The organism is Achromobacter sp. 18P8.1.1 (assembly GCF_057799415.1).
Genome location: NZ_JBYOKH010000016.1, coordinates 1 through 57,671, shown reverse-complemented (window position 1 = coordinate 57,671; position 57,671 = coordinate 1). Strand labels below are relative to the sequence as shown.

The window sequence follows — 57,671 nt, the reverse complement described above, 5'->3', positions numbered from 1 at the left end:
TACTATTCACTCATCGGATGTTGAAACGCAGTCGGCGCGGTGCAAAACCCCGAACGCGTAGCGAGCAGAAAGCCAGCTCCCAGCATGCCACGGTTGTCTCCTCCACCCTCCTCCTTTGGTGGATTTAGCCCGAGATCTTACGATCTCGGGCTTTTTTTTACGCCGATTCAATGCGTCCCTATTTTTTGGCGCGGTTCGCCCGGCCTGGCCACGCGACGGCATATCCTCCCTATGGCGGCATCCGCGTTTTCCCTGGGATATTTCGCGTGTTCCCCAGCGGAAAGCTCTACAATCAGCGCATGAAATCCGTATCTCCGCGCGTCCGCGGTTTTGTTGCATCAGCCCCCTCCATCCAGCGGCCTGGCGGCGGACGAACGGCCCTGCCCCGGGTGTTACGTTTCGTGCCCCTGAATTGCACTTCCTTATCCCTGCCATATATGGGCGTTACACCTGCCTCCCATAATGGCGGGCCTGTCTCGATAGACCAACCAGAGGTGATTCTGTGACCTGGCTGTATATCTGCGTGGTCGCGTTCATGGTGGGCGGGCTCATCGTGTGGTCGGAGCGCTGGCATGGCCGCTTTACCGGCGACAGCGATCTAAACAAGCCGCAAGCGAACCATTCCCGCGCGACCCCCCGTGTCGGCGGCTTGGCCGTGCTTGCCGGCACGTTGCTGGGCCTGCTGGTGCTGGGGCCCGCCAACATGACGCTGACGTGGCTGTGGCCCGCGCTGTTTGTCGCCGCGCTGCCGGTGTTCGTGGCTGGCCTGCTGGAAGACATCACTAAAGATATCGGCGCCAGCAAGCGTCTGCTGGCGGCTTTCCTATCGGCGGCGATCGCCTGGTGGCTGCTGGGCGGCGTCAGCCGCGTCGGCATGGCGCCCGTGGACTACGTGCTGTCGTTCTGGCCCGTGTCGCTCTTGTTCACCATGATTGCGGTGGGCGGCTGTACGCATGCGCTGAACATCGTGGACGGCATGAACGGCCTGGCCGGCATGGTTGCCACGCTGATGTCGGTGTCGATCAGCCTGGTGGCGATGCAAGTGGGCGACGTACCGATCTTCCTGATTTCGGCCGCCTTGGCGTCGGCGACCTTGGGCTTCCTGGTCTGGAACTTCCCGTTCGGGCGCGTGTTCCTGGGCGACGGCGGGGCCTATTTCCTGGGCTTCATGCTGGCCGAACTGGCGGTGCTGCTGGTCGTGCGCAATCCGTCGGTGTCGCCGTTCTACGCGCTGGCCGTGCTGTTCTACCCCGTATTCGAAACCGGTTTCTCGATCTGGCGCCGACGCTTCAAGCGCGGCGTGCCGGTCGACCAGCCGGATGCCTTGCACCTGCACCAGCTGGTGTTCCGCCGCTTGGTTCGCGTGACGTTCAGCCGGGGCCGGCGTCATGCAGTGCCGGCGCTGTGCAATGCGATGGCGTCGCCCTACATGTGGGTGCTGGCGCTGATCGGCCTGGTGCCGGCCACGATCTGGTGGGACAACGCGTGGGCGCTCAGCGCCAGCCTCGTGGTGTTCGCCAGCGTCTATATCTGGCTGTATGCGCGGCTGGTGTCCTGGCGTCGCCCGGGGTGGCTGCTGCTGCCATCTGTTTTGAAGACTACGGATTAGTTTTGAGTGCCCCGGCGATTGCCGCCGGGGGCTCGGTTATCTATCACCCGACCATATTTAAAATGCCGTAATCGTTCTACGGTGAAGGGAGAGTTATGTTGCGAATTCAGGATGTGAAACTTGCTGTCGTCGGCCTGGGCTACGTCGGTCTGCCCCTGGCGGTGGAGTTCGGCAAGAAGCGCTCGGTCATCGGGTTCGATATCAATACGCGCCGCATCGACGCACTGAAGGCCGGCCACGACCACACGCTGGAAGTGAGCGATGCAGAGCTGGCCGAAGCCGCTCAATTGACCTACACCGCCGACCGCGCCGAGCTGGGCCAGGCCAACGTGTTCATCGTGACCGTGCCGACCCCCATCGACGAATACAAGCAGCCCGACCTGACTCCGCTGGTCAAGGCCAGCGAGACCATCGGCGCCGTGCTCAAGCGTGGCGACATCGTCATTTATGAATCCACGGTCTATCCGGGCGCCACGGAAGAAGATTGCGTGCCGGTGCTGGAGCGCGTGTCCGGCTTGAAGTTCAATGTGGACTTCTATGCGGGCTACAGCCCCGAGCGCATCAACCCGGGCGACAAGGAACACCGTGTCAGCACCATCAAGAAGGTCACTTCGGGTTCCACCCCTGAAGTCGCCGAATTGGTCGATCAGCTGTACAAGCAGATTATCACCGCCGGCACGCACAAGGCGTCCAGCATCCGCGTGGCGGAAGCCGCCAAGGTGATCGAAAACACGCAGCGCGACGTGAACATCGCGCTGATCAACGAACTGGCCCTGATCTTCAACAAGATGGGCATCGACACCGAGGCCGTGCTGCAAGCCGCCGGCACCAAGTGGAACTTCCTGCCGTTCCGTCCGGGCCTGGTGGGCGGCCATTGCATCGGCGTGGACCCGTACTACCTGACGCACAAGGCGCAATCGATCGGCTACCACCCCGAGATCATCCTGGCGGGCCGCCGCCTGAACGACTCGATGGGCGGGTACGTGGTGTCGCAACTGGTCAAGGCGATGACCAAGCAGCGCATCCATGTGCAAGGCGCGCGCGTGCTCGTCATGGGCCTGGCCTTCAAGGAAAACTGCCCCGACCTGCGCAATACGCGCATCGTGGACATCGTGCATGAACTGCGCGACTACAACGTAGACGTCGACGTCTACGACCCGTGGGTCGACGCCGAGGAAGCCGTGCACGAGTACGGCCTGACGCCGGTCGCCAAGCTGGAAGAGGGCAAGTACGACGCCGTGATCCTGGCGGTGGCGCACAACCAGTTCAAGGCCTTGGGCGCCGAAGGCATCCGCAAGCTGGGCAAGGAGCAACACGTGCTGTACGACTTGAAGTACGTGCTGTCGCCCGCCGAATCCGATCTGCGCCTGTAAGGATTCAGCCATGGCAACACGCTTTGAGACCATCAAGCAGGAATTGACCGCCGCGCCGCGCAAGTGGCTGGTGACCGGCTGCGCCGGCTTCATCGGGTCGAACCTGCTGGAAACCCTGCTGAAGCTGAATCAGACCGTCACCGGCCTGGACAACTTCGCAACCGGTCACCAGCGCAACCTGGATGAAGTGCGCGCTTCGGTTTCGGCCGAGCAATGGGCGCGCTTTACCTTCGTGGAAGGCGATATCCGCGACCTGGATGCTTGCCGCCGCGCCGTTGACGGCGTGGACTTCGTGCTGCATCAAGCCGCGCTGGGCTCCGTGCCGCGTTCGCTGAAAGATCCGATCACCACCAACGAGGTGAACATCGGCGGCTTCCTGAACATGCTGGTCGCCGCCCGCGATGCGCAAGTGAAGTCGTTCGTCTATGCGGCGTCCAGTTCCACGTACGGCGACCATCCGGCCTTGCCGAAGGTCGAAGAGAACATCGGCAAGCCCTTGTCGCCCTACGCGGTGACCAAGTACGTGAACGAGCTGTACGCGGACGTGTTTGCCCGTTCCTACGGTTTCGAGACTGTCGGCCTGCGCTACTTCAACGTGTTCGGCAAGCGCCAGGATCCGGACGGCGCCTACGCCGCCGTGATCCCGAAGTGGACCGCCGCGATGATCAAGGGCGACGACGTCACCATCAACGGCGACGGCGAGACCAGCCGCGACTTCTGCTTCGTGGACAACGCGGTGCAGGCCAACCTGCTGGCCGCGATGGCGCCGGCGGAAGGACGCAACCAAGTCTACAACGTGGCCGTCAGTGGCCGCAGCACGCTGAACGACCTGTTCGGCTTCCTGGTCAAGGCGCTGGGCAACCAGAACGTGAACTACGGCAAGAAGCCGGTGTATGCCGACTTCCGCGCCGGCGACGTGCGCCACTCGCAGGCCGACGTCAGCAAGGCCGGCCGCCTGCTGGGCTACGCGCCTTCGCACACTGTGCTGCAAGGCCTGGAAGTGGCCATGCCCTGGTACACGCAATTCCTGCGTTGATTTGAAAGCACTCATCCGCAAACTCGGCAACATCCACCCGGACCATCAGCGCATCTTCAAAGGCGCGTTCCGGGTGGCCGTGTTCCTGCTGCTGGGCAAGGCTGCCGGCGCCATCAAAGAGATGGCGGTGGCCTACCGGTACGGCGTCAGCGACGCCGTAGACGCCTACCAATTCACGATGACCATGGCCACCTGGCTGCCGGTCACGATCGTGGGCGTGCTGTCGGTGGTCTTGATTCCCGTCCTGGTGCGGCTGCGCCGCGCAGAAGACGCCGAGCGCGACCAATTCATCAAAGAACTTCAGGGCTGGGTGGCTGCGGCCGGCATTGCGCTGGCCATCGCCACCTGGTTCGCCTGGCCGTATGTGGTGGACGCGCTGGGCAAGGGATTGCCCGAACGCGTGCGCGGCATGACGGGCGACCTGCTCATCGCTTTTGCGCCGGTTTCGGCGCTGCTGCTGATCGCCGGCATCAGCGCCGCGCGGCTGCGCGCGCATGAACGCCACGTCAATACGTTGCTCGATAGCGTGCCCGCCGTGGCGACGCTGGCCTGGGTGATGCTGGCCGTCAGCGCCGATGGCGTCGGGCCGCTGCTGTGGGGCACCTTGGTGGGCTATGCCATCCAGACCGTCTGGCTGGCCTGGCTGGCGGCGCGGGCGGATGGCGGGTTCTGGGGCGCGCCGCGCCTGACACTGCGTTCACCGCACTGGCCCGAATTGATGGGCGCCGCCGGCGTGATGCTGATCGGTCAGGTGGCGATGAGCTTCGTCGGCCCGCTGGACCAATACGCCGCCGCCAACCTGGGCGCCAATGCGAACGCGACGCTGGGCTACGCCAGCCGGCTGCTGTCCCTCTTGCTGGGCATCGGCGCCGTGTCGGTGGGCCGCGCCGCGCTGCCGGTGCTGGCCGACGTGCAGGCCCGGGGCGATACCGCCCGCGCACGCAGCATGGCGCTGAAATGGTCGGTGCTGATGGTGGGGGCGGGCGCCGTGGCGGTCGCGATCGGCTGGGTGCTGGCACCCTGGGGCGTGTCGGTGCTGTTCCAGCGCGGTGCCTTTACCGCGGAAAATACCGAAGCCGTCGCGCACGTGCTGCGCTGGGGCCTGCTGCAATTGCCGTTCTACTTCGGCGTGCTGATCCTGGTGCAACTGCTGGCCAGCCAGAACCGCTATCGCATCATGGCCGCCATCGCGGTAGCCAATTTTGCGCTGAAAGCCGCGTTGAACACCGTGCTGGCGCCCAAGATGGGCGCGGCCGGCATCATGCTGGCAACCAGCCTCATGTATGTGCTGTCCTTCGCTTGCTACCTGGTGGTGGCGATGCGCAAGGCCGAACCCAAGGAGGCCGATTGAATGTCCCAAGCCGAATCCGGCCGTGCATTGCGCGTCCTGCTGTTCATCCACTCGTTGCATGGGGGCGGCGCTGAACGCGTTGCCGCCGACCTGAGCGCCCATTGGGCGCAGATGGGGCGCGAGGTGATGGTGGTGACCCAGGCCAGCGCCGACGGCGATGTCTATGCCCTGCACCCGAACGTTCGCCGCGAAGTCCTGCACACTGCAGGTGAGGGCGGGGGCTTGCGCGGCATCTGGAGCAATGTGCAGCGCGTGCGCGCGTTGCGTCGGGTGATCAAGGCGTTCCGCCCCGATATCGTGCTGGGCATGATGACCACGGCGTCCGTGCTGTCCGTGCTGGCGAGTTCCGGCCTGGGTTGCCGCGTGATCGCGACCGAACATACGCATCCACCGTCGCAGACCCTGTCGGGCCTGTGGCTGCGCTTGCGCCGGTTGACCTATCCGCGCGCCGCGCGTGTCGTCGCATTGACGCGCGGCACCGCCGACTGGATCGAACAGCACGTGCCTGGCTCCCTGCTGGCAGTCATCCCCAACCCCGTGCACTGGCCTTTGCCGCGCGCCGAGCCGTTGCTTACCCCGGTGTCGGGCGACGGCCGCAAGCGCTTGCTGGCGGTCGGCCGGCTGCATGCGGACAAGGGGTTCGACCTGCTGATCCAGGCGTTCGCCACGCTGGCGCCGTCGCATCCGGACTGGGATCTGGTTATTCTGGGCGAAGGCGATGAGCGCGCCGCCCTCGAAGCGCAGGTCGCCAAAGCCGGGCTGGCGTCGCGCATTTCGATGCCCGGGCGCGCCGGCAACGTGGGCGATTGGTACGACAGTGCCGATCTCTACGTGCTGACGTCGCGCTTTGAAGGGCTGTCCAACACCTTGCTTGAATCGATGGCCAGCGGCTTGGCCGCCGTGTCGTTCGATTGCGATACCGGCCCGCGCGAGATCGTGCGCGAAGGTATCGACGGCGTGCTGGTCCGCCCCAATGGCGACGTGCCTGCGCTCTGCAAGGCGCTGGCCGACGTGATGGGCAATGACGCCGCACGCCAGCGCATGGCGCAGGCGGCGACTGACGTGCGCGACCGGTTTTCGGCCACGCGCGTGCTGCAACAATGGCAAGAACTTTTTGACGGCGTGCGCGGACCGGGCCGTTAGGCCCGCGCGGCACGCCGTTGCTACGGTGACCACGAGAACTTCATCATGTGTGGAATAGTCGGAATTTGGGGCCCTGTCGGAAACAAGGAGCGCGTGCTGGCCGAAAGCTGCCGCCGTATCCGCCACCGCGGGCCGGACAGCAACGGTTTCTGGGAAGACCCCGAGGCTGAACTGGCCCTGGCGCACGTCCGCCTGGCGATCCTGGACTTGACCGAAGCCGGCCACCAGCCCATGACGTCCGCCTGCGGCCGCTATGTGATGGTGTTCAACGGCGAGATCTACAACCACCTGGACATCCGCAAGCAGCTGGAGCAATCCGCGCTTGCGCCGTCCTGGCGCGGGCATTCCGACACCGAAACTCTGCTGGCGGGCTTCACCGCGCTGGGCATCGAGGCGACCTTGCAGGCCGCAGTCGGCATGTTCGCGATCGCGCTGTGGGATCGCGCGTCGCGCAAGCTGATGCTGGCGCGCGACCGCATGGGCGAAAAGCCGCTGTACTACGGCTACTCCGGCGCCGAACTGGTGTTCGCTTCCGAGTTGAAGGGCCTCATGCCCATTCCGGGCTTTGGCCGCGACCTGAACCGCAATGCGTTGGCTTCGTTCATGCGGCACAACTACATTCCGGCGCCCCAGTCCATCTACCAGGGCATCGCCAAGCTGCCGCCGGGGACCTGGGTCGAATTCACCGCTGACGACACCCGCAGCCGCCGCATGCCGGAGCCGCGCGTGTACTGGTCGGCGCGCGACGCCGCGGACGCCGCAGCCAAGTCGCTGCTGACGTTCGAGTCTGACGCGCAGGCCACCGAAGCGCTGGAAGGCGTGTTGTCCAAGGCGGTCGGCGGCCAGATGCTGGCCGATGTGAGCCTGGGCGCCTTCCTGTCGGGCGGCATCGATTCGTCCACTATCGTGGCCCTGATGCAGGCGCAGAGCGCCAAGCCCGTGCGCACCTTCGCGATCGGCTTCCACGAAAAGGGCTATGACGAGGCGCAGCACGCGAAAGCCGTGGCCACGCACCTGGGCACGGACCATACCGAGCTCTACGTGACCGCCGAGGACGCGTTGGCCGTGGTGCCGTCGCTGGCGGACATGTACGACGAACCGTTTGCCGATTCGTCGCAGATCCCGACCTCGCTCGTCACGAAAATGGCGCGGCAGCACGTTACCGTCGCGCTGTCCGGCGATGGCGGCGACGAACTCTTCGGCGGCTATTCACGCTATTTCCGAGTGAACAACTGGTGGCAGCAATGCGAGCGCTTTCCTTCGCTGCTGCGCAAGCCCGCGGGCGCGCTGCTTTCCGCATCCACCCATCTTCCGGGGCGCGGCGCCTGGCGCGGCAAGGTCGGCAAGCTGGGCGAGCTGCTGCGCACCGATTCGCGCGGCGATTTCTATCGCCACTTCGTGTCGTACTGGGCCGACCCCACCAAGGTGGTCAAGGGCGGCGTGGAACCGGTCTCGGAATTTGCGCGGACCATGCAGGGCTCCACCTTCGAATCCATGATGAAGCTGGATACGATTACTTATCTGCCGGACGACATCCTGGTCAAGGTGGACCGCGCCGCGATGGCGGTCAGCCTGGAAACGCGGGTGCCGCTGATCGACCACCGCGTCTATGAATTCGCCTGGAGTCTGCCGCACCAGTACAAGGTGCGCGGCAACACGGGCAAGTGGCTGTTGCGCCAGGTGTTGCATCGCCATGTGCCGCAGGCCCTGGTAGACCGCCCCAAGCGCGGTTTTGCCGTGCCGCTGGCCGCCTGGCTGCGCGGCCCGCTGCGGGAATGGGCGGACGCATTGCTGGACCCCACGCGCCTGCGTCAGGAAGGCTGGTTCGAACCGGAACCCATCCTGCGCAAGTGGCGTGAACACACGTCGGGCCATCGCAATTGGGACAGCCATTTGTGGGGCGTCCTGATGATGCAGGCCTGGCTGGACCGTTATCGCGCAGGACCGGATCAAGGGGGATCTATTGGGAGTCTTTGACGAATGAGAATATTGATGCTGGTCAGTTCCATGCATGCGGGCGGCGCCGAACGGGTGGCTGCCACGCTGGTTAGCGCATGGGCCGAACGCGGGGACGCCGTCACCTTGACGCCCACCTATTCGTCCAAGGGCACGTGCTTTTATCCCTTATCTGACAAGGTTGAACTCGCATGGCTGGCAGATATCGCCGGCACACGGGAGTCGGGGGCAATGGCCGCGTTCAAGCGCTTGATGGCCTTGCGCAAGCACATCCGCGACACCAAACCCGATGTGGTGGTGTCCTTCCTGACCAACGTCAATGTGGCCGCCATCCTCGCCACGCGAGGCTTGCGCGTGCCGCTCATCGTCTGCGAGCGGACGAATCCGGTCGCCGAGACGACGACGGGCACGGTGTGGCGCAAGCTGCGCCGCCTGCTGTACCCGCGCGCCGACATGGTGACCGTGCAGGCGGAAGACACCGCCGGCCCGTTCTCGCGTCAGGTGCCGGGCATCAAGCGTCTGGCCGTCATCCCGAATCCCTTGCCTGCGCCCTTGCTGGATGCGCCCCGCGTGTTGCAACGCGAAGACGACGGTCCGCGTGAACTGTTGGCGATGGGCCGCCTGGTCTCTGACAAGCAATTCGATCTGCTGATCGATGTCTTCGCGCAATTGGCGCCGTCGAATCCGGATTGGAACCTGCGGATCTGGGGCGAAGGCCCCGAGCGCGCCGCGCTGGAAGCACAGATCGCCCGGCTGGGCCTGGAATCGCGGATCAGTTTGCCGGGCCGCACGGAAACGCCGTGGGACGAGCTGGCGCGCGGGCAAGCCTTCGTGTTGAGTTCGCTGGTCGAGGGCTTTCCCAATGTTCTCCTGGAAGCCATGTCGCTGGGCCTGCCTTGCGTGGCCTTCGATTGCCCCAGCGGCCCGCGCGAGATGACGCGCGACGGCCAGGACGCCTTGCTGGTGCCGGCAGGCGACCGCGATGCGTTGCGCGACGCCTTGCAGCGCGTGATGGGCGACTTGTCCTTGCGCCGGCAGTTGGGCGAACGCGGCGCGACGGCGGTGCGCCATCGTTATGCGTTGGCCAGTGTGCTGTCGGAGTGGGATGAACTGTTCGAAGCGGTGCAGGAGGGGCGATGAGCACCCCCGCAATGCGCATCCTGCACGTCATCACGGGCCTGGGGCAGGGTGGCGCGGAATCCGTGCTGCTGCGCCTGGCGACGTATCCCGAACCCGGCGTGACGCACAGTGTGGTGTCGCTGACCGACGAGGGCATTTACGGCGAGCGCCTGCGTGCGGCCGGCGTTGCCGTGCACGCGCTGGGCATGAAGCGGGGGCGAGTCAGCCTGGGCGGCTTTCTGGCCTTGCGCCGCTTGATTGCCAGCGCGCGTCCCGACGCCGTGCAGACCTGGATGTACCACGCCGACCTGATCGGCGGTTTGGCTGCCCGCCTGGCTGGCGTGCGGGCCATCGCTTGGGGCATCCGCAATTCCGGCGCGCATCTGGAGCGCAGCAGTCGTTCAGCGCGCCTGGTTCTGCGTGCCTGCGCGCTGCTGTCGGGCAGCGTGCCGCGCGCCATTGTCTGCGCGGCGCAGAACGCAGCGGAACGCCACGCGGAAAAAGGCTACCGGCGCGATCGGATGGTGGTGATCTCCAACGGCTATGACCTGTCGCGTTATGCGCCCGACGCCCAGGCCCGGGCACGCGTTCGCGCGCAATGGGGCCTGTCCGAGGATGCGCCGGTGATCGGTTGCGTGGCCCGTTGGGACCCACTCAAAGACCATGCCAACCTGCTGCGCGCCGTGGCCGCCTTGGTGCGTGACGGCCGCGATGCCGGGTTGCGATGTGTGCTGGTCGGGCGCGGCATGGCGCCGGACAACGCCGAACTGGCCGCGCTGATCGACAAGCTGGACCTGCGCGAGCGCGTGATCCTGGCAGGCCCCAGCGACGACGTGCCAGCCGTGATGAACGGGCTGGACCTGCATGTGCTGTCCAGCTGCGCGGAAGGGTTTCCCAACGTGGTCGCCGAGGCCATGGCTTGCGGCGTCTATTGCGTCGTGACCGACGTGGGCGACGCCGCCTATATCGTCGGCGATACCGGCATCGTGGTGCCGCCTGAACAGGCCGAGGCGCTGGCGCGCGGCATCGAGACCGCCTTGTGCGACGTGGCTGCGCGCGGCAGCGGTCGGGCGGGCGAGGCCGGCCGCGCCCGCGTGCTGGAAAACTTTGATCTTGCCCGCATGGTGCAACGTTACCTCGCCGTATGGCGCCGTATTTCTGGAGTCCAGGCATGAGCGCCGGCCGCCGCTTGATGTTCGTCGTCAATAACCCCGCGTTCTTCATGTCGCACCGGGTGCCGGTGGCGCTGGCTGCGCAGCGTGCCGGCTATGACGTGCATGTGGCCACGATGGACGGCCCCGCGGTGGCCGAGATCCAGGCCCTTGGCATGACGCACCACGCCATCCCCATGACGCGCAGCGGCAAGCATCCTTTGCAGGAACTGGGAACCTTGCTGGCTTTGGTGCGCCTGTTCCGCCGCGTGCGGCCCGATGTGGTGCACCTGGTCACCATCAAGCCCGTGCTCTACGGTGGCATCGCCGCGCGCCTGGCTCGCGTGCGCGGCATGGTGGCGGCCATTTCAGGATTGGGCTTCGTGTTCCTGTCCAATTCGCTGAAGATGCGGCTGGTGCGTTCGGTGGTGGCAAGGCTGTACCGGATTGCTCTGGGCCACCCGAACAGCCGCGTGATCTTCCAGAACGCCAACGACCGCGACCTGCTCAAATCGCTGGGCGCAGTGCGCGATGAGCAGGTCGTCATGATCCGCGGCGCGGGCGTGGATCTGGATGCCTATCGCGCGTTGCCCGAGCCGCCGGCGCCGCCGGTCGTGGTCACGATGGTGGCCCGCCTGCTGCGCGACAAGGGCGTGCAGGAGTTTGTGCAGGCCGCAGGCATCCTGCGCCAGCGCGGTTTGCCGGTGACGATGCAGTTGGTGGGCGGGGTGGATGCCGGCAACCCCGCGTCGGCGACGCAGAGCGAGGTGGATGCCTGGCAACGCGACGGGGCGGTCCAGGCGCTGGGCGAACGTTCGGATGTGGCGGCGCTGTACGCGGCCTCTCACATCGCCGTCCTGCCGTCTTACCGGGAAGGCCTGCCCAAGTCATTGATCGAAGCGGCTGCGTGCGCGCGCGCGGTCGTGACGACCGACGTGCCGGGTTGCCGGGACGCGATCGAACCCGGCGAAACCGGGTTACTGGTGCCGGTGCGCGATGCGCAGGCCTTGGCGGATGCGATCGCCCGTCTGGCGGAAGATCCGGCGCTGCGGCAGGTGATGGGCGCTGCGGGAAGGGCGCTGGCCGAACGCGAATTCAATATCGAACGCGTTGCCAGCATCCACGTCGCCCTATACGACGCGCTGAGCGCCTGACGGCGCCCAGCCGCGCCGGGCTAGTGGCGGCGCGCGATCGCGTCGATCCAGAATCGGGTGGAAGGATCCTGTTGGCTGGATTGCGGGGAGTCCAGTTCGCGCATGATGTTCTTGGCCAGCACCTTGCCGAACTCCACGCCCCATTGGTCGAACGGGTTGATGCCCCAGATCACGCCCTGCACGAACACCTTGTGCTCGTAGAGCGCCAGCAGCGCACCCAGCGTATAGGCCTCCAGGCGCGGCAGCACGATCAACGATGACGGTCGCCCGCCCGGGTGCACGCGGTGCTGCGCCAGCACGCGCGCGCGGACCGGATCGCTTTCAGTGGCCGACGTTTCCGCCAGCGCCTCGTCAAACGATTTGCCGCGCAGCAGCGCGGAACGTTGCGCCAGGCAATTGGCGATCAGCAGTTCGTGGTGGCGCGCATAGGCGTGGTCGGGCTGTTCGCACAGGATGAAGTCCACGGGCGCGCCCATGGTGTCCTGGTGCAGCCACTGGAAGAACGTGTGCTGGCAGTCGGTGCCTGACATCCCCCAGATCGCGGCGCCGGTCGGCACGCCCGCGGGGCTGCCGTCGGCGGTGGCGACTTTACCCAGAGATTCCATCTCCAGCTGCTGCGCCCACGGCACGATGTGGTAAAGCCGCGAGTCGTAGGGCGCGATCACCAGCGAGTCATAGCCCAATACGCTGCGGTTGACTACGCCTGCCAACGCCAGTTGCACTGGCGCGTTCTCCGCGATCGGTGCGGTGCGGAAATGCTCGTCCATGGCCGCCGCGCCGGCCAGCAACTGGTCGAACGCGTCCGTGCCCAGCGCCAGCGCGATCGGCAGGCCGATGGCCGACCAGAGCGAGTAGCGGCCGCCGACCCAATCCCAGATCTGGAAAATGTGATCGGGCAGGATGCCCAGGTTCAACGCGGCTTCGACGTTGGCGGTGATCGCCACGACCTGCTTGATCGGATCGGCCACGCCGGCTTCGCGCAGCCAGTTCATCGCGACTTCCGCATTGGCCAGCGGCTCGGTCGTGGTGAAGGATTTCGAAGCCACGATGACGAGCGTGTCGTGCGGATCCAAGCGGCTCATCGCGTCGGCGACGGAGTGCGAATCCACGTTGGAGGCAAAGCGGACTTCCCGCTTGGCGCCGCCATGACGCAGGGCGCGCGTCACCAGGCGCGGGCCCCAGTCGCTGCCGCCGATGCCCAGGTGCAGCACATAGCCGTAGCGGTCCGCCTTGTCGGCTTCGCGCACGAATTCGCGCAGGCGTTCACGCTCTGCCGACACCGCCGCGGCTACGGCCGCAGGCGGTTGCGGCGCGCGCAGCGCCGTATGCCAGGCGGCGCGCCCTTCGGTCCAGTTGGCGTTGCCGCCGTCGAACAGCGTGGCGCGGGCGGCGTCAAAGCCCTGCTGCGCCAGCAACGCCGCCGAGGCTTCCTGCAGGGCGGGGGAATGCGCTTGCGCGCTCAAGTCCAGCCGCAGCCCCGGGGCATTGATCAGCCGCAATTGCTCGCCGCGCCGCGACGCAGTATTCGCTGCTGTGGTGAATTGTTGCCAGACCGGGCTGTTGGGAAGTGACATAGGCGATTCAGAAAGGCAGTTTGGCTTCTGGTGCGAGCTTGCCCAGTTCGCGGCGGAAGTCGGCTTGGATGCGCTGCAGCGCTTCGGCGGTCTGTGCTTCAAAACGCAGCACGACGACGGGCGTGGTGTTGGATGGGCGGGCCAGGCCGAAGCCGTCGGCGTACTCCGCGCGCACGCCGTCGATGGTGATCACACGGCGGGCATCAGGGAATTGGCCCTGGTCCTGCAACGCCTGGACCAGGGTGAAGGGCTGGCCTTCTTCCATTTCCAGCTTCAGTTCGGGCGTGGACACGTCTTGCGGCAGGGCTTCGAGCGGCGCGCAGGCGTCGGCGAATCGCGACACGATCTCCAGCAGGCGGGCGCCGGTGTACAGGCCGTCGTCAAAGCCGTACCAGCGTTCCTTGAAGAAGATGTGGCCGCTCATTTCGCCAGCCAGCGGCGCGCCGGTTTCGGCCAGTTTTGCCTTGACCAGCGAGTGGCCGGTCTTCCACATCAGTGGCACGCCGCCCGCGGCTTCGACGGACAGGCCGACATGGCGGCTGCACTTCACGTCATAGATGATGGTGGCGCCGGGGTTGCGTTCCAGCACGTCGCGGGCAAAGAGCACCAGTTGGCGGTCAGGCCAGATGATCTGGCCGGATTTCGTGACCACGCCCAGGCGGTCGCCGTCGCCGTCAAAGGCCAGGCCCAGTTCGCAGTCGGATTCCGCGACGCACTTGATCAGGTCCTGCAGGTTCTTGGGCTCGGCGGGGTCGGGGTGGTGATTGGGGAAGGTGCCGTCGACCTCGCAGAACAGTTCCGTGACCTCGCAGCCCAGCGCCCGGAACAATTGGGGCGCGACCGCGCCGGCGACGCCGTTGCCGCAGTCGATCGCGATCTTCATGGGGCGCGCCAGTTTGACGCCGGACGCCACGCGCGCGATGTAGGCCGCGACCAGATCCAATTGGCGGCGCACGCCCGCGCGCTCGGCCGGCGCCTGTGCGGGACCGTTCATCGCGGCGCTCAGGGCCTGGACGTCATCGCCGTACAGGGCGCGCCCGCCCATCATCATCTTGAAACCGTTGTACTTGGGCGGATTGTGGCTGCCCGTGATGGCCACGCCCGAGCCGCACTGCATGATGTGGGTGGCGAAATAGACCAGGGGGGTGGGAACCATCCCGATATCCAGCGTATCCACGCCGCCTTCCAGCACGCCTTCCTGTAGCGCCGTCGACAGCATCGGGCTGCTCAGGCGACCGTCGCGGCCCACGACCAGTGTCTGCACGCCCTCGGCGCGCGCGCGGGCAGCCAGGGCGCCGCCCAACGCACGCGCGAACGTGGCGTCGATCAGGTCGGGCACGGTGCCGCGAATGTCATAGGCCTTGAAGACAGAGGCGGGAAACTGCGTGTTGTGATTGCCCACGACGATTCCTTGATAGGGGTGTTACAGCACGGATTCTGACGGGGTGTCATGGTATACCCGCGCATCAAAACCCGCCTGGCTAGGGGGTCAAGCTCGAATTATCCTCCATTGGCGGGGTGGGCCTCATCCGGCGGGCGGTGTAGGGCGTCTTAAGGGTTGGCGAGCGCCCTGATTTGGTGCACGGCGGGCGTGGCCCGCCTTGATCCGGTGCGCCCGCCAAGTCGGCCGAAAGCGCCTTTGCCAGAGGGCGCCGCGTGGCATGGAAATTGCTCGTCATCCGAAGGTGATACGCTTGCTATGCAAGCAGAAAGACCGGGAGGGGCCATGGGTGCCAAAGTTTCTACTGTCATGTCGTCAAGGGGAGCCAGCAGCAGGCGAGGCCCCCCCACGGACTACGCCGGGCCGGCCGCAGGCCGCGAGCGCCGGCTTGATATCCATGTTTTCGTCTCTGAAACCGGCGAATTGGCCACCGGCCGCGCCTGGGAACGCTGCGTCTGGCGCGAGGCCCGGGTGCTGATCGCCGAATGTCCGGCGCCGCACCTGCCGGCTTCCGTCGAAGCCGCGCTGCGCCTCATTGCCGCCGATGTCGCCCGGGACCGCGGTTGGGAGGGGATGGGCACCGTGGCCTTTTCGCTGGATGACCGCAGCGGCGTGTTCCGGGTGACGGGCGCGCAGGCGCAGCCGAACGCCGCGGGTGCGCCCTTTGCCGGCCATGACCCCGACGCCGCCCATGCGCTGGAAATGCGCATCGATGGCTGCGTGGACCGCCGCCTGCCTTGCACGCGCCTGCTGGTATGCGGCGCGACGCGTGGAGAGGCCTTGCGTCGGGCCTACCGCGCCCTGTCCGAAATGCCGGGGCCGGCGGGCGTCGACCGCGCTTTCCTGATGAACCGCATCGCGTCCCGGGCGTACTGCTCCGGGCTGACCGGCACGCGGCTGGATCAGGCGGTCGGCTAGGGCGGCTTCGGCCGGGGCGATTCCACCCCTACAATATCCGCACATCCCTTGACCTGCGCCTGGGCGATACCAGGCCTTTCTTGTGCGGCGCCTATGACTTTGCTGAGCGATCTACAGTCCCTGCTGGGGTTCTCCCACGTGCTGACCGGTGCGGACGCCGACTCTTATGTGCAGGACTGGCGCCGGCGCTACCGCGGCACGGCGCTGGCGGTGATCCGGCCCGGTTCGACCGAGGAAGTCGCCGCCGCCGTGAAACTGTGCATGCATCATGGCGTGCCCATCGTGCCGCAAGGCGGCAATACCGGTTTGTGCGGCGGCGCCACCCCGGACGATTCCGGCCGTGCCGTGGTGCTGTCCACGGCACGCCTGACCGCCGTGCGCAACCTGGATACCGCCAATGACACCGTCACGGTCGAAGCGGGCTGCATCCTGCAGGCCGTCCAGGAAGCCGCCGCGGCGGCCAACCGGCTGTTCCCGCTCAGCCTTGCGGCCGAAGGCAGCTGCACGATTGGCGGCAACCTGGCCACCAACGCTGGCGGCACCCAGGTGCTGCGCTACGGCAACACGCGCGACCTGACGCTGGGCCTGGAAGTGGTAACGGCCGAAGGCGAAATCTGGAACGGCCTGCGCGGCTTGCGCAAGGACAACACCGGCTATGACTTGCGCGACCTGTACATCGGCAGCGAGGGAACGTTGGGCATCATCACGGCCGCCACGCTGAAGCTGTTCCCGCGGCCGGTAGCCTCGTGTACCGCGCTGTTGACGCTGGACACGATCGACCAGGCCGTGGATGTGCTGTCGCGTGCGCGTTCGGGCTTTGGCGCCGCGCTGACCGGCTTCGAACTCATGAGCGGCGCTTGCCTGCAAGCCGTCGTGCGCCTGTTTCCGCAGCAGCGCCTGCCTTTTGAAGGCGCGTCGGCCGAATCGCCGTGGTTCGCGCTGCTTGAACTGTCCGACAGCGAAAGCGAGGCGCATGCGCGCGACCGTTTCGAGGCCGTGCTGGGCGATGCCATCGATGCGGGCCTGGTCAACGACGCCGCGATTGCCGCCAACGTCGCGCAAAGCAAGGCGCTGTGGCACCTGCGCGAGAGCATTCCGCTGGCCGAAGCCGAGCTGGGCAAGTCGGTCAAGCATGACGTGTCCATCCCCATTTCGTCCATCGCGGGCTTCGTGCACAAGACCAACGCCTTGCTGCAAGCGCGCTTTCCCGGCGTGCGCCATGTGATCTTCGGCCATCTGGGCGACGGCAACCTGCATTACAACGTGGCCAACGCGCCCGGCCAGACCGAAAGCGAACTGCTGGCCCTGCAAAGCGAGATCTATGGCGTGGTGCATGACAGCGTGCATGCGCACAGCGGCTCCATCAGCGCCGAGCACGGCGTCGGCCAACTCAAGCGCGACGAACTGCCGCGCTACAAGAGTGCCGTCGAACTGGCGTTGATGCGGCGGATCAAGCGCGCGCTGGATCCGCAAGGGCTGATGAACCCGGGCAAGGTGCTGCAAACCTGAGACACCCGGGCGCAGACCCGACCTTACTTCCAACAGGGAGCTTCATCCATGGCAGTCAGCCCCGCGGCGGGTGCGAATAACCGGATCCTGATCGTTGAAGACGATCACATCATCGCCGGCAACCTGTACACCTTCCTGGAGGCGCGCGGATTCCTGCCGGACGTGGCCTATACCGGCCACGCGGCGCTGGAACGCATGAAGGAGCAACGCTTCGACGCGGTGATCCTGGACATCGGCCTGCCGGGCATGGACGGCAACGCCGTGCTGCACGCCTTGCGCAACGACATGCGGGTGTCCGTGCCGGTCCTGATGTTGACGGCGCGCGACAGCCTTGAAGACAAGCTGGCAGGTTTTTCGCACGGCGCGGACGACTATCTGACCAAGCCTTTCGCCTTGCTGGAAGTCGAAGCCCGCCTGCTAGCCCTGATCCAGCGCGCCAAAGGGTCGACGGTGGATACGGTGCGCCAGTTCGGCCCGCTGCAATACGACACGCGCAGTCGCAGCGTATCGGTCAACGGCACCCCCGTGCACCTGACGCGCAAGGCCGGCCTGATCATGGAAGCGCTGATGCGCGATCCGGGCAGGGTGGTGGCGCGCGAAGAGCTGGAGTCCCTGTTGTGGGGCAACGAACCTCCGTCCTCGGACGCGCTGCGCAGCCAGGTCCACCTGCTGCGCCGCGCCCTGACCGATGCCGGGTTCGACGGCATCGAGACCATGCATGGCACCGGCTGGCGGCTGGTGCCGACCGGGGACGCGCCATGACACGCGCGGCCAGCGGCACATTGACCCAGCGGGTGGTGTGGGCGCTGACGGGCACGGTCGCGCTGTTCGTGACGGCGCTGGCGTTGCTGGCCTATTTGACCTTCGACCAGATGGAAGACGACCTGGTCAACGACATCCTCAACACGGAAATGGACCGGCTGGTCCAGCACGCGCGCGCCAGCGACGAGTTCATGCCGCGCCAGGGGGCACGCGAGCTGGGCGGCTCCATGCGGGCCTGGATGAGTGTGGACGGCCAGCGCCCGGCCGGCATTCCCGACGAAGTGCTGGGGCTGGACAGCGGGCTGCACCTGATCGAGCCGGGCGCCTATACCTGGCACGTGATGGTGGCCGAAACGGGCCGGGGCAAGGTCTACCTGCTGTATGACGCGACCGACAATGAAGAGCGTGTGCACGACTTCGGCCTGATCGTGCTGGGGGTCGGCGCCATTTGCGTGATCGGTGCCTACGCGCTGTCGCGGCGGGTGGCGGCGGTGGCCGTGGGGCCCTTGCTGGACCTGACCGACCGCTTGGCGACTTGGGCGCCGGGATCGCCTGACATGGCGGTTACCCGCGACGACGAGGCCGGCCGGCTGATCGAGGCGTTCAACCGGGTGCAGAACCAGGTCGACCGATCGATCGCCCGTGAACGGGAGTTTGCGGGCAACCTCAGCCACGAGGTCCGCACGCCGCTGGCGGCGATCCGTTCCGACAGCGAGTTGATGCTGCTGACCCAGGCGTTGACGCCGGATCAACGCCAACGCCTGACCCGCGTTGTGGATAACGTGGATGACGTGATCGTGTGCCTGGAGAGCGCCCGGGCGATGGCGCGTGACCAACTGCTGCCGCCGGCGCCCGTGGACGTCGCCGAGTGTATGGAAGACGCCTGGCGCGGCTACGAGGCTCAGGCCGGGCACGCCGAGCTGCGCCTGGATAACCAGATCCCGCCCGGCCATATCCTGACGCTGGATCGCTATGCGCTCCTGACCGTGCTGCGCAACCTGGTGCGCAATGCGGTGGAGCATGCCGCGCCGGCCACGCTGACGACCCGATTCAGCGCGCCAGGCGTGCTGGAGCTGAGCGACGACGGCAAGGGGATTGCCGCCGACGATTTGCCCTTCCTGTTCCGCCGCTACTACAGCGGACGGATGCGGGATTCCAACGCAGGCGACCGCGACGAAACCGCCCGCGGCCTGGGGCTGGCGATCGCCAAGCGGGTCTGCGACATGCAAGGCTGGTCGCTGACGGTCGAGTCATCCCGCGAACCGGGGTTGCGGGGGACGCGATTCTCCCTGCGGTTCGACGCCGCCGTCGCCGATTCTGCCGGCGATGTCGCATCCGCGGAACAGGGCCGGATTTGACGAAATTTCGACTATCGGCGCACTAAGCTCTTCGCTTGTCCGATGCGTCCCTGGTCTATCGACCCATGTCGTCCCCTTTGCTGCCTGCGGCGCGCGCGCCGACGCCCGTCTGGTACCTCTGCAGTCAGCTGATCGGCGTGACGCTGGTGCTTGCCTGCCTGGCCTGGTGGGCCAATGCCTCGGGCATGGATCTGCGCATTGCCCGTGCGCTGTTCGATCCGGCCCTGGATGATTTCCCCCTGCACGTGAACCGCTGGCTGGATCTGGTGGGGCACCGCATGGTGCTGGCCCTGCCGATCGGCGTCGCCCTGGCGGCCGTCGGCGTCGTCGCGGCCAGCTTCCGCATCCCTGCCTGGCGGCCATGGCGCGGGCCGGCGCTGGCCCTGGCGGCGACCTGCCTGATGGGTCAGGTGGCGGTGAACCAGCTCAAGCACTACACGACCCTGCCACGCCCCTACGATCTGGAAACCTTGGGCGGCTATACCCCGTATCCGCTGCACTGGTGGACCTGGGTGCGCGAGCGCTCCGGAGGGGCAATGCCCAGCGGCCATGCGGGTGCGGGCTATTCGATGCTGACGCTGTACTTCGCCGGTTGGGCGCTTGACCGGCCCGCCTGGCGCTGGTGGGGGCTGGCCGTGGGCGTGGCCGCCGGGGTCGGGTTTTCGGTGGTGCGCATTCTGCAGGGCGCCCACTTCCTGAGCCAGACACTCTGGTCGGCGGCGCTGCTGTGGTTTCTAGCCGCGCTGTTCTTCTATCCGGTGATTGTGGGACGGCCCCGCGCGCGGCGCGCGTCCCACAAGGCGCACGATCAGTTGAGCAGCACGCCGGGCAACCACAGCGAAAACGCCGGCACGTAGGTCACCAGCGCCAACGCCGCCAGCAAGGCGCCGTAGAAGGGCCAGATCGTGCGCATGACGGTGCCCACCGAGACGCCACCGATCGCGCAGCCGACGAACTGCGTCGTCCCAACCGGGGGCGTGTTCAGCCCCAAGGCGCAGTTCAGCAGCATGACGATCCCGAATTGCACCGGGCCCATGCCGTACTGCATGCAGATCGGCAGGAATATCGGCGTGCAGATCAGGATGGTGGCGGCCATGTCCAGGAAGGTGCCCAGGACGAACAGGATGACGTTGACCATCAGGAAGATGGCCCACGGGCTGGTCGACACCGACGCCATCAGCTCGCCCGTTTTTTCCGCCACGCCGTAGAAGCTGATCAGGTAGCCGAAGGTGGCCGAAATGCCGATCAGCAGCAATACGACGCCCGTCGTCTTGACGGCCTTGCTGGCCGCCCGCACGAACTGGTCCCAGGTCAGCGACCGGTAGACGAAGATCGTCAGCGCCAGCGCGTACAGCACCGCCACCGCCGCGGATTCCGTCGCGGTGAAGACCCCGCTCAGGATCCCGGTGATGATCAGCACCACCACGAACAATCCGGGTGCTGCCGCGATCAGCGAACGCAAGACGATGTGCCAGCCCGGGAAGGTGCCCGCCGGATAGCCCCGGCTGCGCGCCACGAAGTAGGCCGCCGCCAGATTGCACAAGGTCAGGATCACCGCTGGCACGACGCCGGCCGCGATCAGCGCCGCAATCGACACCTTGCCGCCCGCTGCCAGCGTGTAGATGATGATGTTGTGGCTGGTAGGCATCAGCGCGCCGACGAGCGCGGCGTGCGTCGTGACGTTCACCGCATAGTCCGCGTGATAGCCCTCGCGCTTCATCATCGGGATCATCACCGATCCCATCGCCGACACGTCCGCCACGGGCGAGCCCGACACGCCGCCGAACAGCGTGCAGGCCACGACGTTGGACATGCCCAGCCCCCCGCGCACGTGCCCCACCAGCGACTTGGCGAACGCGACGATGCGGTCGGCAATGCCGCCGTACAGCATGAGTTCGCCCGTGAAGATGAAGAAGGGAATGGCCAGGAACGAGAACGCGTTCATGCCGGAGGTCATCTGCTGGAACGCCACCGCCAGCGGCAGGTCCTCGACCATGATGGCGGTGATGGACGACAGGCCGATGGCGAAGGCCACCGGCACGCCGATCACCAGGAACCCCATGAACGTAAACGAAAGCAGTGTCAGCGCCATGCCGGTACCACCTTATGGTTGCGCAGGATGGCGATGATGTGCTCGATGGAGAAGAGCGCGATCAAGGTGCCCGACAGGGTTGCGGGGATGTACTTCCAGGCATTCGATATCCCCAGGTTGGGGATCTTGTAGGCCGCGACGGATTCCGCCAGCACGCCGCAGTTCCATGCCATCAGCACGCCGAACAGCAGCACCAGCAGATGGATGAAGATCCGCAGCCGGCGCTGGCCGGCTGGGGGCAGCGCGTCCAGCAGCGATTCGAAGCCGATGTGGCCCGCGTCGCGTACGCCGACGGCGGCGCCCAGCATCGTCACGTACAGCACCAGCAAGAGCGCCAGGCTTTCGGCCCAGGTCGGCGTGCTGTTGAGCACGTGGCGGCCGACGATCTGCAAGGTGACCGCAACGATCAGGCAGATCAGCCCGAACACGCTCGTCCACATGCAGGCCCGCGCCAGCGCCGCGCAGCCGCGGGTATAGGCATCCAGCGGGGCAGCCAGGGCTTGCGCCCGGCCCCCCGCACCGACATCTGTTTCATTCGTGGGTGTGGCCAACATGATGCCCTCACTGGACGGCCTGGATCTTGGCGACCAGGTCTTTCATTTCCGGCGTGGTGACGAAGCGCTCGTACACGGGTTTCATCGCGTTCTGGAACGAGGCCTTGTCCACCTCCACGATCTGCGAACCGGCGCGCTCGACCACGGACCGGGACTTCTGCTCGCGTTCGTCCCACAGCTTGCGCATGAACGGCACGGATTCACGAGCGGCTTCGCGCAAGATCTTCTGGTCCTCGGGCGGCAGCTTGTCCCATTGGCGCTTGGAGAAGATCAGGATCTCGGGCGTCATCGTGTGTTCCGTCATCGCGTAGTACTTGGCGACTTCGTAGTGATGCGCGCTTTCGTAGCTGGGGAAGTTGTTTTCGGCGGCATCCACCAGCCCCGTCTTCAGCGACGTGTAGACCTCGCCCATCGGCATTGGCGTGGCGTTGCCGCCCATCGCTTCGACCATGGCGACGGACAGGTCCGATTGCTGCACGCGGATCTTCTGTCCTTTCGCGTCGGCCAGGGTCTTGATCGGCTTGTTGCGCGTGTACATCGAACGCGCACCGCTGTCGTACCACGCCAGGCCCACGAAGCCTGCACCTTCGCACGAGCGCAGGATCTGGTCGCCAATCTCGCTGTCCAGCACCTTGTGCAGATGCTCCTTGGAGCGGAACAGGAAGGGCAGTGAGGGTACGCGGGTGGTCTGGCAGATATTGTGCATGGCGGCGCTGGAGACGCGTGCCATGGCCAGGGCGCCCAGTTTCACCTGTTCGATCGAATCGTCTTCGTTGCCCAGCGCGCCGCCGGCGTACACCTTGACCGTGATGCGGCCGTTGGTGCGTTGCTTGACCAGTTCGCCGAACTGGCGCACGGCCAGCACGGTGGGGTAGTCGTCGGGATGGATGTCGGCAGAGCGCAGCTCGGCGGCATGGGTGGCGGGAATCAGGGTCAGCAAGGCAGCCGCCGCCAAAATGGCGCGGGTCAGGGTGGGGCGCAGCATGTCTACCTCCGGTTGGAGTATGGCGTTTGGTCAAGGGCCGGGACGGCCTCGAAGCTCTTTGATAGGTACGGACCTGCTTACTACCTGGCATGGGGCGCGCAGGCGCGTGCCCCGATCGGGTGCTAACCGGCGCTTGCGGTTTCCTCCAGCCCCTGCGCGCCGGGGCGCAGGGCGAACACGGCGCCTTCCAGGGAGCCGGGCGCGGCTGAGGGAGGGCGGATCGAGGTGACGAGCAAGGTGTCCATCGCGGCGCCGCCGAAGGCGCACATCGCGATCTTGGCGGCGGGAACGGCGAGGGTCCGATCCAGCCTGCCGTCGGGCGTGTAGCGGTAGATGCGCCCGGCGTCGTTGCCGCAGATCCAGTAGCCGCCGTCCGTGTCCACTGCCGCGCCGTCCGGACGGCCGGCGGGCAAGGCGGCGATGAAGAGCCGGCGGTTATGCGGCGTGCCGGTATCGATGTCGTAGTCGAACGCCCAGACCGCGCCACGCGTAGGATGGGAGTCCGACAGATACATCGTCCGGCCGTCCGGGCTGAAGGCCGTGCCGTTGGGCACGATCAGATCGTCCAGCAGCACCGCCACGCCGTGCGCGTCGTAGCGGTACAGCTTGCCGGCGGGCTGCGCCAGACTCATGTCCATGACCATCGTGCCCGCCAGGAAACGGCCTTGCCGGTCGCAACGGCCATCATTGAACCGCATGCCGGGCGCCGCGTGCGGGACGGTGGCCAGCAACCGGGGTTCACAGGGAGCGCCCGCCTGCAGCGCATCGCAGGCGTACAGGCCGTCTTCCATCGCCAGCAGCCAGCCTGGGCCGCGCATCGCAAGGCATCCTGCCATCTGCGGCAGCGCCCATTGCGTGATGCCGCCGCTTGCCGGCGACCAGCGCCACAAGGTCTTGCCAGGGATGTCGGTCCAGGTGAACGTCTGATCGGCAACGCGCCAGACCGGGCTTTCTCCTACGCCGCACAACATGGTCCCGATACGTTCGGCAGTGGCGGACATGGTGGCAGTTACTCGGCCGGAAAAGGAAAGGGGCCTGCCTTGACGAACGCGCCGCCCTGATAGCGGGCGGCGGGATCATCGGCCGGCAACGGGGCCTGCGCTTCGACCTGCGCGCGGAAACGCTCGGAGGAGTCCTTGGGGACGAACCCCAATACGCGGGCGGCGTCGTCGCTCCACCAGCTGTCGCGGTTAGCCGACGCGCCGTAGACGATCAGATGGCCGACATCCGGCGTGAACAGCGCACGGGTGACCAGGTCGGTCAGGTCGTCGTAGCTGAGCCAGGTGACCATCATGCGGCGGTCCTTGGGCTCCGGGAACGACGAGCCGATGCGCAGGCACACGGTTTCGATGCCGTAGCGGTCGAAATAGAAGCGTGACAGGTTTTCGCCGTAGGCCTTGCTCAGGCCGTAATAGCCGTCGGGACGCAAGGGCACGTCCGCGTCCAGCTGCTTGCCCTGCTCGTAGAAACCGATGACGTGGTTTGAACTGGCGAACACCACGCGTCGCACGCCGTGGAGGCGGGCGGCCTCGAACAGGTTGTAGACGCCCTGGATGTTGGCGGGCAGTATCTCTTCGAAGGGCCGCTCTACCGACACGCCGCCCAGGTGAACGATGGCGTCGACCCCCTGAACCAGCCGGGACACGGCAGCGGCGTCGGCCAGGTCGCAGGGCAGCGCCTCTTCACCGGGGGCGGCGGGGCCCACCTCGGCCAGGTCGGAAACGCGCAACACGTCCGCATGGGCCTTTAACCGGGGCCGCAGCACTTGGCCGAGGTTGCCGGCGGCGCCGGTCAATAACAAACGATGACAGCGAAACGTGGCAGGCGTGTTGTTGACAGTTCGGCTCATGGCGCAATGCTCGGTGGATGGCGCGGGGGAGTGGACTTATCTGGTACGTTATCGTACAACTTGAGCAAAGTATAATGAGCGCCAAATTTCAGCGTCAAGCTTTGCGCAACCGCCTTCGGATAATCCCTGATGAACGCTCCTGTCGATACCCCCGTCTTGCCGCAGCGTCGTCCCCGGAACCTGGCCCAGGGCCTGGTTGAAAATATCTCCGAACGCATCCGAAGCGGCGATATCCGCCCTGGCGACAAGCTCCCCACCGAATCCGAAATCATGCGTCAGTTCGGCGTCAGCCGCACCGTCGTGCGCGAGGCACTGTCCCGTCTGCAGGCGTCGGGCTTGGTGGAAACGCATCACGGCGTCGGCACGTATGCGCTGGAACCCAGCGGAGGCGGCGATTTTCGCGTCGATCCTGCCGACATCGCCACGGTACGCGATGTGCTGGTGCTGCTGGAATTGCGCATCTGCCTGGAAAGCGAGGCAGCCGGCCTGGCCGCCATCCGCCGCAGCGATGTGCAGTTGCAGGAAATGCGCCGTGCGTTGGACCTGTTCCGCAGCGCGTTGGAAACCGGCGGCGACACGATCACACCGGATTTCCAGTTCCATCTGCTGGTGGCGCAATCCACCGACAACCGCTACTTCGCGGACCTCATGTCGCACCTGGGTTCCGCCATCATTCCGCGCACCCGCATCAATTCGGCCAAGTTCGCGCACGAAGACCGCGCGGCGTATCTGGCGCGCGTGAATCTTGAACACGAAGACATCTACAGCGCGATCATGCGCCAGGATGCCGAAAGCGCCCGCGCCGCCATGCGCACGCATCTGAGCAATAGCCGCGAACGCCTGCGCCGCGCGCAATAGCAGGCGGCTGTACGCAGCGGGAAGCTGTGCACCGCGTCCCTCTATTTGAAATATGATGTCGTACAACGTTTGACGGCGACGACATTCACTGCCGACGCCTGCCAAACCGCGTTAACCTTGGCCCGTTTTCATTTCAGGTCAACGAGGCGGCATGGCTTTGCTCGGCACACCCAGCAGGATTTTTTCATCTGAACAGGCGGACCCGCGCCGCCCGGGGAGGGCCGTCGCATGCGCCGCCTGACACTCCGGTTCATCGTTGCCGTCCTGGTGATGCTGACGCTGTCGCGTCTGGGGCTGTCATTCTGGATGTGGGATCGCGTGCAGGCCGCAGGCGGCCTGTGGCCCGTTCTGTTCGGTGGATTGCGCATCGACGTGTGCCTGCTGTCGATGGTGATCGCGCTGCCGGCCGTGTTTTCGCCCTGGTTCGGACACCGGCCGTTGGCGGCCCGCATCACCGCGTGGTGGTTCCGCATCTGGTGGATGCTGTATGTGCTGCTGGAAGTCTCCACGCCGCAATTCATCGCTGAATACGATACGCGTCCGAACCGCCTGTACTTCATCTATCTGCTCAACCCGAAGGAAGTGGGGTCGATGCTGTGGCAGGGCTACAAGGGCGTGCTGCTGGCCGCCTTCGTGGTGCTGGTGCTGGCGGCATGGCTGGCCGTCAAGCTGTTCCCGACGCGCTCGCGCGATTCGTTCATGGCATGGTGGAAGCGGCCGATCGCCTCCTTCGTGATCCTGGCGTTGGTCGTGCTGGGTGCACGCGGCACGCTGGAGCATCGGCCGATCAATCCGGCCAAGGTCGCCTTCAGTTCGGACGCCATGGTCAACGCGCTGGCGCTCAATTCGCTGTACAGCGTGTTCGACGCCGCCTACCGGATGCGCGACGAGCGCTCGTCTGCGGCGATGTACCCCAAGATGCCGGTGGACCAGATGAACGCCATCGTGCGCGAGAAGGCGGGCCTGACCGGCGCGCCGCTGGACCCGCGCTACCCCAGCCTGCACGAGCAGAAAGCCACGGTCCGTCGCGACAAGCCGCTGAACGTGGTGATCATCCTGCAGGAAAGCCTGGGCGCGCAGTACGTGGGCAGCCTGGGCGGCCGCGATCTGACGCCCAACATCGACCGCCTGGCGAAGGAAGGCTGGATGTTCCACCGCGCCTATGCGACGGGCACGCGCTCGGTGCGCGGCATCGAAGCGGTGACGGCAGGCTTCCTGCCCAGTGTGGCGGATGCCGTGGTCAAGCTGCCGCGCTCGCAGACCGGTTTCTTCACCTTGGCGCAGGTGCTGGGCAAGCACGGCTACCACTCGCGTTTCGTCTACGGCGGCGAATCGCACTTCGACAACATGCGCGCGTTCTTCCTGGGCAACGGTTTCGACGAAGTCGTGGACCGTCCGAAATTCGTGAACCCGGTATTCGAAGGGTCCTGGGGCGCATCGGACGAGGACATGTTCACCCAGGTCGACCGCCTGCTGCGCGCCGATGGCGACAAGCCGGTCTTCACGCTGGCGTTTTCGGTAACGAACCATTCGCCTTGGGAATATCCGGAAGGCCGTATCCAGCCCGTGGGCGAGCCCGCCACGGTGGACAACACGGTGCGGTATGCGGACTGGGCGTTGGGGCAGTTCTTTGAGAAAGCCAAGAAGGCGCCGTATTGGGACAACACCGTGTTCCTGGTCATCGCGGACCACGATTCACGGGTCTACGGATCCATTCCCGTGCCGGTGCGCCATTTCCAGATCCCGGCCCTGATCCTCGGCGCCGGCATCGCACCGCGCCAGGACGAACGGCTAGTCAGCCAGATCGATATGGCGCCGACGCTGTTGTCGCTGATTGGGTTGGATAACGTGAACCCGATGTTGGGGGCGGATTTGACGCAACGCGATCCGAACCGGGCGATCATGCAGTACGCGGATAACTTCGGGTATCTGCAGGGTGACAAGTTGCTGGTGCTGGAGCCGTCAAAGGATCCCCGCGAGTTCCGGTACGAAGCGGCGCCCGTCGGGCGCGATGAGGTCTACGCGCCGGTGGAGCCTGCGGATCCGAATTTGACGGAGGAGGCGTTGGCGCATGCTTTGTGGGCTTCTTGGGTGTATCGGGAGGGGAAGTATCGGTTGCCTTGATTTGGTGTTTTTGCTTTGGGCGTTGTAGGTTTTAAAGACGCCCGGCGAGTCGGTGGCCTGCGGGGCGCGGGTCAACGATTGCGGTCCGGAGCCTTCGCTCCGGACTGCCCCTTGTCATCTTCGTTGTTGCCTGCGGCAACTGCCTTCAGATTCCCTCGGGCTTATCGACGCCCCGCGCCCCGCAGGCCACCAACCCACCGTGCTTTGGTGGTAGCAATCTCACGGTAGCGGGGGAGAACGGTTTGCTTAGGGTTCTCTCCACCAGGGGTGGGTGGTGGAAGATCTTGCGGGGCCCGCTCCCGGCCGGCCGCGCGGGCGGCCTTTGGGAGCTTACGCATGGTCTTGCGTCATGTGATCTTCGCTTCGCGTGTGGGTGGCGCTGTTCTTCTTCTTCTTCTTCTTCGTAGGATGGGTGGAGTGCGTTCCGGTAACCCCAAGGAAATGGCTGTATGCCGCACGTAACCCATCACCGATGCATGCCACCATGATGGGTTACGCGCGACGGACGTCCCTGTCCTGCTGACGGGTGTGCCGCGCTCCACCCATCCTACGGATGCGAGAACGCGAGAACTCGAGAACGCGAGAAGACGAATGTCGATTAACGATCGACGATTGATGACCCATCAAAGAAGCACCAGTGCCGCAAGCACACAGCACTCTCCCTCTTAGACGGGTGGCGCGCGTACAGGTGCGAAGAAGCGAGCAGCTATCTGCCGCGCGCCACCCGTCGCTCCACCTCCCCCATCTGACGGCGGGGCCCAGTAGAAAACCACTCCCCACAAGCGCGCAAGCGACCACCGCTACGACGTCTCAGAACGCGTATGCAGAATGCGGCCGCCCGCGCGGCCGCATGAGGCGGGCCCCGCAAATCTCGTCACTAATCCGGAACCTGGCAGCGCGCAAACCAAGACGGCGCAGCCCGTCGGTGTGGTCGGCCTGACTGCGCGCAACCTTGATGCGCCCGAGGGAATCTGAAGGCAGCGGCCGCAGGCCGCAACGAAGATGACAACGGGGCAGTCCGGAGCGAAGGCTCCGGACCGCAATCGTGGGCGCGCGCAGTCAGGGCGACCGCACCGATGGGCGACCTACGTAAGCGCTGCGGCGATCACGCCTCAAGGCGACCTACGTAAGCGCTGCGGCGATCACGCCTCAAGGCGACCTACGTAAGCGCTGCGGCGATCACGCCTCAAGGCGACCTACGTAAGCGCTGCGGGGATCACACCTCAAGACGACCTGCGTAAACCCGCGCCGATCACCCCACACGCCCCACCCAAGAAGAGAAAACTCAAACCCGCGCCGGCAACACCGTCCCGGACGCCTCCCCAAACCCAATCCTCGGATATCCCGCCTTCAAGCAAGCCGCCCGCATGATGATCTGATCGCCATCCTGCAGGAACGTCCGCTTCTCTCCCCACGGTAGGTCGATTGCCGTCTTGCCGCCATTGCTCAATTCCAGCAATGAACCGGCTTCCGAAGGCTGCGGCCCGGACAGCGTGCCCGTGCCCAGCATGTCGCCCGGCTGCAGATTGCAGCCGTTCACCGTGTGGTGCGTGATCAGCTGGGCCACGTTCCAGTAGGCATCGCGGAAATTGCTGCGCGACAACGTCACGGCGGGCTGCTTGGCCTCGCGCGATTGTTGCGTCGTCATCAGCACTTCCAGTTGCACGTCGTAGGCGCCCTTCGCGCGGTTCGCGTCGGAGGCCAGGTACGGCATCGGTTGCGGTTCGGACGGGCCGCGGTTCCATTGCGTGCGGAACGGCTCCAGCGCTTCCATCGTGACGATCCACGGCGAAATCGTCGAGGCGAAGTTCTTGGACAGGAAGGGGCCCAGGGGCTGGTATTCCCAGGCCTGGATGTCGCGCGCCGACCAGTCGTTCAGAATGCACAGGCCGAACACGTGGCCGTCGGCGTCGGCCAGGCCGATACGTTCGCCTTGTTCGTTGCCGGTCCCCACGAAAATGCCCAGTTCCAGTTCGTAGTCCAGGCGCGCGCACGGGCCGAATTGCGGCGTGTCGCCTTCATTGGCCGGACGCGTCTGGCCGACGGGGCGGGGGAACTTCTGGTCCACGCCGATGCTGGAGGCGCGGCCGTGGTAGCCGATCGGCACCCACTTGTAATTCGGCAGCAAGGGATTATCAGGACGGAACTGCTTGCCCACTGCCGTCGCGTGGTGCACCGAGATATAGAAGTCGGTGTAGTCGCCGATGCGGGCGGGCGTGGTGTATTCGGCGTCGGCCTGCGCCACCAGCAACGGTTCGACTTCGGCGCGCAAGGCGGCGCCTTCGCGCAGTGCGCGCGACAGCGCCAGGCGCAGGGCGCTCCAGTGCGGTTGGCCCAACGCCATCAGCGCGTTCAGGCTGTCGCCCGCGCAAGCGGCCAGCGCCTCGGCGGCCAGGCCTTCAAATGGTTGCTTGGCGGCCAATGCGGCCAGGTCCAGGATCTGGTCACCGATCGCCACGCCCGGGCGGAACGACTCTTGCGTGCCCTTGCGGCGGAACGCGCCATACGGCAGGTTCTGGACCGGAAAATCGGACGTGCCGGTGTTGGCGCTGGCGATCCAGCTCTTCAAGGAGGGATCGTGGGTTTCGTTGATCGTGGTGGTCATGGTTCGCGTGTCTCTGTAATGGTGTGGGGGCCGGCAGAACTGACGGGCAGCGGCGCCGGAAAATTCAAAAGCCAAACGGCGATGCGCTTGCACGCATCGCCGTGGCTGGGAATCAGCGCAGTGGCGCCGTCACGCCTTCTTGGGATCGAAGTGCTTCACGATGCCCTGCCAGCACCGGTAATAGTCGCCCTGCAATTCTACCGACGCCAAGGCCTGCCCGGTCGGGCGGATGACACGGCGCGTTTCGAACATGAACGCCATCGTGTCGCGGATGTAATGGGCGGCGTGCGTGTCGGCGTGCGAGGCCTTCTCGAAGGTCTCGGCGTCGGGGCCGTGGCCGCTCATGCAGTTGTGCAGGCTGGCGCCGCCGGGGGCGAAGCCATCGGCCTTGGCGTCGTATACGCCCTGGATCAGGCCCATGAATTCGCTGGCGACGTTGCGGTGGAACCAGGGCGGACGGAAGGTGTCTTCCATGGCCAGGATGCGCGGCGGGAAGATCGCAAAGTCCATGTTGGCCGTGCCCGGGGTGTCGGACGGTGCGGTCAGCACCGTGAAGATCGACGGATCCGGATGGTCGAAGCTGATCGAGCCGATGGTGTTGAAGTGGCGCAGGTCGTACTTGTACGGCGCGTGCGTGCCGTGCCAGGCCACGACGTCCAGCGGCGAATGGTCGATGGATGCGCGCCAGAATCCGCCCGTGAACTTGGCAATCAGTTCAAAGTCGCCTTCCACGTCTTCATACCAGGCCACCGGCGTCTGGAAATCACGCGCGTTCGCCAGACAGTTCGAGCCGATGGGGCCCAGTTCGGGCAAGCGCAGGGCGGCGCCGAAGTTCTCCAGCATGTAGCCGCGCGCGGCGCCATCCAGGAGTTCGACGCGAAAGCGCACGCCGCGCGGGATAACGGCGATTTCCAGGGGTTCCAGATCGATCAGGCCCAGCTCGGTGGCCAGGCGCAGGCGTCCTTGCTGGGGCACCAGCAGCAGTTCGCCATCGGCGTTGTAGAAATAGCGGCCCTGCATAGACCGGTTGGCCGCGTACAGGTGGATGGCCACGCCGCCCTGTTCGTCAGGGCCGCCGTTGCCGCCCCAGGTCTTCACGCCTTCCAGGAAGTCGGTGGGGGCGTCAGGGATGGGCATCGGGCTCCAGCGCAACTGGTTGGGCGTGACCGGGCCATGGCCGAAGGTGCTTTCCCAGCCTGCCGCGCCGGCAAAGGGCTCGAACGGCTTGTGTTGCGCGCCCGGGCGGATGCGGTACAGCCAGGACCGGCGGTTTTCGCTGCGGGGGGCGGTGAAGGCGGTGCCGGACAGTTGCTCGGCATACAGGCCGTACGGGCATTGCTGCGGCGAATTGCGGCCTACGGGCAGGGCGCCGGGCAGCGCTTCGGTCGCGCAGTCGTTGCCGAAGCCGGTCTGATATTTCAGTTCCATGGAATCCTCCTGGGTGGCGGCGCGGTGCTTGGCCGCGCGGTCGGTATCTGAGGGCGGTCTGGGTTGAACCCAGCGCCGATTCCCTATTGTCGGAAAAAACGCCCCTTGCGGCTACGGGAATGCAAAAATAGAGACTATAAATTTTGTGAATAGTAGGGGGCCCTATGGCCGAATTGCGCAACGTCGACCTGAACCTGTTGATCCTGTTCCAGCATCTGCTGGAAGACCGCAATCTGTCGGCCGTGGCGCGGCGGATGGATCTGACGCAACCCGCGGTCAGCAACGCCCTGCGCCGCCTGCGCGAGGCCTTTGGCGACGAGCTGTTCGTGCGTACCGCGCAAGGCATGCTGCCCACCCCGCGCGCGCAGCGGCTGGCGGGCCCCGTCAGCGAAGCGCTGACGATGCTTAGCCAGGCCTTGCAGGATCAGGACGTGTTCGACGCCGCCACCAGCAACCGTCGCTTCCGGGTGGCGATGACGGACGTGGGCGAAATCCACTTCATGCCCCGGCTGATGGAGGTCTGCGTGCAGGTGGCACCGCAGGTGCGCATCGATTCGGTGCGCGTGCAGGGGCCGGATCTGCCGCGTGAAATGGAGTCGGGCCGGGTGGACCTGGCCATTGGCGCGTTCGACGAAATGGGGGCGGGCACGCTGCAGCGCATGCTGTTCCGGCAGGGCTATGCCACCCTGTTCCGCCAGGCGCATCCCACGGCGCACGCGGGCATGGGTATCAAGGCATTCCGAGCCGAGCGGCATCTGATAGTGTCGCGGGCCGCGCCTTACGGACAGGTCAACCAGTCCATGGAGCGCGCGGGCGTGGAACTGGCCGAACACTTCAGCGTGCCGCACTTTTCGGCCGTGCCCTACATCGTCAGCGCGACGGACTTGCTGGCGACCGTGCCGGAAAAACTGGCCGCCAGCGCCGCGCCACCGTTCGGCCTGCGCTTCATGACGCCGCCGGTGAAGGTGCCCGCGCTGCAGACGAACATGTATTGGCAGCGCAGGGTGGATCGCGATGGCGGCAACCAATGGCTGCGCGCGTTGATCGTGAATACGTTCGCGGTGGGGTTGTAAATGTCCGTGGCCGCGGCAGGAAGGGGCGGGGGGGAAATGCCGCCGGGTGTCGGCTGAGGGGGGGGGAATGCGGCCGGGTGTTTGGCTCGGGGGCGGCTCGTAGGATGGGTGGAGCGCGGAACGGTTTTGCCTGGAAAGCTGCGCCCCAGCGCGCGTAACCCATCAAGCAGCCCTGGATGCTTGGCTGCCTCAGCCACAACGCAACCGCTGCTTGATGGGTTGCGCGCGTTCGACGTCGGGGTTCTTTTTTTCGGTGTCCCGCGCTTCACCCATCCTACGCTTGCACGACTGAGGCGCGGGCCTGTTGCAGGGCTTCGCGCAGCAGCGCCACGTCGCCCAGGTGGTTGGCCAGCAGCAGGATCAGCGCCGCGTTCAGTTCCTGGCTTTGCTCGTTCGTCAGGTCGCGGTGCGTTTCGATCAACGCTTCGTAGAAGTCGTCGGGCGAGCTCAGATTGGTTTCGGTAATCAGCATGATGGGTTGACCTCTGGATTCAGGCGTGGCCCGTGGCCCGGCGGACGGCGCGGGCGACGGCATCGGCGTCGAATGCGCGCCAGCGCGCGGCGATGTGCTGGTCGGGGCGGATCAGGTAGGCGGTGCCGAGCTGCGCGTCGTAGCGTTTGGCCAGGCAGCCTTCGGCGTCCGCCACCACCGGCAGGTCCGCGGGCACGCCGGACACGTCGCACTGCGCGCCCGCGACCAGGATGGCCTTGACGGGCACCGGCGCCATGCGCAGCGCCTGCAAGGCCTGGAGCGTGTTGGTGCTGGGCAGCGCATCGCCACAGAACAGCGCCAGGACGAAGCCGCTGTCCAGCTGCGCCATCCACCAGTCCTGTTCGCCGCGGCACGTCACGGGTGCGTCCAGCGCGACCGCGCCGGGCACCATGCGGCCCGTGAAGGCATCCGCATCCGGGGTGTTCAGGGGCGACTCGCCGTAGGTGGCGGGCAGCGACAGGCGTCCGCTGTTGACGAGTGAACGCGCGAATGGATGCTTCTTGGCCAGGTTCAGCACCGCGTTGCGGAAGCTGCGGCTGATGTCGCTCTTGGGCGTAATGAAATCGGTGGCGCGCGACGAATTCAGGATGTTCTCGTCGGCCGCGTACTCGCGCTCGGCGCTGTAGCTGTCGATCAGCGCTTCGGGCGCCAGGCCCGCCAGCACCAGCTTCAGCTTCCACGCCAGGTTTTCGGCATCCTGCACGCCGCTATTGGCGCCTCGCGCGCCGAAGGGCGATACGCGGTGCGCGGAGTCGCCGGCGAACACGACGCGTCCGTGGCGGAACTTGTCCATGCGCTCGCAGGCAAAGGTGTAGACGCTGACCCATTCCAGATCGAACTGCGCGTCGGGCCCCAGCAGGGCGCGGATGCGCGGCAGCACGTTCTCGGGTTTGACGGCTTCGACGGGGTCGGCGTTCCAACCCAGTTGGAAGTCGATGCGCCAGACGTTGTCGGGCTGACGGTGCAGCAGCACGGATTGGTTGGGATGGAAGGGCGGATCGAACCAGAACCAGCGTTCGGTCGGAAAGTCCGCCTTCATCTTCACGTCGGCAATCAGGAAGCGGTCGCGGAAGATGCGGCCATGGCTTTCCTGGCCGATCAGCTTGCGCACCGGCGAACGGGCGCCATCGCAGGCGACCAGCCAATCGGCGTGGAGCGTGTACGGGCCTTCGGGGGTGTCGATCGTCAGGTCGACGCCGTCTTCGGCCTGGACCACGCCGGCGACCTTGTTTTTCCAGCGCAGGTCGATGTTGGGTTCCTGGCGCGCTTGCTCATACAGATAGCCTTCGGCGTAGTACTGCTGAAGGTTGATGAAGGCGGGGCGGCGATGGCCGGGTTCAGGCAGCAGGTCGAAACGCCACACTTCCTGTTCGCGGAAGAACACCTTGCCGACGTTCCACGACACGCCCTTGTCGATCATGCGTTGGCCGACGCCCAGGCGGTCCCAGATTTCCAGGGTGCGCTTGGAAAAGCAGATGGCGCGTGATCCGGTGGACAAGCGGTAGTCGTCGTCCAGCACCACGACTCGCACGCCCTGGCGGGCAAGGTCCAACGCGGTGGTCAGGCCGACCGGGCCGGCCCCCACGACCACGACCTGGTGCCGCGGCGCAGTGCCGGCGCTTTGGTCGGCGTGCTTTTCATAGGCGAACTCCATCGCCTGAAAGTCGATGTCTCCCACGGTTGTCTCCTGTGTGGGTCATTTTGTTTTTATGTCGCGATCCCGCGCGCCGTCCTGCGACGCGCGATTCCGCTTCTTGCAATGGTCGGTCAGGGCCGCTTCCGGTCAGCGCCGGCTACCGCGGCCCGTCGGGGTCAGCCTTCCAGCTGCGCCCACATTTCCAGGTCGCGCTTGTCGGTCCAGATGCGCGGATGCGTGTGGCCGGTGGCCTCGTCATAGGCGCGCGACACGTCAAACGGCATGCAATGGTCGAAGATCACCCAGTCGCTGTAGCGCGGCTTCATGAAGTCATAGACCTCGCGGTAGATCGTCTTCAGATCCTTGCCTTCGGCCACGCCACGGTTCACGGCGCCGTACAGGTCGGTCAGGAAGGCGCGGGTGCCGGCCAGGCCCTGGCGGACTTCGGTGGCGCTCTTCAAGGCCGGGCCGCGGCCGGGAACCATCTTTTCAGCTTCGAAGCTAGACAGAGCGTCCAGCGTGCTGGGCCAGTCGCGGAAGTAGGCGTCGCCGCAATACGGGGTGGACTGGTATTCGACCAGGTCGCCGGCGAACAGGATCTTCTGCTCGGGCAGCCAGGCGATGGTGTCGCCCTTGGTGTGGCCGCGGCCGACTTGCAGCAGCTTGACTTCCAGGTTACCCAGATTGACGGTCATTTCGCCCTTGAACGTCATCGTCGGCCAGACCAGGCCCGGCGGAATCGATTCGGCGTTGCGGAACAGGCGGGGAAAGCGGCCGATCTCGCTGGCCTTGTCCTGTTCGCCGCGTTCGACGATCAAGTCGTAGGTGTCGCGGCTGGCCAGGATTTCCTGGGCGTTGTAGGCGGAGGCGCCGAACACGCGCACGGCATGGTAGTGCGACAGCAGGATGTACTTGATCGGCTTGTCCGTGACTTCGCGGATGCGGCGGATCACGTCCTGGGCCATGACCGGGGTGGCCTGGGTGTCGATCACCATGACGGCCTCGTCGCCGATGATCACGCCCGTGTTGGGGTCGCCTTCGGCCGTGTAGGCATAGGCGTTGTCGGACAGTTTTTCGAACGAGACGACCTTGTCGTCCAGGTCGGCGTGCGAGGCGAATTGCTTGCTCATGGAGGCTCCTTCCACTGTTCTAGGAATAGGTGTGTGAAAGGAATATAGCTTGGCGTTAGTTTTCGTGCAATACGTTCGCTATAAACAAATGGCCTTGTTTTTACAGGGATTTCCCGGGGGTTTTCAGGCCGCCGGGGCTAGTTTCTTTGGCATTTTGGGCAGTAATAGGTGGCCCGTTGCCCCTGGACGAAACGCCGGATCGGCGTCGCGCAGACCCGGCACGGGAGGCCTTCGCGTTCATAGACCGCGGCATGGATCTCGAAATAGGCCCCGGGTTCGCCGGTGGCGCCGACATAATCCCGCAGGGTGCTGCCCCCGGAGGTCAGGGCGTCGGCCAAGGTGGCTCGGATCATGTCCGCCAGGCGGTCGCACCGGGCAGGCGATAGCTTGTTGGCCGGGGTCTTGGGGTTGATGCGCGCCCGGAACAGGCATTCCGATGCGTAGATATTGCCCACCCCCACGACGGCCAGCCCCGCCAGCAGCACTTGCTTGACCGCCGCGCTGTGGTTCTTGAAGTGGCGGTGCAGCCAGGCCCCGTCAAAGCGCGGGTCGAAGGGCTCGATGCCGAGTTTGGCCAGCAGCGGGTGGGTGTCGATGGGGCCATCGGCGTCCGGGTGCCACAGCACCGCGCCAAAGCGCCGGGGGTCATGCAGGCGCAGGACGGCTTCGTCGAATATCCATTCGACATGGTCATGTTTGCGCAGGAATTCACCCGGGGCGACGCTGCGCAGCGACCCGGACATGCCCAGATGCACGATCTGGGTGCCATGTTCGAAGCGCAGCAACAGGTATTTGCCCCGGCGGGCGCATTCCAGGACGGCGCGGCCGCCGATCAGGGCGGGCAGGTCCGGCGGAATGGGCCAGCGCATGCGGCCTTCGTGGACGACCAGGCGCTTGAGCGTCCGGCCAGTGATGACGGCGTCGATTCCCCGACGCGTGGTTTCAACTTCAGGCAGTTCCGGCATGAGCCAGTGTAAGATCATCAATTGCGTGTACGAAGATTGTGCCATCAACCGGACGGGCCGCGTGAAGTCGTCTTTCAAACAAATGAATATCGGGATCGCCACGCTTGCGCTTGCGCTGGCAACAGGTTTTGCGCTGCCGGCCCAGGCGGCCGACAGCCGGACGCGTGATGCGACCGGGCCCCGCATGGCGCCCCAGAACCGCCAGCCTGAAACCGAGGTGATCCGCCTGCGTCCGGGCCAATTGCCCTACGTATCGCTCACTGCCGACATCTTCTATCGCGTCCTCGCGTCAGAGATCGCCGCCCAGCGCGGCATGTACGGCACAGCGGCTACCACCATGATCGGCCTGGCCCGGGACACGGGCGACCCCCGCTTGGCCCGGCGTGGCCTGGAATTCCAGTTGGCTGGCGGCAATCTGCCCGGCGCGCTGGAAGCCGCCCGCGTCTGGGCGCGCCTGTCGCCCAACGACGTTGAGGCCAGCTCCACCGAACTGGCGCTGGCCGCCGCCAACGGGCAGACCAAGGGTCTGGCCCAGGCGCTGCGCAACCGCATCGACGCCTCGCGCGACAAGCCGGCCGCCATCGGCCAGGCCTTGGCCGTGCTGAGCCGCCTGAACGACCGCCGCCTGGCCCTGCGCATCCTGGACGAATCCCTGAGCGACAGCGTGCGCAAGCTGCCGGCCGCCCATCTGGCGCTGGCCGACGTGGCCTCCGCCTCGGGCGACTACGAGCGCGCCGCGCAGGAATCCCGCGCCGCGCTGGCTGCGGATCCCAAGTCCGAAGCCGCCGCCCAGCGCGTGCTGGAATACGGCTCGAAGGTAGATCCGCAACGCGCCCAGACCGAAGCCCGCGCTTATATCAACCGCAATCCCGGCGCCCGCAAGGTCCGCCTGATGCTGGCCGGCCAACTGGCCGACAGCGGCGACTACAACGGCGCGCTGGCTGAATTGCAGGCCATGTCGCGCCGTTCGCCGGAAGATTTCGACTTGCTCTTCATGCAGGCCCAGCTTGCCTACAAGGCGGGTCAGCTGCCGCAAGCCAGGAATCTGCTTCAGCAGTACCTGGACGTGCAGCAGCAGCGCCAGCGCGCCACGGTGCCCGGCGCCACGGATGCCGGCGCCGCCGCGGCGGACGCCCACGTCCTGCTGTCGCGCATCGCCGAAGACCAAGGCCAGTACGACGAAGCCATCAAGGAACTGGGCCGCATCGACGACCCGACGCTGCGCTATTCCGTCGCCATGCGCCAGGCTGCCCTGCGCGCCAAGAGCGGCCGGGTGGATGACGCGCTGGCCATGATCGATGCCGCCGGCCCGCAGGACGACGAAGAGCGCACGCTGGGCGTGCTGACCAAGGCGCAGATCCTGCGCGACGCCGACCGCATCCAGCAAGCGGTGAGCACGCTCGAAGCGGCCGACCAGGCGCTGCCGGACACGGTCGAGATCAAGTACGAACTGGCTATGCTGTACGAACGCCAGAACCGCCTGGCCGACCTGGAGCGCATGTTGCGCCAGGTCATCGCGCTGGATCCGGACCACGCCCACGCCTACAACGCGCTGGGCTACACCCTGGCCGACCACAATCAGCGCCTGCCCGAAGCGCTGGACCTCATCACCCAGGCGCTTGAGCTCTCGCCGAACGATCCGTTCATCCTGGATAGCATGGGCTGGGTGAAGTTCCGCATGGGCGAATCCGAGTCCGCCGCGGAATATCTGCGCCGCGCCTATAGCGTGCGTCCGGAAGCCGACATCGCCGCCCACCTGGCCGAAGTGCTGTGGTCCCAGGGCAAGCGCGACCAGGCGACGGAACTGCTGCGCGCCGCGCTGATGAAAGATCCCAAGAACAAGACCGTCCAGGACGTCGTCAAGCGTCTGGGAGTGGGCCTGTGACGGTTGGGGTGCAACGCTTGCCTGATGTGACGGCCTGGTTGCGCTGGGCGCTGCTGGCGATGCTGGCGTTGACGCTGGCCGCCTGCACCACCACGCCGAAACCCATCGAAGGCGCCAGCCCCGATGCGTTTTCGCGCATCGGCCGCTTCGCCATCACCGTGAACGAAGAAAGCGGCAAGCAGAGCGCCGTCCAAGGCGGCTTTTCGTGGTCGGACGATGGTCGGCGCTACGTGCTGGACCTGACCAATCCGCTGGGTTCGACCGAAGCTCGCGTGGAAGGCCAGCCCGGCGCCGCCAGCCTGACCAAGGCCGATGGCACGCGCCTGGTTGCCGACAACCCCGATGCCCTCGCTGAAGACGCGCTGGGCAGCAGCGTGCCGGTGTCCGGCTTGCGCGACTGGCTGCGCGGCAAACTGCCGGCGCAACCCGAAGCCTCCGACGTGTCTCGCGATGAACTGGGTCGTCCCGCCTCCTTCGAGCAGGGCGGCTGGCGGGCCAAGCTGTCGCGCTACGACACGCTGGGGCCGCAGTTGCTGGTCCTGGAGCGCCTGGAACCCGGCCGCCGCGTCACGGTGCGTTTGGTCGTCAACCAGCCTTGATTCCGACGGAGCCGTTCGCGCTCCGTCGTCTTCCCCCTTTGAATGGCAATAGCCGCTACCCGCGGCCGGGCCTAACACGTCCGGCATTTCGCAATCGGCCAAATAAACGCGGCAAAGGCGGTCGTGTTACGGCTTGAAATAGTCAGGCCGGACTGAATAATTCTCCTCATGCCCGCGCGGGGCCACCCTTCGCGCGGACCGCAAGTGCGGCGGCGGCCAACCTGTCGCCGCCTTTTTTGGAGAATGCCCTATGTTCAGGAACACGCGCATCGCGACGATGCTGTTAGGAATCATCGCGATCTTTTTTACGTTTCAGCTGCTGGTGGGGGGCATGGGTTTTGTCGCATTGCGCCAGACCAACCAGGACGTCGGCCAGCTCTATCGCCTTTCCTCGCAACAGGTCAACGCCGTGAACACGGCCGCCTTGTCGCTGGTAGCGGCCCGTACCGATTTGAGCCGCTACGCCACGCGCGTCGCGCAAGGCAACACCAGCGACACGACCGCGCTGCGCCTGGCGCGCCAGCGCATCGCCTCGGGCGACCGCGCTTTCCAAGGTTTTTCCAGTGGCCTGTCGGCCGCAGAAAAGACCGCGTCCGCCGATCTGATCCAGGCCTACACCAACCTCAGCGCCAACCTGCAAAGCGTGGGCCGCGTGCTGGAGGCGGGCGACATGGAAAGTTATTTCAAGCAAGGCACGCAGCAGGCGCAAGAACTGCTGGTCAGTGAACGCGACGCCTTCATGGTCCGGGCCGAAGAGGCCGGGCAGGGCGCGATGGCGGAGATTTCTTTCTTCCACACCCTGTTCTCGTCGTTGTTGGCCGGCATCCTGGCGCTGGGCCTGTTGATGGCCGTGGGCGCCCATGTGCTGATCCGCCGTATGATCGTGCGGCCGCTGCTGGAAGCCGGTGAGATCTTTCGCCGCATCGCCGAAGGCGACCTGACCCGTCGCGTCGCCGATCGCGGCAAGAACGAAATCGGTGCACTGCTGGCCGCCTTGAAAGGCATGCAGGACAGCCTGGTGCGCACGGTTTCCGCCGTGCGCCGGGGCGTGGACGAGATCAATGTGGGCGCGCGCGAAATTTCCGCGGGTAACACCGACCTGTCCAGTCGCACGGAAGAGCAGGCCGCATCCCTGGAAGAGACGGCCGCCAGCATGGAAGAACTGGCGTCCACTGTGAAGCAGAACGCCGATACCGCCCGTGAAGCCAACCACATGGTGGCCACGTCCGCGGCAGTGGCGCAGCGCGGCGGGGACGCCGTGGCCAGCGTGGTCGAGACCATGCGCGCCATCTCCGGCAGTTCGTCCCGCATCGCCGACATCGTGGGTGTGATCGACGGCATCGCGTTCCAGACCAACATCCTGGCGCTGAATGCGGCGGTGGAGGCCGCGCGCGCAGGCGAGCAGGGCAAGGGTTTCGCGGTCGTGGCCAGTGAGGTGCGCACGCTCGCGCAGCGCAGCGCGGCCGCCGCCAAGGAAATCAAGCAACTGATCGAGGACTCCGCGCAGACGGTCGGCAAGGGATCCGAGCAGGTCGAAAGCGCCGGCGCCACCATGCGTGAAATCGTGGACTCGGTGCAGCGCGTGACCCGCCTGATGGGCGAAATCTCCGCGGCTTCCGAGGAGCAGGCCAGCGGAATCGATCAGGTCAACCGGGCGGTGTCGCAGATGGACAGCGTGACGCAGCAGAACGCGGCCTTGGTGGAAGAGGCGGCAGCGGCCGCCGGTGCGCTGGAAGAGCAGGCTCGCCAACTGGCGGGCGCCGTCTCCGTCTTCAAGTTGCCAGACGGCCAGGTGATCGACGCGCCGGCAGGGCGGCTGGCTGGCGCGGGTGCGCCGCAACTGGCCTGAGGGCAGGCGCGGCGGCCGGTGCGTGGCTAGAATGTGGGCATGTCCCGCACCGGTTGTTTTCTGTGACTCTGTACGACGTTCCCGCTCCCGCCAAATTGAACCTGTTCCTGCACGTGGTGGGCCGCCGTCCTGACGGCTATCACCTGCTGCAGACGGTCTTCCGTTTCATCGATTTGTGCGACACGTTGCATTTCGAGGTGCGCGCGGATGGCGTCATCAGCCGCGCCTCCGATCTGCCTGGCGTCTCTGAAGCCGATGACCTGACCTTGCGCGCGGCCCATGCGCTGCAACGCGCCACGGGCACGCGCCAGGGGGCGCAGATCGCGCTGGAAAAGCGCATTCCGCAGGGTGGTGGCCTGGGCGGAGGGTCCAGCGACGCCGCGACCGTGCTGATCGCGCTGAACAAGCTGTGGGGGACGGGGCTGACGCGCCGCGAGCTCATGGCGTTGGCCTTGCCGCTGGGCGCGGATGTGCCCGTGTTCGTCTTCGGGCAATCGGCATTCGCCGAAGGCGTAGGCGAAGCGCTCACTGCCGTGACGCTGCCCGAACGCGCGTATCTGGTTGCGCAACCGGATACCAGCGTGCCGACTGTTGGAATATTTTCGGCACCCGATTTGACAAGGGATTCTTCTTACATCACAATAGCGGACTTTCTTGCTTCGCCAACTTTTTCCTTCGGGAAAAATGATTTGGAGCCGGTAGTTCACCGTCTTTATCCTGAGGTTCTCAGGGCAACGCGGTGGCTTAGCGAACAGGGCATACCAGTTCGCATGTCGGGATCAGGCGCATGTTTATTCGCCGAGTTTTCCGAACTTTCCGAAGCCGTTTTGGCAAAAGCAGAAATATCCGCTATAATGCGCGGCGCTGTTGAAACAAACAACGCAACGCATCCAGGGTTTCGGTTAGTTCAGGCATGTACTGGTTTAACTGAACATCCACTGCGGAATTGGATTGCAAGATAGTTGGGGAGTCGCCAAGCTGGTTAAGGCACCGGATTTTGATTCCGGCATGCGAAGGTTCGAATCCTTCCTCCCCAGCCAACCGAATACATAAAAAAGCTGTTGAACACGCCTGTAAGACACTGGCCCGGGTTCAGCAGCTTTTTTATTTTCCGGGTCCGCTGGTGTTTCGTAGCACCCCGCATCACCTCGTTAGTGTCTTAAAACGACCATCGCATCATCCATCATGGCAAACGATAGCTTCATGATCTTCACGGGAACGGCCAATACTCGGCTGGCCGTGGACGTAGTCAACCACCTCGATATGTCCCTGGGCAAGATGACCGTCGGTCGCTTCTCGGACGGCGAGGTGATGGTCGAAATCAACGAGAACGTGCGTGGCAAGGACGTCTTCGTCCTGCAGCCCACCTGTGCCCCTACCAATGACAACCTGATGGAAATCATGGTCATGGTCGATGCATTGCGCCGCGCTTCCGCTGGCCGCATCACCGCCGCGATTCCCTATTTCGGCTATGCCCGCCAAGACCGCCGCCCGCGTTCGGCGCGCGTTGCGATCTCGGCCAAGGTCGTGGCCAACATGCTGCAAGTGGCTGGCGTCGATCGCGTCCTGACGATGGACCTGCACGCTGACCAGATCCAGGGCTTCTTCGATATCCCCGTGGACAACATCTACGCCGGTCCGATTTTGCTGGGCGACATCTGGCGCCGCAATTTCTCGAACCTGGTCGTGGTGTCCCCGGACATCGGCGGCGTGGTCCGCGCACGTGCACTGGCCAAGCAACTGGAAGCCGATCTGGCCATCATCGACAAGCGTCGTCCGCGCGCCAACGTGTCGGAAGTGATGAACATCATCGGTGAAGTCGACGGCCGCACCTGCATCATCATGGACGATATGGTCGACACCGCCGGTACGCTGTGCAAGGCGGCCCAGGCCCTGAAAGACCGCGGCGCCGGCGCCGTTTACGCCTATTGCACGCACCCCGTGCTGTCGGGCGGCGCCATTGACCGCATCGAAGCGTCGGAACTGGACGAACTGGTCGTCACCGACACCATCCCGCTCTCCGAGCAAGGCCAGGCCAGCGGCAAGATCCGCCAGCTGTCGTGCGCCGCGCTGCTGGGCGAGACCATCCTGCGTATCTCGAACGCGGAATCGGTCAGCTCGCTGTTCGTCGACTGACGCGTAGGCGTCAGCCGGGCCCGCAGCCCACTTTAGTTTTTGCACCTTGCTGGTCGCGGCAAGGCGCAATCAACACGGCGCGCATGTTGCGCGCCGTGCCGTTAACTGGTGAAGCCTCTTCACCTTATTTTGTTTTTGGAGTTTTCCATGAAATTTATCGCCACTGCGCGTAGCGTCCAGGGTTCGAGTGCGAGCCGCCGCCTGCGCCGCGCGGGCCGCGTTCCCGCCATTGTCTATGGTGGTACGGCTGCCCCCCTGAACATCGAACTCGACCACAACGAGATCTACCACGCCCTGCGTAAGGAAGAATTCCACGCATCGATCCTGCAAATGCAGCTCGAAGGCGCCAAGGAAGAGCAAGTTCTGCTGCGTTCGGTTCAATGGCACGCCTACAAGCCGCAAGTCCTGCACGTGGACTTCCAGCGCGTCGACGCCAACCAAGCCCTGCGTACCAAGGTGCCGCTGCACTTCGTGAACGCTGAAATCTCGCCGGCCGTGAAGCTGTCGGGCGCCATCATCAGCCACGTGACGACCGAACTGGAAATCACCTGCCTGCCGAAGGCTCTGCCCCAGTTCATCGAAGTCGACCTGACCAACATCCTGGCTGGCGCTTCGATCCACCTGGCCGACATCAAGCTGCCCATGGGCGTGACGTACGTCCCCCACGGCGGTGAAGACAACCCGCTGCTGGCTGCTGCCATCGTCAAGGGCGGCGCTGCCGCCGACGACGCCGAAGCTGCCGCTCCGGCCGCCTAAGTCTTGCCGGAAGGCCTTCGGGCTTTCCAGCGGCTTATGCCCGAAACCCTGCGTGTGCATTTGCATGCGCAGGGTTTTTTGGTTTAAACACCCTCCATCATGTCTATTCCCATACGCCTCATCGTGGGATTGGGTAATCCCGGTCCCGACTACGAAACCACCCGGCACAACGCCGGCTTCTGGCTGGCCGACCACCTGGCGGACGACCTGCGCACTTCTTTTGCGCTGGAGAAGTCTTTTTTCGGCATGGTGGCCAAGTCGCGCCTGGGCGCGGACAACGTGCTGCTGCTCAAGCCCATCACCTATATGAACAAATCCGGCCAGGCGGTCGGCGCGCTGGCCCGCTTCTACAAGCTGGAACCCGAGCAGGTGCTGGTGCTGCATGACGAACTGGACCTGCTGCCGGGCCAGGTGAAGCTCAAGCAGGGCGGCGGCCATGCCGGCCACAATGGCTTGAAGGATATTCAGGCCGTGCTGGGCAGTCCCAACTTCTGGCGCCTGCGCATCGGCATCGGCCATCCGCGCACCCTGAATCTGGCCCAGCAAGTGGCGGACTTCGTGCTGCATCCGCCGCGCCGCGAGGAACAGAAAGAAATCGAAGCCGTCATCGACCGCTGCCGCGCTGTTGTGCCGGCGATGCTGGCCGGTGATTTCGCGCTGGCGACCCGCCAGCTGCATAGCGGCAACGTCGCCTGATGACCCGCAGCCCGCAGCCCACCTCTGGCGGCAAGATGCGCTTTCGCGACGAGGTCGTGGACTTCTGGCGGTACATCCGCCATCCGCACTCCGTCGCACGCTTGCCGGGGCGCACCGCGGGCGCCAGCCTGGCGACCGATTGGTGGCCGGGCATCGGCCCCGGGCGCTTGCTGGCGTGGGCGGGGCTGCTGTGGGCGCTGAACCTGTTCGCGCTGGGGCCGGTGGCCGTGATGGCGGCCGGCGTGGGCGGCGCGACGCACCGGATCGATCCCACCAACCTGCCGTGGCTGACCGCCGTATTGTGGGCGCCGCTGGTGGAAGAAATGCTCTTTCGCTACGGCTTGCGCCGGCCCAAGCAGGTGTTGTGGCTGGTGCCGGCCTTGATGCCCGTCGTGCTGTACGGCCCGAAGCTGTGGACAGGCTTGCTGCTGGCCGCGTTCGTGATCCTGGCATGCTGGGGAACGCGCCAGCGCGCAGAGCCGCTGCATGGCTGGGACACGGCCTGGCGGCGCTATTACCTGAAGCACTTCAGCCTGGTGTTCCATCTGGTGGCGCTGACCTTTGCCGCCGTGCACCTGACGAACTTCGTCTACAGCAAGACGCCGTACTGGCTGATGCCGCTGCTGGTGCTGCCGCAGTGGCTGACCGGCCTGGTGCTGGGCTGGATGCGCGTGCGGCGCGGCATCGGCGCGGCCATCGTGCTGCATGCGACTTTCAACGCCGGCCCCATTTTGATGATCTGGGCCGTCATGCGCTGGGCGCCCTCCGCCGCCAGTTAGCGGGGCCGCATCCCCCGTGCCGCGGCAAGTGCCCCAGCCCCCGGCCGGGGTAAACTAGAACGTTAACGATCAATACCGTACTTACACAGGATTCCCATGGCTCTGCAATGCGGCATCGTCGGCCTGCCCAACGTTGGCAAATCGACACTCTTCAATGCTCTGACCCGCGCCGGCATCGCCGCCGAGAACTACCCGTTCTGCACCATCGAACCCAACGTCGGTGTGGTCGAGGTGCCGGATCCGCGTCTGCAGAAGCTGGCTGAAATCGTCAAGCCCGAACGCATCCTGTCCGCCACCGTCGAATTCGTCGACATCGCGGGCCTGGTCGCCGGCGCGAGCAAGGGCGAAGGCCTGGGCAACCAGTTCCTGTCGCACATCCGCGAAACCGACGCCATCGTCAACGTCGTGCGCTGCTTCGAAGATCCCAACGTGATCCACGTGGCCGGCAAGGTCGACCCGATCGCCGACATCGAAGTCATCGAGACCGAACTCGCGCTGGCCGACTTGCAGACCGCCGAAAAGGCCCTGCTGCGCCACCAGAAGACCGCGCGTTCCGGCGACAAGGAATCGCAGCGCATCGTGGCCGTGCTGGAAAAGTGCATTGCCCAGCTGAACGAAGCCAAGCCGATCCGCGCGCTGGACCTGACGACCGAAGAACACGCCGACATCGCCCAGCTGTGCTTCATCACCGCCAAGCGCGCGATGTACGTGGGCAACGTGGCCGATGACGGCTTCACGAACAACCCGCTGCTGGACCGCCTGACCGAATTCGCCGCCGCGCGCAACGCGCCGGTCGTGGCCATCTGCGCCGCCATCGAATCCGAAATCGTGGACCTGGACGACGCCGACCGCCAAGCCTTCCTGTCCGACATGGGCATGGAAGAGCCGGGCCTGAACCGCCTGATCCGCGCCGCCTTCAAGCTGCTGGGCCTGCAGACCTACTTCACCGCCGGTGTGAAGGAAGTTCGCGCCTGGACGGTGGCCATCGGCGCCACCGCGCCGCAAGCCGCAGGCGTCATTCACACCGACTTCGAACGCGGCTTCATCCGCGCCCAGACGATCGCGTACGAAGACTTCATCACGTACAAGGGCGAGCAGGGCGCCAAGGAAGCGGGCAAGATGCGCGCCGAAGGCAAGGAATACATCGTGCAGGACGGCGATGTGATGAACTTCCTGTTCAACGTCTGACGCCAGTTACCTGGACTAGGCGGGGCCGGTCGCACGCAGCGCATCTACGGATGCGCCGCGTGTCCGGCCCCGCTACCGTTTCAGGAACGGGCCGGTCACCGAGTCCGGCGCGCGCATCATTTGCGCCGGCGTTCCTTCGAACAGGATGCGTCCGCCTTGTTTACCTGCGCCGGGCCCCATTTCGATCAGCCAGTCGGCGTGGGCGATCACGTCCAGATTGTGTTCGACCGCGATGACGGTGTGACCGCGTTCGGTCAATGCATCGAACACCGACAGCAGGCGCTGGACGTCCGCCATGTGCAGGCCCGACGTCGGTTCGTCAAATATGTATAGGCTGCCTTCTTCTTTCAGGCGGGCGGCCAGCTTCAGGCGCTGGCGTTCTCCGCCGGACAGCGTGTTCAAGCGCTGCCCCAGCGACGCATAAGCCAATCCCACCCAAGCGAGCCGGTTCAACGGGTCGGCGGCATCCGCATGCCCCGAAAAGTGCGTTGCGGCCTGCGTCACGGAAAGCGCCAGCGTCTGTGCGATGTCCAGGCCCCGCCAAGTAACGGCGCGCGCCTCGTCGTTGAAGCCCGTGCCGTTGCACGCGTCACAGTGCGTTTCCACCGTGTCCATGAATGCCAGGTCGGTCTGGATGAAGCCAAGCCCTTTGCACGCCGGGCAGGCGCCCTGTGCGTTGCTGCTGAACAGGCTGGCGGGTTTGCCGCTGGCCTTGGCGAACAGTGCCCGGATGGTGTCCAGCGCTCCGATGTAGCTGGCGATCGACGAACGCCGCGTACCTCCCAGCGCGCCTTGATCGATCAGGACGGCGTGCGGGTAGCTGCGCGGTAGTAGACGGTTGACCAGCGTGCTTTTGCCGGAGCCTGCGACGCCGGTCACCACCGTCAGGATGCCGGTGGGGATGGAGACGCTGACGTTGTGCAGGCTATGCAGCGACAGGTTGCGCAACGGCAGTTGGCCCGTCGCCGGCCGGGGTGTGCGCAGGGGCGCTGAGGGCCGGGATAGGCAGCGGCCGGTGAGCGTGTCGGCTTGCCGCAAGCCGGCGTAATCGCCCTGATAGACCACGCGCCCGCCTTCGGCGCCCGCGCCGGGGCCCATGTCCACGACGTGATCGGCGATGGCGATCACATCGGGATCGTGTTCGACGACGAGCACCGTGTTGCCCTTGTCGCGCAGGCTGCGTAGCAACGTATTGAGCTGGTGGACGTCGCGCGGATGCAAGCCGACGCTGGGTTCATCGAAGATGTAGGCGATATCGGCCAGGCTGCTGCCCAGGTGCCGCACCATCTTGACGCGCTGCGATTCCCCACCCGACAGGCTGGTCGTCTCGCGGGCGAGGCTGAGGTAATCCAGGCCGATGCCCGCCATCTGCCCCAGGCGTTCGACGATGGCGGCCGCAACGGTGGCGACGGGCGCGGCGTTGATCTCGCGGATGAACGGCAAGAGGTCGGTGATCTCCATCGCGGCGCAATCGGCGATGGATTTGCCATTGATCCTGCACGAGAGAATGGTGGGATTGAGCCGCGTGCCGCCGCAGTCCGCACACGGCTGGCGGGTGATCACGCGGGCCAGTCCTTCACGTTCGGCTTGCGTCAGGCGGTTGGGTTCGTGTTCCAGATACGCGCGCCTGAAGCGTGGAATGACGCCCTGGAAGCGGGCGGTGGCAGGCCAGCCCGGCAGGGGATCGGACACGGCCATATCGTCCGCGTAGAGCAGCGTCTGCCATTCGGCTTCGCGATACTTGGATAGGGGCTTGTCGCAATCAAACAGCCCGGCGCAGACATAGCGCTTCCAGCGGTATGTGCCGGGCGCGAAGGTCGGGAACCGGATCGCGCCCTGGTTCAGGGATTTGTCGCGGTCGAATAATTCCTCAAGATCCAGGCGGTCGACCCAGCCCAGCCCCTGGCACGTTGGGCACATGCCTTGGGGATGGTTGAAGGAAAAGACATTGGCGTAACCGACGAAGGGCTGGCCAGCGCGCGCGAACAGCAGCCGCAGCAGGGGCTGTATGTCGGTGATGGTGCCCACCGTCGAGCGCGCGTTGCCTCCAAGCGGCTTCTGATCGACGACGATGGAGGCGGGCAGGTTGCGCAGGGCATCGGCGATGGGCTGGCCGTAATGCGGCAAACGGTGGCGGACGAAGGCGCTGTGGCTTTCGTTTAGCTGGCGCTGCGATTCGGCGGCGATGGTGTCGAACACCAGTGACGATTTGCCCGACCCCGATACGCCCGTGAACACGGTGATGCGATGCTTGGGGATGCGCAGGCTGACGCCTTGCAGGTTGTTCCCCCGCGCGCCGACAATTTCCATGTCGCGGTACGCGGGGGCTTCGTGAGGATTGCGTATGCTCATGGACGCCCCGCTTCTAGCAAAGTCATTTCCGGCGGGAAATCAACCGCCAAGAGCGCTTCTGATGCGCTACGCGGCCTTGCCGCCCGCCGCGCGCACGAAGTTTTCTTCCAGCACGCTCAACACCCGGTTCAAGGTCTCGACATCGGCGGCCGACAGTCCCTTGAGTGATTCATCGAAGAAGGCCGCGCGCTTGGGCAGGGCTTCGTTCACCACGGCCTGGCCCGCCGGGGTCAGGGTGGCGTTGGTCAGCCGGTTGTCTTGCGCGTCGACCGCGCGCGAGATCCATCCCAGCTTCTGCATGGCCTGCAGTTGGCGCGTCAATGACGCGGGGTCCAGGCGGCAGCGTTCGGCCAAGTGCTTCTGCGAGCATTGCCCGCACTCATGCAGCGCCAGCAAGATGCGCCAGCGGGGCAGGGCGTGGCCGACTTTGCTGCTGAACGCGCTTTGCATCACACGGTATGTCTGCCCCATGTGCTGGATGACTTGCAGGCCTTGTTGTTGTTTGGGCAAAAGCTACTCTCCGACGCTTGCGGGCTCCGCTTTCGGAGGCCGGGCCAATTGCACCAGGGGCACGCGCCGCACGCACCACAGCGCGAAGATGGCGACGGCCAGGGCGATGAGCTGCCCTTCGTGGATGGCGCCTACCAGCGCGACGCGCGCGATCTCGATCAACGACGTCCCGTCCTGGCCTTGATGCGCCAATTGTGCCAGGAACTGCGTTTGCGCCGCCGGATTGACCAGCATCTGCGGGTCGTTCAGCTCGGGCAGCCATTGCGCCGAGGCGCCGCGCAAGGTGGATTCGACGCCGCTGAAGTAGCTGTGGCTCACCATGGTGCCGACGACCGCGGTGCCCAGCATGCCGCCGATCATCCGCAGGGACTGCAGCAGCGCCGTGGCGATGCCCAGGTGCGTGCGCCCGGCGGTCTGCTGCGCGAAGACGGTCAGGTTGGGCATGATGAAACCCATGCCCAGGCCGGCCATCAGCATGTAGGCGGCGATCAGCCCATGTGACGTATAGCTGTGGGTGGTAACAATACCCAAACAGGACAAGGCCATCAGCAGGAAGCCGGCGTAGAGCATCCGGTTGGGGTTGCGGATGCGCGTGATGACGCGGCCGTTGATGATGCTGCCCACGGTGATGAAGACGACCATGGGCGTGATCAGCAGGCCGGCGTCCTGGGGCGACAGGCCGAAGCCGCCTTGCAGCAGCAAGGGCGCGTAGAACAGCAGCGAATACATCGTGACGCCCACCAGCAGCGCCAGCGTGAAGAGCGTGGCCAGACCGCGGTTGCGGAACATGTCCAGCGGCAAGAGCGGGTGCGGGCAGCGCTTTTCCCACCAGTACAGCAGCGCGAAGGCGGCGATGCTGCCTACGCCCAGCAGCACGATCGCCGTGCTGATGCCTTCCTTGGGCAGCAGCTCGACCAGCAATTGCAGGCTGCCGAGTGCCAGCGCGATCAGCACGGCGCCCTGCCAGTCCAGCCGCACCTTGCCGGACGTATGGTTGCGCAGGTGCGGCAGGTAGCGCGCCACGAACCACAGGCCCAGGATGCCGATGGGCAGGTTCACGTAGAACACCGAGCGCCAGCCGTAATGTTCGGTCAGCGCGCCGCCCAGCGTCGGGCCCACCGCATTGGCGATGCCGAAGGCGGAGCTGAGCATCACCTGCCAGCGCAGGCGCACGTGGGGGTCGGGGAACAGATCGGGGATGGAGGCGAAGGCCGTGCCCACCAGCATGCCGCCGCCGATGCCCTGCAAGGCCCGCGCCAGCACTAGCGTGAACATGCTGTTGGCCGCGCCGCACAGGACCGAGGCCAGGGTGAACAGGATGATCGCCGCCACCACGAAGGGCTTGCGGCCGTAGTAGTCGCCCAGCCGGCCGAAGATCGGCACCGTGATCACCGAGGTCAGCAGGTAAGACGTCGCAACCCATGCATACAGTTCGAATCCCTTGAGTTCGGCCACAATGGTCGGCAACGCGGTGCCCACCACGGTCTGGTCGATGGCGACCATCATCATGACGAAGCACATGCCCAGCATGGCCAGCAAAGTTTGGCGGAACGGAAGCACCTGTCCGGGCGAATGTGGGGTGCTGGGGGTGGGGGCGGGCATTGTTGGATGCATCAACGATTGATAGATCAATCATTCTAGTCCTACAATCCGCCAGACAGAAAACCGTCAGCTTTATGACCTCGCCACGGTTCGCGGCATGACTGAATGGGCCGGTTTTGGCATTCAGGCCCGATCGGGCATCGCGAAGCCGGTCTGATTTGTTACGATAGCGGAATCTGCACGCTGGTCATGCCGGCGTCTTCAGCAGGCCTTCCTTGGTAGACCCTCTTTCCTGGCGCCGCAGCCACAGGCTTCCGGCAGGAGCGAGGACTCGCCCTAAAAGGCATAAAGCTCCAATTGGCGCGTGGTTTTCCACCGCTACAGCACCATCCCCGCGCTTGGGCGCGGTGGGCGGCATTCAAGGATTTCCAGTCGAGGTACCGACGGGGCGGCAATGAAAACGTGGTTCAAGCGCATTTTGATAGGCCTGGTGGTGTTGGTTGTCGTGGCCGTCGTTGGCCTGGCCATCTTCTTGCTGACATTCGATCCCAACGCGTACAAGTACAAGCTGGAAGAGCTTGTGCAGGAACGCTATCACCGCACCCTCACGATCGACGGCGAGATCGAGCTTTCGCTCTTCCCGCGTATCGGCCTGTCGGTGCAGGGTGTCTCGCTGTCCGAGCCCAATAGCCCGGACACCTTCGCCTCCATCGAAAGCACCCGCCTGGCGGTTGCGGTGTGGCCGTTGCTGTCCAACAGCTTCGTGGTGGACCACGTGGCCATCAGCGGCTTCAAGGCGCGCGTGGTGCGCGACAAGGACGGCCAGTTCAACTTCAGCAACCTCGTGGGCGGCACGCCCGCGATCACCACCGCGCCGTCCAATCCGGCCGAAGCGCTGGTGGGAGCCGCCCAGACCGCGGCGCAGGCCATCACCAGCGGGACCTTGCCGCCGTCGCGCAACAACATGCAGATCGACATCGCCGGCCTGGACTTGAAGGACGGCGAAGTGCAGTTGCAGGACGCGATTTCGGGCATGGCCGTGGCCGTGACCAAGATCAACGCCAACACCGGCCGCGTCACCTTCAACCAGCCGTTCGATGTGCGCCTGACGGCGCGCGTCGAAGGCGGCAACCCCCGTGTCGACGCCAACCTGACCGGCCAGGCCCTGCTGACGCTGGACCCCTCGGCCAAGCGCTATGCAGCCCAGAAGCTGGATCTGCGCATGGACGGCAAGCTGCCCGGCGCGGAAGCCAAGAGCCTGGCCATGCGCGGCAACCTGGCCTTCAACGGCCAGAAGTCGGCGCTGGACGTGGCGGGCCTGGAAGTGGTTTTCCAGGGCGACATCACCGATCCCGCCGCGCGCGCCACCAATGTGGAAGCCAGCGTGGCCATGCCCAAGCTGGCGATCGATCCGCACAAGAGCCAGCTGCAGATCGAAAAGCTGGCGGTGCGTGCCAAGGGCAATTCCACAGACGGCCCGTTTGAACTGGCCGTGGACGCGCCCGCGTTGAACATCTCGCCCGCGTCGGCCACCGGCGAAGCGCTGACCGGCCGCGTGCGCATCAGCGGCCTGGACGCCAGCTTCGGCCTGAACGGCATCAGCGGCAACGCCGCCGAGCTGGACATCAAGGAAGCCAAGGTGGACAGCACGTCCAAGAATGGCGAGCGCGTGGTCAAGCTGAATTTCGCTTCGCCGCTGACCTTGAACCTGCTGCAGCGCAGTGGCGGCCTGTCCGGCCTGCGCGGCGACGTAAACATCACCGACCCGGGCCTGCCCAAGGGCAATCTGCAGATTCCCGTCATTGGCAGCTTGAACGTGGACCTGCTGAAAGACCAGGCCACCAGCAAGATCAACGCCGTGCTGGAAGGCGGCAAGTTCGACCTTAGCGCCGACATCACCAAGCTGTCCGATACGCCGCTGGTGAATTTTGCGCTGGCGGTGGATACGTTGGATCTGGACAAGCTGGTGCCGCCTGTTGCGGCAGCGCCGGCGAAGCCGCCTGCCGACGGCAAGAAAGACGATTCCAAACCGGCGGCCCCTGCCGCGCCGGCGGATGACTCGATCAACCTGTCCGCGCTGATCGGCCCCAGCGTCAACGGCACCCTGAAGGTCGGCAAGCTGGTCGTGCGCGGCCTGAAGGCCGATGACGTTGCCGCCGCCGTCAAGCTGGACAAGGGCAAGCTCGAGATCTCCAGCCTGACGGCCGGCCTGTACGGCGGCAAGCTGGCGGGTGCGCTGTCGGTTGATGCCGCGCAGGGCAACCAGTTGGCCACCAAGATGTCGTTGGCCGGCATTTCGATCGAACCGCTGCTGATGGACTTGGCAAAGCAGAACGTGCTGACCGGCACGGGCAGCCTGGCGCTGGATCTCAAGACTGCGGGCGCCAATGTCTACGCCATGAAGAGCGGCCTGGGCGGTACCTTGCAATTGCGCCTGCGTGACGGTGCGGTCAAGGGGATCAACCTGACGCAGACGCTGCGCGAGCTGAAGGCGGCGTTCAAGCCGGAATCGCAAGACGAGACCGTGCCCGCCGACACCAGCAAGCAGACGGAATTCTCCGAGATGGATGCCGACCTGGCCTTCACCAAGGGTGTGGCTGCCGTGAAGCGCCTGAACGTCGTATCGACGTTGCTGCGCGTGACTCAAGGCGATCCGGCCAGCATCGACTTCGTGAAGGACGAGCTGAACCTGGTGGCGCGCGTGCGTGTCGTCAACCCGGCGGCCGACCCCGAAGGCAAGGAACTGATCGACCTGAAGGACGTGACGATCCCGGTGCACGTGAAGGGGCCTTTCGACAAGCCGTCCTACACGGTGATGTGGAAAGACGCCATCGGCAACATCCTCAAACGCAGCCTGGAAAACAAGCTGCGCGAGGCGGTGACGGGCAAGGGCAAGAACGGCGCGGCCGTGGACAAGGCCTTGAAGGGATTGCTGGGCAAATGAGCACTTCGGACTTCCAGCCCATCGCGGAATGCGGCGTGACGCCGCAGCCCGCCGCGGCGGCCTACCACCGGCAATGGTTGATCGCCAATGATTCCGGCCAGTGGCTGAACCGCGAACTGTGCCCGCGGCTGGCCGACGTGTCGGTGGAATTGCGTTTGGGTTATCTGGTGTTGAAGGCGCCGGGCATGCTGCGCATGGACATTCCGCTGGACGTCATCGAAGACGACGACAGCGTGCGCTACAGCATGAAGGTGGGCGAACAGACCATCGACGTGGTCGACGAAGGCGAACTGGCCGCGGCCTGGATCTCGAACTTCGTGCAGGTGCCTTGCCGCATCATGAAGGTGCACCCGGATACGCCCGTGGCCGTCTGGCCCGCCTGAACCGATTCAGGAAAGCTGCCGGAGGGATCCGGCGGCGCGCTCTCAGGCGCCTGCCTTGGCGCGCTTGTATTCGAAAGCGGTATGGGCCAGCAGGCCTGCCGCCAGGCCCCAGAAGGCCGATCCAATTCCCCAGAAACTGAAACCCGATGCCGTTGCCAGCAAGGTGATGAGCGCAGCTTCGCGCCGTTGCGGATTGGCCATGGCCGCCGCCATGCCGCCCATGATCGTGCCCAGCAGCGCCAGGCCGGCCAGCGCGGCCAGCAGTGCCGCGGGCAAGGCCTGGAAGAAGACCGCCACCGCGCCCGCCACGACGCTCAATCCGACATACCCCAGCCCATAGGTGGCCGCCGCGATATAGCGCTTGGCGGGATCCGGGTGGGCTTCGGGGCCGGTGCAGATGGCGGCGCTGATGGCGCCCATCGTCACGCTGTGCGCGCCGAAGGGGGCGGCCAGCAGGCCAAGCAGGCCCGTGGCGGCCACGATGCGGGAGGCAGGGGGGCGATAGCCGGCGGCTTGCAGGATCGCCAGGCCGGGCAGGTTCTGCGACGCCATGGCCACGACGAACAGCGGGATGCCCAGGCTGACCGCGGCCTGGGCGCTGAAGGTGGGCGTGGTCCAGACGAATTCCGTCAGGTGCCAGTCCAGCAGGTCCAGCCGGATCAGGTCCAGCCCGAACGCCAGCGCGATGGCGACCACCATCACCACCAGCACCGCGTAACGCGGCGCCCAGCGCCGACAGGCCAGGTAGGTGGCGCACATCGCCAGCACCAGCGCCGGCTGCTGGCCGACGTTGCTGAAGATGCCCATGCCGAAGTTGAGCAGCACGCCGGCCAGCATGGCGGCGGCGATTTCACCGGGAATCCGGCGCAGGATAGGGTCGATCCAGCCGAACAGCCCGCAGATCAACGTCAGGCCGGCGGCCAGCACGTAGGCGCCGATCGCCTCGTTGAACGGGACGCCGACCAGTGCGGTGACGAGCAACGCGGCGCCGGGCGTGGACCAGGCCATGACGATGGGCAGGCCGGTGCGCAGGCTGTAGAACGCGCCGCCGAAGCCGAACGCCAGGCTCAGCGAGCCGATCCAGGAGCCGATGCGCGCCGCGTCCAGGCCGGCGGCATGGCCGGCTTGCACCATCAGGACGGCGGTGCCGCCGAAGCTGACCAGTACGGCGACCAGGCCAGCGGCGACCGCGGACGCGGAGATGTCGCGGCGGGCGTGATGGGGGGCAGGGGACGGGGAGGGAAGGTTGATGCCGGACTGCGTCGTGTCGCTCATGCGGCACCGGTCAGGCGGCGGTACTTGGCCATGAGCTGTTCCTGGCCTTCGTTCCATTGCGGGTGCAGTTCAATGCACTCCACCGGGCACACCACCTTGCACTGGGGTTCGTCGTGATGGCCGACGCACTCCGTGCATTTGTCGGGATCGATGACGTAATAGTCCTCGCCCATGGAAATCGCGTCGTTCGGGCACTGGGGCTCGCAAACGTCGCAATTGATGCATTCTTCGGTGATCAGCAGGGCCATGATGGGCAGCGGAGGAAAGCCGGGGGCGACCCACATTGTACTGCCGGGCGGAAAAGCGCAAGAAGGGCGCGAAATCGCGCCCTTCCGGGATGGTGCGGGGCGTGGCGGATCAGCCCGGCCAGGACTGTTCGCGGCGTTCCTTGGCCTTTTCCTGCAACCAGCGTTCCACGGACGGGAACACGAACTTGCTGACGTCGCCGCCCAGTTGGGCGATTTCGCGCACGATCGTGCCCGAAATGAACTGGTATTGATCCGACGGCGTCATGAACAGCGTTTCCACGTCGGGCAGCAGATGGCGGTTCATGCCGGCCATCTGGAATTCGTATTCGAAGTCGGACACGGCGCGCAGGCCGCGGACGATGACTCGCCCGCCTTGGTCGCGGACGAAATCCTTCAGCAGGCCGCCGAAGCTCTGCACTTCGACGTTGGGATAATGGCCCAGGACTTCACGGGCGATCTCCACGCGTTCGTCGATGCTGAAGAAAGGCTTCTTGTTGCGGCTGAGGGCGATGCCCACCACCACTTTGTCGAAAAGCGTGGCCGCGCGGCGGACCAGGTCTTCGTGGCCCCGGGTCAGCGGGTCGAAAGTGCCGGGATATACAGCGATGATCATGCGAGCTCCGTACCGTTATTAGTGGTGTACACCATCCTCCGAAGCTCGGATTATTGATCTATTTCCGCAATGCAGCAAATTCGAGCAGATGGTAGTGGACCGCGCCTGCCTTGTCCTGCCGCAAGATCTGGAATCCTTCGGGGGCTTCGATGGGGGTTTCCGCCTCGACATAGACTAGCCCATGCTCGGCCAGAATGCCCGGCAGGATCGGCCACAGGCGCGGCAGCCAGCCCTGTCCGAAGGGCGGATCCAACAGGATGAGGTCGAATCGGGACGCATCCATCCGTTCGGCGACCTGCATCGCATCGCCCACATGGATGCGTATCATGTCGGCTTTGAGCTTGTCGCGCAGTGTCCGCAGCGCGGACGCCGCGGTCTTGTCCCGCTCGACCATCTGCACATGCGCCACGCCGCGCGAGGCCGCCTCGAATCCCAGGGCGCCGCTGCCGGCGAACAGATCCAGCACCTGCTTGTCGGCGAATTCGCCGGCCCACAGGTGATTCAGCCAGTTGAACAGCGTCTCGCGCACCCGGTCGGGCGTGGGGCGCAGCGTCTCCACGTCGGGCACGGCGATGGGGGTGCGCCTGTATTGGCCACCGACGATACGAATATACTTGTTACCCATGTTTAGCCGCTTCTTCAAGAAAAAAACCCCTCCGCCCGCCGCGCC

48 protein-coding genes and 1 tRNA gene are annotated in these 57,671 nt (G+C 65.5%); 29 read left to right on the top strand and 20 right to left on the bottom strand.

The window, feature by feature from the left end:
• Positions 1-502 precede the first annotated feature (502 nt).
• From AC27VE_RS12720 to AC27VE_RS12680, 9 genes are all read left to right on the top strand, one after another.
• Positions 503-1,609 carry an MraY family glycosyltransferase gene (locus AC27VE_RS12720; RefSeq protein ID WP_006226215.1) on the top strand — a complete coding sequence of 369 codons (1,107 nt, stop codon included), beginning with the start codon at positions 503-505 and terminating at the stop codon, positions 1,607-1,609.
• Between the two features lie 95 nt (positions 1,610-1,704).
• On the top strand, positions 1,705-2,982 hold the full coding sequence (gene tviB / locus AC27VE_RS12715; RefSeq protein ID WP_488704033.1) for a Vi polysaccharide biosynthesis UDP-N-acetylglucosamine C-6 dehydrogenase TviB: 1,278 nt from the start codon (positions 1,705-1,707) through the stop codon (positions 2,980-2,982).
• A 10-nt stretch (positions 2,983-2,992) separates the two neighbouring features.
• Positions 2,993-4,018: an SDR family oxidoreductase gene (locus AC27VE_RS12710; protein WP_488704032.1), complete on the top strand. Its 1,026-nt coding sequence runs from the start codon at positions 2,993-2,995 to the stop codon at positions 4,016-4,018.
• A gap of 1 nt (position 4,019) precedes the next feature.
• The gene (gene murJ, locus AC27VE_RS12705; protein ID WP_280029772.1) at positions 4,020-5,369 is read left to right on the top strand and encodes a murein biosynthesis integral membrane protein MurJ; all 1,350 of its coding nucleotides are present in this window, start codon (positions 4,020-4,022) and stop codon (positions 5,367-5,369) included.
• Complete coding sequence (locus tag AC27VE_RS12700; RefSeq protein ID WP_488704031.1) at positions 5,370-6,512, top strand: glycosyltransferase family 4 protein; 1,143 nt, start codon at positions 5,370-5,372, stop codon at positions 6,510-6,512.
• Positions 6,513-6,557: 45 nt separating this feature from the next.
• On the top strand, positions 6,558-8,489 hold the full coding sequence (asnB, locus tag AC27VE_RS12695; protein WP_315845761.1) for an asparagine synthase (glutamine-hydrolyzing): 1,932 nt from the start codon (positions 6,558-6,560) through the stop codon (positions 8,487-8,489).
• A gap of 3 nt (positions 8,490-8,492) precedes the next feature.
• Complete coding sequence (locus tag AC27VE_RS12690; protein WP_427958590.1) at positions 8,493-9,608, top strand: glycosyltransferase family 4 protein; 1,116 nt, start codon at positions 8,493-8,495, stop codon at positions 9,606-9,608.
• An 11-nt stretch (positions 9,609-9,619) separates the two neighbouring features.
• A complete protein-coding gene (locus AC27VE_RS12685; RefSeq protein ID WP_488704057.1) occupies positions 9,620-10,762 on the top strand; it encodes a glycosyltransferase family 4 protein in 1,143 nt (380 codons plus the stop codon).
• The gene (locus AC27VE_RS12680; protein ID WP_488704030.1) at positions 10,759-11,892 is read left to right on the top strand and encodes a glycosyltransferase family 4 protein; all 1,134 of its coding nucleotides are present in this window, start codon (positions 10,759-10,761) and stop codon (positions 11,890-11,892) included. The genes AC27VE_RS12685 and AC27VE_RS12680 overlap by 4 nt, the downstream gene beginning before the upstream one ends.
• Before the next feature lie 20 nt (positions 11,893-11,912).
• On the opposite strand, the gene pgi is transcribed toward AC27VE_RS12680, so the two are convergent.
• Together pgi and AC27VE_RS12670 are read right to left on the bottom strand one after the other, a co-directional pair.
• On the bottom strand, positions 11,913-13,466 hold the full coding sequence (pgi, locus tag AC27VE_RS12675) for a glucose-6-phosphate isomerase (protein WP_488704029.1): 1,554 nt from the start codon (positions 13,464-13,466) through the stop codon (positions 11,913-11,915).
• A 7-nt stretch (positions 13,467-13,473) separates the two neighbouring features.
• Positions 13,474-14,868, bottom strand: a complete 1,395-nt coding sequence (locus AC27VE_RS12670) for a phosphomannomutase/phosphoglucomutase (protein WP_488704028.1) — start codon at positions 14,866-14,868, stop codon at positions 13,474-13,476.
• Positions 14,869-15,192: 324 nt separating this feature from the next.
• On the opposite strand from AC27VE_RS12670, the gene AC27VE_RS12665 reads away from it, so the two are divergent.
• The 5 genes from AC27VE_RS12665 (at position 15,193) to AC27VE_RS12645 (ending at position 20,311) form a co-directional block, all read left to right on the top strand.
• Positions 15,193-15,825: a BPTD_3102 family carboxylase-like protein gene (locus tag AC27VE_RS12665; protein ID WP_088590740.1), complete on the top strand. Its 633-nt coding sequence runs from the start codon at positions 15,193-15,195 to the stop codon at positions 15,823-15,825.
• A 93-nt stretch (positions 15,826-15,918) separates the two neighbouring features.
• Positions 15,919-17,334 carry an FAD-binding oxidoreductase gene (locus AC27VE_RS12660; protein ID WP_488704027.1) on the top strand — a complete coding sequence of 472 codons (1,416 nt, stop codon included), beginning with the start codon at positions 15,919-15,921 and terminating at the stop codon, positions 17,332-17,334.
• A 48-nt stretch (positions 17,335-17,382) separates the two neighbouring features.
• Positions 17,383-18,096 carry a response regulator transcription factor gene (locus AC27VE_RS12655; protein ID WP_488704026.1) on the top strand — a complete coding sequence of 238 codons (714 nt, stop codon included), beginning with the start codon at positions 17,383-17,385 and terminating at the stop codon, positions 18,094-18,096.
• Positions 18,093-19,454: a sensor histidine kinase gene (locus tag AC27VE_RS12650; RefSeq protein WP_280029785.1), complete on the top strand. Its 1,362-nt coding sequence runs from the start codon at positions 18,093-18,095 to the stop codon at positions 19,452-19,454. Before AC27VE_RS12655 ends, AC27VE_RS12650 begins: the two co-directional genes overlap by 4 nt.
• A 65-nt stretch (positions 19,455-19,519) precedes the next feature.
• On the top strand, positions 19,520-20,311 hold the full coding sequence (locus tag AC27VE_RS12645) for a phosphatase PAP2 family protein (RefSeq protein WP_488704025.1): 792 nt from the start codon (positions 19,520-19,522) through the stop codon (positions 20,309-20,311).
• Here AC27VE_RS12645 and AC27VE_RS12640 read toward each other — a convergent pair.
• The 5 genes from AC27VE_RS12640 to AC27VE_RS12620 all read right to left on the bottom strand — a co-directional run bounded on the left by AC27VE_RS12640 (position 20,263) and on the right by AC27VE_RS12620 (position 24,934).
• Entirely contained in the window at positions 20,263-21,546 is a 1,284-nt protein-coding gene (locus tag AC27VE_RS12640) for a TRAP transporter large permease (RefSeq protein ID WP_006226231.1), read from the bottom strand. The two genes, AC27VE_RS12645 and AC27VE_RS12640, sit on opposite strands and share 49 nt — an antisense overlap.
• A complete protein-coding gene (locus AC27VE_RS12635; RefSeq protein WP_280029787.1) occupies positions 21,537-22,100 on the bottom strand; it encodes a TRAP transporter small permease in 564 nt (187 codons plus the stop codon). Before AC27VE_RS12635 ends, AC27VE_RS12640 begins: the two co-directional genes overlap by 10 nt.
• Before the next feature lie 7 nt (positions 22,101-22,107).
• On the bottom strand, positions 22,108-23,085 hold the full coding sequence (locus AC27VE_RS12630) for a TRAP transporter substrate-binding protein (RefSeq protein ID WP_006226233.1): 978 nt from the start codon (positions 23,083-23,085) through the stop codon (positions 22,108-22,110).
• 122 nt (positions 23,086-23,207) lie between these two features.
• A complete protein-coding gene (locus AC27VE_RS12625; RefSeq protein WP_488704024.1) occupies positions 23,208-24,086 on the bottom strand; it encodes an SMP-30/gluconolactonase/LRE family protein in 879 nt (292 codons plus the stop codon).
• 8 nt (positions 24,087-24,094) lie between these two features.
• Positions 24,095-24,934 (bottom strand): NAD-dependent epimerase/dehydratase family protein, encoded by an 840-nt coding sequence (locus AC27VE_RS12620; RefSeq protein ID WP_427958584.1) that lies wholly within the window; start codon positions 24,932-24,934, stop codon positions 24,095-24,097.
• 129 nt (positions 24,935-25,063) lie between these two features.
• Here AC27VE_RS12620 and AC27VE_RS12615 point away from each other — a divergent pair, with 129 nt between their 5' ends.
• Both AC27VE_RS12615 and AC27VE_RS12610 read left to right on the top strand, forming a co-directional pair.
• A complete protein-coding gene (locus AC27VE_RS12615) occupies positions 25,064-25,792 on the top strand; it encodes a FadR/GntR family transcriptional regulator (protein WP_006226236.1) in 729 nt (242 codons plus the stop codon).
• Between the two features lie 228 nt (positions 25,793-26,020).
• Positions 26,021-27,916 (top strand): LTA synthase family protein, encoded by a 1,896-nt coding sequence (locus tag AC27VE_RS12610; protein WP_488704023.1) that lies wholly within the window; start codon positions 26,021-26,023, stop codon positions 27,914-27,916.
• A 1,285-nt stretch (positions 27,917-29,201) separates the two neighbouring features.
• Here the strand turns inward: AC27VE_RS12610 and fahA are convergent.
• Both fahA and hmgA read right to left on the bottom strand, forming a co-directional pair.
• On the bottom strand, positions 29,202-30,521 hold the full coding sequence (gene fahA / locus AC27VE_RS12605; protein ID WP_488704022.1) for a fumarylacetoacetase: 1,320 nt from the start codon (positions 30,519-30,521) through the stop codon (positions 29,202-29,204).
• Positions 30,522-30,650: 129 nt separating this feature from the next.
• Entirely contained in the window at positions 30,651-31,949 is a 1,299-nt protein-coding gene (gene hmgA / locus AC27VE_RS12600; protein ID WP_315137677.1) for a homogentisate 1,2-dioxygenase, read from the bottom strand.
• Between the two features lie 164 nt (positions 31,950-32,113).
• Here hmgA and AC27VE_RS12595 point away from each other — a divergent pair, with 164 nt between their 5' ends.
• Positions 32,114-33,022 (top strand): LysR family transcriptional regulator, encoded by a 909-nt coding sequence (locus tag AC27VE_RS12595; protein ID WP_427959239.1) that lies wholly within the window; start codon positions 32,114-32,116, stop codon positions 33,020-33,022.
• Positions 33,023-33,296: 274 nt separating this feature from the next.
• Here AC27VE_RS12595 and AC27VE_RS12590 read toward each other — a convergent pair whose 3' ends face one another.
• The 4 genes from AC27VE_RS12590 to mutM form a co-directional block, all read right to left on the bottom strand.
• Entirely contained in the window at positions 33,297-33,494 is a 198-nt protein-coding gene (locus AC27VE_RS12590) for a DUF2783 domain-containing protein (RefSeq protein ID WP_006227578.1), read from the bottom strand.
• Between the two features lie 19 nt (positions 33,495-33,513).
• Positions 33,514-35,193 carry an FAD-dependent oxidoreductase gene (locus AC27VE_RS12585; RefSeq protein ID WP_488704021.1) on the bottom strand — a complete coding sequence of 560 codons (1,680 nt, stop codon included), beginning with the start codon at positions 35,191-35,193 and terminating at the stop codon, positions 33,514-33,516.
• Between the two features lie 134 nt (positions 35,194-35,327).
• Positions 35,328-36,281, bottom strand: coding sequence for an MBL fold metallo-hydrolase (locus AC27VE_RS12580; protein WP_488704020.1), 954 nt, complete (start codon positions 36,279-36,281; stop codon positions 35,328-35,330).
• 137 nt (positions 36,282-36,418) lie between these two features.
• Positions 36,419-37,246, bottom strand: coding sequence for a bifunctional DNA-formamidopyrimidine glycosylase/DNA-(apurinic or apyrimidinic site) lyase (mutM, locus tag AC27VE_RS12575; protein WP_006227581.1), 828 nt, complete (start codon positions 37,244-37,246; stop codon positions 36,419-36,421).
• Here mutM and AC27VE_RS12570 point away from each other — a divergent pair.
• From AC27VE_RS12570 to ychF, 10 genes are all read left to right on the top strand, one after another.
• A complete protein-coding gene (locus tag AC27VE_RS12570; protein WP_427959245.1) occupies positions 37,245-39,131 on the top strand; it encodes a tetratricopeptide repeat protein in 1,887 nt (628 codons plus the stop codon). The two genes, mutM and AC27VE_RS12570, sit on opposite strands and share 2 nt — an antisense overlap.
• Before the next feature lie 59 nt (positions 39,132-39,190).
• A complete protein-coding gene (gene lolB / locus AC27VE_RS12565; protein WP_234818447.1) occupies positions 39,191-39,730 on the top strand; it encodes a lipoprotein insertase outer membrane protein LolB in 540 nt (179 codons plus the stop codon).
• Between the two features lie 250 nt (positions 39,731-39,980).
• Positions 39,981-41,579: a methyl-accepting chemotaxis protein gene (locus tag AC27VE_RS12560; protein ID WP_088591631.1), complete on the top strand. Its 1,599-nt coding sequence runs from the start codon at positions 39,981-39,983 to the stop codon at positions 41,577-41,579.
• Positions 41,580-41,641: 62 nt separating this feature from the next.
• Positions 41,642-42,541 carry a 4-(cytidine 5'-diphospho)-2-C-methyl-D-erythritol kinase gene (gene ispE, locus AC27VE_RS12555; protein WP_488704019.1) on the top strand — a complete coding sequence of 300 codons (900 nt, stop codon included), beginning with the start codon at positions 41,642-41,644 and terminating at the stop codon, positions 42,539-42,541.
• 1 nt (position 42,542) lies between these two features.
• Positions 42,543-42,619: transfer RNA gene (locus tag AC27VE_RS12550), tRNA-Gln, on the top strand.
• 145 nt (positions 42,620-42,764) lie between these two features.
• On the top strand, positions 42,765-43,715 hold the full coding sequence (locus AC27VE_RS12545) for a ribose-phosphate pyrophosphokinase (protein WP_006227587.1): 951 nt from the start codon (positions 42,765-42,767) through the stop codon (positions 43,713-43,715).
• A gap of 147 nt (positions 43,716-43,862) precedes the next feature.
• Positions 43,863-44,471, top strand: coding sequence for a 50S ribosomal protein L25/general stress protein Ctc (locus AC27VE_RS12540; protein WP_006227588.1), 609 nt, complete (start codon positions 43,863-43,865; stop codon positions 44,469-44,471).
• A 99-nt stretch (positions 44,472-44,570) separates the two neighbouring features.
• Positions 44,571-45,167: an aminoacyl-tRNA hydrolase gene (gene pth / locus AC27VE_RS12535; RefSeq protein WP_006227589.1), complete on the top strand. Its 597-nt coding sequence runs from the start codon at positions 44,571-44,573 to the stop codon at positions 45,165-45,167.
• The gene (locus AC27VE_RS12530) at positions 45,167-45,946 is read left to right on the top strand and encodes a CPBP family glutamic-type intramembrane protease (protein WP_488704018.1); all 780 of its coding nucleotides are present in this window, start codon (positions 45,167-45,169) and stop codon (positions 45,944-45,946) included. The genes pth and AC27VE_RS12530 overlap by 1 nt, the downstream gene beginning before the upstream one ends.
• A 96-nt stretch (positions 45,947-46,042) precedes the next feature.
• Positions 46,043-47,134, top strand: coding sequence for a redox-regulated ATPase YchF (gene ychF, locus AC27VE_RS12525; RefSeq protein WP_105556919.1), 1,092 nt, complete (start codon positions 46,043-46,045; stop codon positions 47,132-47,134).
• 72 nt (positions 47,135-47,206) lie between these two features.
• On the opposite strand, the gene AC27VE_RS12520 is transcribed toward ychF, so the two are convergent.
• The 3 genes from AC27VE_RS12520 to AC27VE_RS12510 all read right to left on the bottom strand — a co-directional run bounded on the left by AC27VE_RS12520 (position 47,207) and on the right by AC27VE_RS12510 (position 51,598).
• Positions 47,207-49,486 (bottom strand): ATP-binding cassette domain-containing protein, encoded by a 2,280-nt coding sequence (locus AC27VE_RS12520; RefSeq protein ID WP_488704017.1) that lies wholly within the window; start codon positions 49,484-49,486, stop codon positions 47,207-47,209.
• 66 nt (positions 49,487-49,552) lie between these two features.
• On the bottom strand, positions 49,553-49,996 hold the full coding sequence (locus tag AC27VE_RS12515) for a MarR family winged helix-turn-helix transcriptional regulator (RefSeq protein ID WP_427959259.1): 444 nt from the start codon (positions 49,994-49,996) through the stop codon (positions 49,553-49,555).
• Between the two features lie 3 nt (positions 49,997-49,999).
• The gene (locus AC27VE_RS12510) at positions 50,000-51,598 is read right to left on the bottom strand and encodes an MDR family MFS transporter (protein WP_088589297.1); all 1,599 of its coding nucleotides are present in this window, start codon (positions 51,596-51,598) and stop codon (positions 50,000-50,002) included.
• A 394-nt stretch (positions 51,599-51,992) separates the two neighbouring features.
• On the opposite strand from AC27VE_RS12510, the gene AC27VE_RS12505 reads away from it, so the two are divergent.
• On the top strand, positions 51,993-54,482 hold the full coding sequence (locus AC27VE_RS12505) for an AsmA family protein (protein ID WP_427959264.1): 2,490 nt from the start codon (positions 51,993-51,995) through the stop codon (positions 54,480-54,482).
• Positions 54,479-54,865 carry an MOSC N-terminal beta barrel domain-containing protein gene (locus AC27VE_RS12500; RefSeq protein ID WP_088589299.1) on the top strand — a complete coding sequence of 129 codons (387 nt, stop codon included), beginning with the start codon at positions 54,479-54,481 and terminating at the stop codon, positions 54,863-54,865. Before AC27VE_RS12505 ends, AC27VE_RS12500 begins: the two co-directional genes overlap by 4 nt.
• A gap of 42 nt (positions 54,866-54,907) precedes the next feature.
• Here AC27VE_RS12500 and AC27VE_RS12495 read toward each other — a convergent pair whose 3' ends face one another.
• From AC27VE_RS12495 to rsmD, 4 genes are all read right to left on the bottom strand, one after another.
• Positions 54,908-56,140: a benzoate/H(+) symporter BenE family transporter gene (locus tag AC27VE_RS12495; RefSeq protein ID WP_427959269.1), complete on the bottom strand. Its 1,233-nt coding sequence runs from the start codon at positions 56,138-56,140 to the stop codon at positions 54,908-54,910.
• Positions 56,137-56,388, bottom strand: coding sequence for a YfhL family 4Fe-4S dicluster ferredoxin (locus AC27VE_RS12490; protein ID WP_006227600.1), 252 nt, complete (start codon positions 56,386-56,388; stop codon positions 56,137-56,139). The genes AC27VE_RS12495 and AC27VE_RS12490 overlap by 4 nt, the downstream gene beginning before the upstream one ends.
• Before the next feature lie 109 nt (positions 56,389-56,497).
• The gene (gene coaD, locus AC27VE_RS12485) at positions 56,498-57,001 is read right to left on the bottom strand and encodes a pantetheine-phosphate adenylyltransferase (protein ID WP_006227601.1); all 504 of its coding nucleotides are present in this window, start codon (positions 56,999-57,001) and stop codon (positions 56,498-56,500) included.
• Positions 57,002-57,059: 58 nt separating this feature from the next.
• Complete coding sequence (gene rsmD / locus AC27VE_RS12480) at positions 57,060-57,626, bottom strand: 16S rRNA (guanine(966)-N(2))-methyltransferase RsmD (protein WP_006227602.1); 567 nt, start codon at positions 57,624-57,626, stop codon at positions 57,060-57,062.
• Positions 57,627-57,671 lie beyond the last annotated feature (45 nt).

Coding starts and splice junctions, on each gene's coding strand:
- AC27VE_RS12590 (WP_006227578.1), bottom strand. CDS start 33,494: ATGCTGATTACCGAAACCAATCTGAGCTCGCCCGACGACTTCTACGAA.
- AC27VE_RS12645 (WP_488704025.1), top strand. CDS start 19,520: ATGTCGTCCCCTTTGCTGCCTGCGGCGCGCGCGCCGACGCCCGTCTGG.
- AC27VE_RS12650 (WP_280029785.1), top strand. CDS start 18,093: ATGACACGCGCGGCCAGCGGCACATTGACCCAGCGGGTGGTGTGGGCG.
- AC27VE_RS12660 (WP_488704027.1), top strand. CDS start 15,919: ATGACTTTGCTGAGCGATCTACAGTCCCTGCTGGGGTTCTCCCACGTG.
- tviB (WP_488704033.1), top strand. CDS start 1,705: ATGTTGCGAATTCAGGATGTGAAACTTGCTGTCGTCGGCCTGGGCTAC.
- AC27VE_RS12490 (WP_006227600.1), bottom strand. CDS start 56,388: ATGGCCCTGCTGATCACCGAAGAATGCATCAATTGCGACGTTTGCGAG.
- mutM (WP_006227581.1), bottom strand. CDS start 37,246: ATGCCGGAACTGCCTGAAGTTGAAACCACGCGTCGGGGAATCGACGCC.
- AC27VE_RS12580 (WP_488704020.1), bottom strand. CDS start 36,281: ATGAGCAAGCAATTCGCCTCGCACGCCGACCTGGACGACAAGGTCGTC.
- fahA (WP_488704022.1), bottom strand. CDS start 30,521: ATGACCACCACGATCAACGAAACCCACGATCCCTCCTTGAAGAGCTGG.
- AC27VE_RS12495 (WP_427959269.1), bottom strand. CDS start 56,140: ATGAGCGACACGACGCAGTCCGGCATCAACCTTCCCTCCCCGTCCCCT.
- AC27VE_RS12665 (WP_088590740.1), top strand. CDS start 15,193: ATGGGTGCCAAAGTTTCTACTGTCATGTCGTCAAGGGGAGCCAGCAGC.
- AC27VE_RS12545 (WP_006227587.1), top strand. CDS start 42,765: ATGGCAAACGATAGCTTCATGATCTTCACGGGAACGGCCAATACTCGG.
- rsmD (WP_006227602.1), bottom strand. CDS start 57,626: ATGGGTAACAAGTATATTCGTATCGTCGGTGGCCAATACAGGCGCACC.
- AC27VE_RS12685 (WP_488704057.1), top strand. CDS start 9,620: ATGCGCATCCTGCACGTCATCACGGGCCTGGGGCAGGGTGGCGCGGAA.
- AC27VE_RS12620 (WP_427958584.1), bottom strand. CDS start 24,934: ATGAGCCGAACTGTCAACAACACGCCTGCCACGTTTCGCTGTCATCGT.
- coaD (WP_006227601.1), bottom strand. CDS start 57,001: ATGATCATCGCTGTATATCCCGGCACTTTCGACCCGCTGACCCGGGGC.
- AC27VE_RS12710 (WP_488704032.1), top strand. CDS start 2,993: ATGGCAACACGCTTTGAGACCATCAAGCAGGAATTGACCGCCGCGCCG.
- AC27VE_RS12610 (WP_488704023.1), top strand. CDS start 26,021: ATGCGCCGCCTGACACTCCGGTTCATCGTTGCCGTCCTGGTGATGCTG.
- AC27VE_RS12690 (WP_427958590.1), top strand. CDS start 8,493: ATGAGAATATTGATGCTGGTCAGTTCCATGCATGCGGGCGGCGCCGAA.
- AC27VE_RS12520 (WP_488704017.1), bottom strand. CDS start 49,486: ATGAGCATACGCAATCCTCACGAAGCCCCCGCGTACCGCGACATGGAA.
- hmgA (WP_315137677.1), bottom strand. CDS start 31,949: ATGGAACTGAAATATCAGACCGGCTTCGGCAACGACTGCGCGACCGAA.
- ychF (WP_105556919.1), top strand. CDS start 46,043: ATGGCTCTGCAATGCGGCATCGTCGGCCTGCCCAACGTTGGCAAATCG.
- AC27VE_RS12640 (WP_006226231.1), bottom strand. CDS start 21,546: ATGGCGCTGACACTGCTTTCGTTTACGTTCATGGGGTTCCTGGTGATC.
- AC27VE_RS12530 (WP_488704018.1), top strand. CDS start 45,167: ATGACCCGCAGCCCGCAGCCCACCTCTGGCGGCAAGATGCGCTTTCGC.
- AC27VE_RS12560 (WP_088591631.1), top strand. CDS start 39,981: ATGTTCAGGAACACGCGCATCGCGACGATGCTGTTAGGAATCATCGCG.
- asnB (WP_315845761.1), top strand. CDS start 6,558: ATGTGTGGAATAGTCGGAATTTGGGGCCCTGTCGGAAACAAGGAGCGC.
- AC27VE_RS12615 (WP_006226236.1), top strand. CDS start 25,064: ATGAACGCTCCTGTCGATACCCCCGTCTTGCCGCAGCGTCGTCCCCGG.
- pth (WP_006227589.1), top strand. CDS start 44,571: ATGTCTATTCCCATACGCCTCATCGTGGGATTGGGTAATCCCGGTCCC.
- AC27VE_RS12630 (WP_006226233.1), bottom strand. CDS start 23,085: ATGCTGCGCCCCACCCTGACCCGCGCCATTTTGGCGGCGGCTGCCTTG.
- AC27VE_RS12635 (WP_280029787.1), bottom strand. CDS start 22,100: ATGTTGGCCACACCCACGAATGAAACAGATGTCGGTGCGGGGGGCCGG.
- AC27VE_RS12595 (WP_427959239.1), top strand. CDS start 32,114: ATGGCCGAATTGCGCAACGTCGACCTGAACCTGTTGATCCTGTTCCAG.
- AC27VE_RS12680 (WP_488704030.1), top strand. CDS start 10,759: ATGAGCGCCGGCCGCCGCTTGATGTTCGTCGTCAATAACCCCGCGTTC.
- AC27VE_RS12625 (WP_488704024.1), bottom strand. CDS start 24,086: ATGTCCGCCACTGCCGAACGTATCGGGACCATGTTGTGCGGCGTAGGA.
- AC27VE_RS12510 (WP_088589297.1), bottom strand. CDS start 51,598: ATGCCCGCCCCCACCCCCAGCACCCCACATTCGCCCGGACAGGTGCTT.
- AC27VE_RS12500 (WP_088589299.1), top strand. CDS start 54,479: ATGAGCACTTCGGACTTCCAGCCCATCGCGGAATGCGGCGTGACGCCG.
- AC27VE_RS12505 (WP_427959264.1), top strand. CDS start 51,993: ATGAAAACGTGGTTCAAGCGCATTTTGATAGGCCTGGTGGTGTTGGTT.
- AC27VE_RS12570 (WP_427959245.1), top strand. CDS start 37,245: ATGAGCCAGTGTAAGATCATCAATTGCGTGTACGAAGATTGTGCCATC.
- AC27VE_RS12700 (WP_488704031.1), top strand. CDS start 5,370: ATGTCCCAAGCCGAATCCGGCCGTGCATTGCGCGTCCTGCTGTTCATC.
- lolB (WP_234818447.1), top strand. CDS start 39,191: ATGCTGGCGTTGACGCTGGCCGCCTGCACCACCACGCCGAAACCCATC.
- AC27VE_RS12540 (WP_006227588.1), top strand. CDS start 43,863: ATGAAATTTATCGCCACTGCGCGTAGCGTCCAGGGTTCGAGTGCGAGC.
- AC27VE_RS12655 (WP_488704026.1), top strand. CDS start 17,383: ATGGCAGTCAGCCCCGCGGCGGGTGCGAATAACCGGATCCTGATCGTT.
- pgi (WP_488704029.1), bottom strand. CDS start 13,466: ATGTCACTTCCCAACAGCCCGGTCTGGCAACAATTCACCACAGCAGCG.